We start from the raw sequence: 56687 nt of genomic DNA, 5'->3' as shown, positions 1-56687 counted from the left end.
CTCAACCGGCTGCTGGGGCAGATTGATGAGCTGCTGCGCCGTGAACATCGATTTATCGCCGACGCCGCCCATGAGATGCGTACGCCCCTGGCAATCCTTCGGCTGCATGCGCAGAACGCGCTTGAGGCCAGGAGCGATGTTGAGCGAGATAAAGCCTTGGAGTTTCTGGTTGGTGGTGTGGATCGTCTCAGTCGAGTGGTAAACCAGCTACTGACGATGGCGAGAATCGAGCCGCGACTCGGGCAACGCAACTGGGTGACGGTCGATGTCGCTGTAGTGGCGACGGAGACATTGGCGGAGATGACACCTTGGATTTTGGATCAAGGCCTGGAACCGTCTCTGGAAATCACCGAGGGCGACTGTCAGCTTCAAAGTGATGCAGGCGCTTTGGGCATTGCTCTGCAGAACCTGGTCGCAAACGCAGTAAATCACTCACCAGCTGGTGGTCGAATCAACGTCACGCTACACCGCGAAGGCAACGCCATCGTAGTCAACGTGGAAGATCAGGGGCCAGGCATCGACGAGGAAGACCTTGAGCGTGTCTTCGAACGTTTTTACAGTAAAGGTTCTGAGAACGGCGCCGGACTGGGCCTGTCAATTGTGGCGATGATCATGGAGCGGCTTGGAGGAAGCGTGCAGTTGAGCAATCTCTCTACCGGCGGGCTTCGCGCAACGCTGAGGATCGTGCCTACGTCCTGAACATTTAAGTCCGCGATGGGGCGGTAGCTCCGCCTCGCCAGTGGCAGAAATAGGCCAGAAGCGAGCGTTCGATTTTGGGCGAGGTTAGGTCGAGTGCTACTGCTCTGAATGAGAAGTACACGCTATCGATTACTCTGGATTAGAGGGAGCCGACGTGGGGATTTGCCAGGCTGGTTTCTTGTCATCTTGACGGTCGAAAGCGCGCCGCGCCTTGCGGAACTCCTCGGCGTTTTCTACCACCCACATCCAAACAGGAGACATCCGAACCAACAGTTCCATACCCAGCGGCGTCAGCTCGTATTCGACACGCGGCGGAATTTCCCCGAACTCCCGTCGAAGCAGCAATCCATCCCGCTCCATGGCGCGTAGCGTCTTGGTCAGCATTCGCTGGGTCACCCCAGTCATCTGCCTTTTTATCTCGGCGTGGCGCATCGTGCCGTACACGCCCAAGGCATGCAGGATGCCCAATGACCATCGGCTACCCGCGTGGGCGAGGACTTCCCGTCTGACGCCATCGTCATCTTCTCGGAGCGTTCGGCAGATGGCTTCTGCCTGGCTCAGAGCGTCCTGATTGGTCATTTATCCTCCTAGGTATCACGCGTGTGCCTTCTTACGAGTACTGCCTGATCATGCCAGCATTCGCTCATGTTATAGGCATCACGCCTCAGGAGAAATCATGAGCGAAGCAACCCCGCTTTCCCCTCAATCCATTCTTGTTCTCGGCGCTGGCGAACTGGGCCTTCCGGTTTTGCACAATCTCGCACGAGTGGCCAAACGCGCACCCGGCTCCCAAATCAGCGTTCTTCTCCGGGAGTCAACCATCAACACCCAGATACCGGAGAAAAAGGCCGAAATCGACGAGCTTCGTGGGCTAGGCATTCAGATGGTCGCTGCGGATCTGGTGAACGATTCAATTGATCAGTTAGCTGAAGTGTTTGCCCGGTTCGATACCGTCATAGGCTGCGCCGGCATGGTCGCGGGTCGAGAAACCCCCATGAAGTTAGCGACAGCAGCGCTAAGGTCGGGCGTGAAGCGCTACTTCCCGTGGCAGTTTGGCGTGGATTTCGAAGTGATCGGTCGGGGCAGCCCCCAAGATCTTTTCGATGCTCAACTCGATGTACGCGAGGCGCTCCGCGCGCAAGACAAAACCGAATGGGTAATTATCTCGACGGGCATGTTCACCAGCTTCCTTTTCGAGCCCGTATTTGAGGTAGTCGACTTCGACAACGACACCGTTAACGCGCTCGGAAGTCTCGAGAACAGCGTGACGCTCACCACACCAGACGACATCGGAGCTCTCACGGCGGAGATCGTCTTCTTTGAACCTCACTTCCGCAACGAGATTGTCTATCTCTCGGGCGACACGGTGTCGTATGGGCAAGTCGCGAACATCCTCGAAAATGCGCTGGGTCGTCCGTTCAAGACTAACGTGTGGACTGTTCCGTACCTGATGGATGAGCTGAGAAAAGACCCTACCCATCACATCAAAAAGTACCGTGCTGTATTTGCCCAAGGCAGAGGTGTGGCATGGCCTAAAGTGGGCACCTTCAACGAACAGCAGTCGACTCCAGTAACCACCGCTGAGCAATGGGCTCGGGCGAACCTTGGGGGCAAGTGAGCGACGACAGATAGCTGACTTGCCGAGAAACTCACTGGCCCGACAGTGGACGCTGACAGCCGAAGTTGAACGTTTAGAGGAGGTCACGCTGTCTAGACTTGCAGCGTGGAGCCTCAGTGTCCGCTATGGGTTGGAAGCGGACTCTAAAAAACCAATGACCCGGCCCTGTGGGAATACCGAGCCGGGTCTAAACTTGCGAGTTACTTATTCGAAAAGCGCCACAGCACGCACGAAACCTGCGGAGGCGTGACGGATCTTGTAGGGGAAGCACGAAACCCAAAAGCCGCTCGCCGGCAACTGATCGAGATTGGCGAGCTTTTCCATCTGCCCGTAGCCAATATCCCGCCCAGCCTTATGCCCTTCCCAGATGATGGATGCATCGCCTGACTCGGCAAAGCGCTCACGCGTGTACTTGAAGGGCGCGTCCCAACTCCATGCATCGGTGCCTACTACGCGAACTCCCCGCTCCAGTAGATAGAGCGTAGCTTCGCGACCGATGCCGACCCCTGCATCGAGATAGCCGGGCTGACCAAACAAGCTTCCGGCCCGAGTGTTGATCAGGACGATTTCCAGTGGCTTCAGGTCGTACCCGATACGCTGCAGCTCGGCTTCGATTTCCCCGGCGGTTACAACATGGCCATCAGGAAAATGCCGGAAGTCCAGCTTCACACCAGGCTGCAGGCACCATTCGAGCGGCAACTCATCGATGCCGAACGCAGGCTTACCGCCGTCCGTAGTAGAGGCATAGTGCCAAGGTGCGTCCATATGCGTGCCACTATGCGTGGTTATGGTGAGGCGCTCAGCGGCCCACGACTCATCGCCAGGCAAGTCTTCCTTGCGCAGGCCAGGGAACATCGCTGCCATCTCGGGCCAGCCTTCCTGGTGATCCATGTAGTCGATCTTCGGCAACAGAGGCGGCGGGTCGGTGTATGGATTGTTCTCGAGGCAGACCGACAGATCGAGCATCCGACATTTACTGAGATTCATGAGAAGCAACTCCTACTTTGGCGGTTGTCGGTCGACTACGGCGGGCAGCGTTGGGCAGTGAGTTTCGCAGCAGTGCTGCTGCACTCCCGTCATGACAGAAGCCCAAGGCACGAGCACGAGGCGTGCGCAATTGCGGCTGGCGACCGAAGAGATTTTCCAACTGCGTATCGGGCGAGAATTCGATCTGCTCGCCATTGGACTCTCCGAAGCGTGCTGCCAGTGCATCGAGAATCTGGGCGACTGAAAGCTGCAGAACAGGCAATTGCCAAACCCGCTCTTCCACCAAATTCTTCAGCTCCGCCGCGTGCAAGAGGTTCTCCACACAACAACGGGCAGACATCCACCAGGCGGTCGCCCGCGGCGACACAGGGCAAGAGTAAGAGCCCCCTTCTGCATAGGCGTGCAAGAGGTCACTCATGAATGCGGACTTCAATCCGTTCGGTTCGCGCGGACGTGCAACGATGCCTGGGAGACGCAGCGCTCGCCCATCGACTTCACCACGCCGGGCCAGATCTTCAATGGCGATCTCGATCATGCGCTTGTGCGACGCATACGAGAGCTGCGGGTTAGCAGATTGAGACTCATCCATGCGCCCAGGAAGCTCGCCGCCATATACGGCAACACTGCTTGCATAGACCAACACAGGGGGGCGGTCACTGCTCCGTAGCTGATGGAGCAGCTCCAGGCTCGCTAGAAGGTTGACCTGATATCCCAGTTCGTAATTCGCTTCTGCCGCCCCACCAGGCACGCTGACCAGGTGAAACACAACATCGATGCCGTCAGCCAGCGCCCGACGTAGCAAAGCAGGATCGGTGACACTGCCATAGTGCCGGCGCAGGCGCGTATCGTCCGGCAAGCCATCCAGCTTCTGATCAAGAAGCAACAGAGCATCGATCTTCTTCCCGCGGATCTCGCCCTGGCTTAGTAGGCGAGAGACCAGCTCTCGTCCGACGAATCCGTTGGCGCCGGTGACCATTACGCGCATGGCCAACCTCCCTGCACCACGCGCTGGTCAATCGCTCCGAACAGGATCTCGCCTTGGGGGCCCCTGGCTTCCATACGTACCCTATCGCCGAAGCGCATGAAGCCAGTACTAGGTGAACCGTCTGCAATAGCTTCGATGGCTCGACGCTCAGAAATGCAGGCCGAGCCAACGGATCGATCGGGGTTAGAAACCGTGCCCGAACCAATCACCGTACCTGAGCTCAGCTTCCTACTCAGCGCTGCATGTGCAATCAACTGATGGAAGCCAAAATGCATGGCCCCACCATGGGGATTGCCGAACCACTCACCATTCCACTCGACGCTCAGAGACAGATGCACCCTGCCACCTCGCCAGGCTTCGCCCAACTCATCAGGAGTGACAGCTACGGGAGCAAAACTGGTCGTTGGCTTAGCCTGGAGAAACCCGAAACCGGTCTTCATCTCACGGGGAGCGAGGGCACGAAGGCTGACATCGTTCAGCTGCAACACAAGACGCACATGACCCAGCGCTTCTTCAGGCGGGCACCCCATCGGAACCTCATCCACGAGGACTGCAAATTCCCCTTCGAAGTCGATGCCATGAGCTTCACTCGGCAAAGGAATATCCGCGCGCGGGCCAAGAAAGTCGTCGCCCGCCCCCTGGTAGATGAGTGGAATTCGATCGACGCCCTCAATGGGCTCCAGGTTGAAAGCCTTTTGCATCAACTCCCCGTGGCTCAGGAAGCACGAACCATCCAGCCACTGCCAAGCTCTAGGCAACGGTGCAGCCAATTGCTCGAAATCCAGTTTAAAGAAGCCAGCAACGTCTCCCGCATTCAAGCGTTGATAAAGGTTCTCGAGATCAGCATGAACAAGCTCCCAGCTGTCCAGAGCAGCCTGCATTGTGGCGGCAATTCCAGTTGCATCCACTGCAAACTGAAGGTTGCGGGAAACCACGATCAGGCTCCCGTCGCGAGTACCATCATTCAGTGTGGCCAGCTTCACGGCAGCAGCTCCTGCAGATCCGGCGCATAACGGCCGTCGAGAAGGATGAACACCATCCGCGCCATCTGCTCGGTGCGGTTGCTCCAAGCATGATTGGTTCCGCGCTGAACTACTATGTCTCCGCGTTTCAGATGAACTTCCTCGCCATCGAGAACGAGCCAGATCTCACCCTCCGTGACGATCCCGTAGTCCAGCGTCTCGGTACGGTGCATCAGCTTGTGTTTGGAGTCCGTCTTCCCGGTACCAGCATGGGACTCGCCAATCTCCGCGAATGCTGCCGCAGCGTCCTCTGCACTCACCTGGTTCTGGACGCTATCGGGTGGAATATCGACCACGCGAATGACACTGCCCAGGGGCCCTGGGCTGAGCTGCAACGGCTGCGAAGTGGGATCGTCAGCGTTGTCCAACGGCGCGGGGGTCGTTGCGCTGTTCCAGACTTCGTAGAAGACGGTTCCCGGGATCGCTTTAAGCGGGAAGTTATTCGGGGTAGCACCACTGCTCATGACCACAGCTTGGCCGCGGGTGTCATGCCCAGTTACTACGCGTTTGAAGGTCGGAAGCTGTTGCATATTCTCTCCTATCAATTGCCGTCACCGACGGTGGTACCGCCGTCGACGATGATGTTCTGGCCGCTAATGAAGGCGCCTCCAGGAGCGGCAAGTAGAACTGCCAAAGCGGCCACCTCCTCGGGGCAGCCGAAGCGGCGCAATGGCGTGAAGGCTATTCGGCGCTGTACGACTTCAGGATTATCAGTAAGGGGGCGTGCAAACTCGGTTTGAATCACGCCGGGGCTGATCGCATTCACGCGGATATTGCTCGGCCCCCACTCCACAGCCAGGTTGCGCGCGAGCTGCGCAAGGCCGGCCTTGGACATTCCGTACAGACCCAAGGACTTGTTTCCGCGCACCCCGGCAATGCTCGACATCAGGATCACGCTACCGCCGCCATGCTTCGCCATCGCGGGCAGCAAATCGCTCGTAAGCCACATCGCGCTGCGCAAGTTGACGGTGAAGGTCAAATCCCATTCGGCGTCGCTAGCGGTCGCCAGCGCCCCCATATGGGGGGCAACGCCGGCATTGCAGACCAGAATGTCCACGCGGCCGAACATCTCAAGCACCTGTTTCGCCAGCTCAGCCACGGACGGCTGGTAACGCAGATCTGCAACTAGCGCATAGGCCTCAATGCCAGCATCGACCAGTTCAGCTGCAGCCTGACCACACGCATCGGCATCCTCGCTGTTGATGATGACCTTGGCACCGGCGCGACCTAACTCTCGCGCCACCGCAAGGCCAATACCTCGGGTACCGCCAGTGATCAGCGCGATCTTCCCGGTCAGACTGAAAAGGTCGCTCATACAGCTTCTGCCACGTACGCCTTTCGGCGCTTGCGAAGCAGAACCAGGCAGATCGGAGCCAGTACGAGTTGAGCAATTGCAAACAGGAGAAGGGCAAAGGGCAGCCCTGCATGGTCTCCACCCGTCAGCGAGAGAATGATCAAGGGGCTCAGAAACTCGCCAGCAAAGATCGCCGCTGTGAATCCGCCAGTAGCCCGCCCACGCTGGGTGAAATCAACTTCCTGCATGACCTGAGTAATCAGCGTCGGAAGCAGTAGCCCCACGCCCATGCCATTGATCAGTACGGCGACTACCATCAGCGCCACGTTTTCCGTCTGGCTCATCAGGGCGCCACCAGCACCAGCAATCACAAACCCAATGGCGAGCAGTCGCGGAGCTGAGAACCCCGAAAAGATATGGAAGAGCAACGCCCCAGCAAGAACTCCCAGCTGGTTAGCTCCCATCGTGATGCCGATCTGTTGAGGCGCATCGACGTGAATCAGATTGAGCAGGAATCCGGCCTGGACGGGCACGATGAAAAGGCTGACGCCCGCGAGGAGGCTGACCAGATAGAGCGGCAGCAGTTTTGTCCAAGGAAAACTTGAGCTGCTGGGCGTGGAGTTCTCCAACTGGCTGGCAGCGGGTTCCCAGAGAAGTTTTGCCATGAGAGGTATGCACAGCAGCCCTACGGCATACAGCACGAAAGGTGCTCTCCAGCCTACCTCACCGAGCGAGCCGCCTACGGCCATGAAGAGCGCTGCGGAGAGCGAGCTGGCGACCATCTGCAACGCAAACAATCGCTCCCGCCGCTCGCCCTCGAAGTAGTCACCAATCAAAGTGGTGCAGCAGGTCATGATCCCAGCTTCAGCGAGCCCAAGGCCCGCCCGGCTCGCCACAATGAGCGGCAATGAATCCAGAATAAGGGGGAGTGTCCCGCAGAGTGTGTAAACCAGCATGCACGCCAGGAGTAACGCCCGACGACCGAAGCGGTCGACCAGAGCCCCTGCGATGGGGGCCACAAGAGCGATCATCAACGCTGGAATGGTGAGCGCGACTGGAACCAGCACCGTGGAACCAGGCGAATCAAAGAAATGAGCCTGCAGGCGCGGCAGTACCGGAGCGATTAATACTGCGCCGAGCACCGGCAGGCAGCTGCCAAAAAGCAGCAAAACGGATTGTGCGGCTCCAGCGCTGCGCTCAGTGCTCATGGCGCATATCCTCAAGGGAGCAGATGCAGGCACCAAAACTGGACAGGCCAGAAGCTAGTTCAATCAACAGTGTGGGCAGCAGGCAGGTAATGCGGGCCATTCAGATGTCCTCGTTCTTGTCGTTATGTCGCGGACTGTCCGAACCCCTGGCTCACGCCAGGGGAACAGTTGCGTGGGGCTTGCAGCAGGTGCGGTCGTGGTGAATTGCTTCCAGGTTGTGCGGAACCGCGGCTTTGGCGACCGAAGCTGCAGCCGCACCTCTGGGAAGCAGGAAGTAGGCAAGCGCAGGCAGCAGAACCAGGGCGCCGACCATGTTCCAAACAAACATGAAGGCAAGCAGAACGCCCATATCTGCCTGGAACTTGATCGGAGAGAAGATCCAGGTACCGACACCAATAGCGAGGGTCACGCCAGTGAGCATCACCACCTTCCCGGTGAAGAGCAGTGCCCGGTAGTACGCCTCAGAAAGACTGGCTCCTTGGCGCAGCTGCGCGAGCACAATGCTCATGACATACAACGCATAATCGACGCCGATACCCACACCCAGGGCAATCACTGGAAGAGTCGCAACCTTCACCCCCATCCCCAGGACGACCATCAGTGCCTCACAGAGAATTGAGGTGAGTACCAAGGGAAGAACCGCGCAGAGAACGGCACGCCACGAACGGAAGGTGACAAGGCAGAGCAGGATTACCGCACCGTATACCCACCACAACATGTCGCGGTTTGCCTGCTTCACCACGATATTGGTCGCGGCCTCAATCCCTGCACTACCTGCGGCAAGCAGGAATTGAGCGTGCTCGGTGTCGTTGTTCTTTGCGAATCCCTCGACACTCTCGACGACGCTAGTGAGCGTGTCAGCCTTGTGATCCTTGAGGTAGGCATAAAGGGTCAGCAGGCTGCAGTCATCGTTGTACAGACCTCGTGGTGCACCCGCAGTGACCATGTTCAACGTCGCCTGGTTATTGACCAGTTCGTACCACTTGGGATTACCCTCGGAAAGTCCAACCAGGACTCGGCGATTCAACAACGCCAGAGAGTTGGTGGAGTCCACACCCTCTAGACCACGAAGCTGCCAATCAAGATCGTCCACCCGCTTCAGCGTGTTGTATGCGGAGCACTCACCGGCTGGTGTTTTCACCATCACTGCAAATACATCGCTGCTCGCGCCGTAGTGCTGGGTGATAAAGCCGTTGTCTCGGTTGTAGCGAGAGTCCGGACGAAGCTCAGGCGCACCGGCATCTAGATCGCCCACCTTCAGTTTGAGGCTGACAGCGTATCCACCAGCAGCCATGAGAGCGGCGACCACAACACACAGGGTCGCCCAACGCTTGTGAGTGAACAGATCAAGGAAGCGCCATACCGCATGCTTCTCCTCTCCGCTTGCTTCCGCCTCCTCAGCACGAAGACTGCGGCGTGCAGCTCGCTGGCTCACTCCAACATAGGAAAGCAGCACTGGGAGCAAAATCAGGTTGGTGAAGATCAGTACAGCGACGCCAAGGCTGGCGATCACTGCCAGATCCTGGATGACCTGGATCTTGATGATCATCAGTACTGCGAAGCCAACGGCGTCGCACAGCAGAGCGGTAAGCCCTGCCAGGAAGAGCCGGCGGAAAGTGAAGCGGGCCGCTACCAGGCGATGCATACCGCGCCCAACGTCCTGCATGATGCCGTTCATTTTCTGGGCGCCATGGCTCATGCCAATCGCGAACACCAGGAAGGGAACCAGCACCGAATACGGATCGAGCTCGTACCCTAGTAGAGGCAACAGGCCAAGCTGCCAGATCACCGCTACCAGGGAGCAGGTGACAACCAGAAATGTGCTGCGCACACAACGCGTGTACCAATAGAGCACTGCGGCGGTGATGGCGATCGCGGCAGCAAAGAAAATCAGGATCTGCTTCAACCCATCAATGAGATCGCCAACGACCTTCGCAAAGCCTGTGATGTGGATTTCGACACCTTGGGCCTGATAGGTGGAGCGAATCTTTTCAAGCTCATGGGCGAAAACGGTGTAGTCGAGTGGCTGACCATCGGGCGTACGCTCCAGCAAGGGCACGTAAACGATGCTGGAGCGCTGATCGAACGCTACCAGTTGGCCAATTTCGTTGGAGCGCTCCACGTTGCGCTTCAGGGCATCCAGGCTCGTAGCCCCGCCGTCATAGCCGTCGGGAATCACCGGGCCGCCTTCGAGCCCTTCCTCCGTTACCCCCGTCCAACGAGTGGACGGCGTCCACAGTGATTTCATCGCCGCACGGTCGACACCGGGAAGTAGATACACCTCATCGTTGAGCTGCTGCAGCGTATGCAGGTAGTCCTTGTCGTAAATACTGCCTTTGGGGTTGGCGACGGCAATGCGTACCGCATTCCCCAGACCTGCCAGTTCCTGGCGGTGCTCCAGGTAATTGACGATGAATGGATGCTCGCGGGGAATCATCTTCTCGAAACTGGCATTGAGCGTTAGGCGTGTCGCTTGCCAGCCGAGTATCAAGGTTGCAGCGAGGCACAGCAGAAGAACCAGTGCGCGGTGGTTGAATAGGGCACGCTCGAGCACGGAGCCAGAAGCGCTATCGAAATCGTCGAGGCTGCCGTTGGACGGCGCCGGAGAGGTCTGTACTTGCATGGCTCAGTCCGCGGTCTTGGTATTGGAGGAAGGCGCCAGTCGACGCGCGCCGGCCACACCGACAGCTACCAGCGCGCCATCGGCAGCTTGAGTGGCAGCCGCCAACGGAAGTCCGTCGGATACGGGGATAGGCTGAAGGCGGATAGGCGAAAGCTTGCTTTGGAGGAGCATGCCGGCCTGATTGACCAGCACCAGGTGATCGCCAACAACACGAATGGCGTTAAGAGAAGCCGGAACCGGATTGTCGACAGCCTGGAACGTGCTTCCACCGTCCTCGGACGAGAAGAGCTTGCCCCGCAGCCCACCGACCAATACGCGACGATCGGGAAGAATGGCCGCGGCAAAGTAGCTCCCCTCATACGGCCCCTCTATCGGGACGAACTTCTGACCTCCGTCAGTGGAGCGCAGCAGGAGCCCCTGCTCTCCGACGATGATGAATTCATTGCCGTCGCGTGCCATTGCGTAGAGGTGGAGGCCTCTCGGGTTAGGCAACTCGCCCATCCAAGACCGCCAGGTCTTGCCTCCATCCTCGGTGATCATCGCCAGGCCATATGCCCCAAGAACCACGCCGTGCTGTGCATCAACGAAGTTCACGACCAGAAAAGGCTTGTCGGCGCCATCAGCGGACAGGCGTTGTGCCGCGGCAAGACGGCCAGCATCGCCAGAGGCTTGAGCCGCTTGCAGCTCAAGCGCGGCAGCCTGCTTTCCATCAAGCTGCAAGCTCCAGCTCTCGCCGCCATCGCCGCTATGCAGGACGACACCAGAGTGACCGACGGCCCATCCGTTCTTTTCATCGACGAATTGCACACTGGTCAGCGTGCTACTGACGGGGCTGGCGGTTTGACGCCACTGCTGGCCGCCATCGTCGGACAGCAGAACAACCCCGCGTTCGCCGACAGCCACCAGCCGCGAGCCGGCTTGATTGACGTCCAGTAGCACAGCCTTCAGGGCTTGCGGCCCGACCACAGCAGGCTGGGAAAGGACATCCATCGTGCCTGATGCCCAGGCAGGCAACAGGGTGCAACTTGCTGCCAGCAGCAAGCCGGAGACTATCTTCTTCATCGCACGCAACCTTTCTTTGTTCTTATGTAAAGCAGGCGGGGCTCACACCCCGCCAGGATCAGCGAACGCCTTCGCCCGCCATCGCATCAGCGGTGAACACCGAGTCCTTGTAGGGCGGCACGATTCGGTACTGCTCACTCTTGCCAGCGAAGACATCACCCACGAACCAGGCCCCGGAGAGCAGGTCGTAGAAGCCAGTGGTGAGCGAGGCGGTACCCGGCAGGTCAGGCAGAACAACAGGCGAAGTCCACAGGACTTTCGCGAGCTGGCCGCGGGCGTCGTAACGGTCACCCAGGACTGCAGTCCAGGTGTCCTCGTCGAGGTAGTAGGTGCTCTTCGGCATTACGTGCCGCGCACCACTTTTCAGCGTGGCTTCAACCACCCACACACGGTGCAGTTCCCAGCGCACAGCGTCGGACTTCATGTGGTGCGAATCGAGCAGTGCTTCCGGGCTCGCAGCAGTGAACACGCGGTTGGAGTTGTAGGGGATATACATCTCCTTCTTGCCGACCAGCTTCCAGTCGAAGCGATCGATGCGGCCGTTGAAAACGTAGAGTTCGTCGAAGCTCATTACGCCAGCAGTCGCCGGTGTCGGCGTATCACAACATGCGTTGGGCAGTCGACGCACCCGTCGCTGCCCCGGCAGGTAAGTCCAGGCGGCCGTCTTCTCGGCATTGAGGTTTTCAAGGCCAGTGATGCCTTCCCCGGCGCGCAGAGGCGGGCCATCGTTAGTCATGCGGATCGACCAGAACACGCCCTTGTCGCTATTGAAGTTCGGCAGGTACCAGGGCATTTGCAGATCTGCGCGGGAGTCGTTGGTAAGCACATGCTTGCCATCCGCGGTGGTGAGGTACTGGGTAAAGCTCGCGTGCCAGGACGCGCCGCGCCAACGCAGAAGGTGGTTCCAGATCGCCTCCGCGCCGTTCTGCGGAATCGGGAATGGAATGCCGCCAGCAGCACCTTCCGGCATCGGGCCGCCAGGGCCCTCTACCAGCCTGCCACTGGTGGCGTTGGCGAAGGTCGCGTCGTACACAGCCTGGGGCGCAGCGGCGCTACGATGCGTCGGATACACGACGACCTTGTAGCTGTCCGGGTACCTTTTCAGCATGGCTAGCGTGCCAGCAGACAGCTTGTCAGCGTACTGAGCCATGTTCTGCGCAGTGATGGTCAGAACTGCCTGATCAGCTGCGTACGGATCACTACGCTTCCCACCGTCCTTGTAGGAGGGGTCTGCCTGAGTGAGGCCACCCTTCCATTCGGGAATGCTGCCGTCCGAGTTCCCGGCACGCTCGGCGCCGAACGGGGTAAGCGTCGATTTGAGCTTGGCGGCTTCATCAGCCGAAACGGCTCCCATCGCTCCGTGTGCAAAGAACAGCGAGGCGCTCAAGGCAGTGAGCAGGGAAACGAACTTCTTGTGGTGTTTCATCGAAAAATCCTCGGTCAGAAGGTGCGACTGACGGTGAAGGCGATGAAGTCGCGGTCTTTGAGCGACTGTTCGAAGGTGTAGTGGTTGTCTGCGTCGAGGAAGGTGTGCTCCGGGCCGTAGTAGTGCGTGTAGGTCAGGCCCAGGTTCCAGGTATTCAGGTAGTTGCCTTTCAGGCCGACGTTGATGTCACCGCCGTGATCGGCGCCGAATCCAGTACCGAGCGCCTCGGAGGCACCGTTGGTGTAACTGGCACCGATCGGCACGGACAGATCCAGGCCCGGCAGAAACTGGCGATACATCGGTTCGTAAACCAGGCGCAGGCTGGTGGCGTCACGATCAGCATTCGGGTCGAGAGCATCGTGGTTCTTGCTAACGCTCATGACCCGGTTCCAGGCGATCTCACCCAGGAAGTTGGCTTCCGGTGCGATGAAGTTCGGCTCCAGGCTGGATAGCCAGGACAAGTTCGCGTGCAGGGTGCGGCCAGTCGCGTAGACGGGATCGTCGTCGTTGTTGATCGCTTCGCCGGGCGCCAGAGCGTGTTGGCTGGTGGATGCCAGCGGCTGGTTCCAGCGGGTGGAGAGCTCGCCCGCAACGTTGAAGTTGCCGAGCGTGGTGGAGAAGCTCGCGCCGAGCGACTCGATACCTTCCGGGTAAACCCAGTAGTACTCGCCGGCCTTACCGCTCAGGGGGTTGAGGTTGGCAAAGTCCGGGCGGACGTTGAGCTGCGGGTTCTTGTCGTGGAAACGGATGGCATATACGCCCCAGTCCACAGTATCCGTACGCCAACGAACCTGGAGACCACCCTGGCCGGAGTCCTTCGCTTCCTTGTCATTGCCATGGTAGAACGCCAGCGGCTGGGCTCCGGGGAACAGCGGCGCGCCAATGAACATGCGTTCGTTGCCATCACCGAAGGTGTCGGAGGTCGAGAAGTAGCTACCAGCGGCCGGCAGGCGGTTCGCTTCCCACTCGAATTGGTAGTAGGCGGCGACCGAGACGTCCGGAGTGATCTGCAATTGCCCGGAGATTTGCTGCACCGGACGAATGAGTTCCTTGAACTGGGTGTTCGGTACAGACAGTCCTTTGACCACATCGATCGGAGCCATGCCACCGGCGATGCCGTTCATGCCGTAGAAGAGACTTTCACCCCACTGCATTGCGTACTGCCCTACGCGCCCCGATGCCTGCATGTCACCAATGTCGGTCTTGCCGAAGAGAAAGGCGTCCAGCAGCTCACCTTTTCGACCGTGCAGCGTGCGAGTGTCATCGGTGAACTCGTCGTAATCCACGGAGTAGCTGTTGGCGCGGGAGGGGTCGTTGTTGTCGGTTCCGCGGTTGTAAACGTCGTCGTACCAGGCCGCACCGCTCAGGCGAGCACCGACATCGCCGTACGTGATGTCCAATTCGGAAAGGAGATCCAGGCGGTTGGAGATCAGCCCTTTATCGAAGTTGCGGTCACCATCATCCTGGTTGAGCGCCGTTTGGCCCTCAGTCAGCTTGTCGCTCTGATCCTTGGTGCGCCACGCGGCGCTGTACTTCAGAGTGTTGTCCCAGCGAGCCCGGAGATCAGGGTTGCCGGTATCAAACTCGAATGCGCGCGCATCAGGCATCCCGGCGGTGATGGCCAGGATGGAGATTGCGAATGCCAGTGGCTTGAGTCGCGGCAACGGCCGCGCGGGTGCACGCTTGCTAGACAGCATTTAAGTCACCTCATTATTGTTTTTGTAAGTCAGTGTTGGCTTGTAATCAGGTGCGCCCAGGCGTGGCGCACCTGGCAGGGACTCAGATGGGACGGGCAGTGAGCTCCAGCATCTGCTTGACCAAAGCAATGCGATCGAAATGGCGGTCTTGCTCCATTTCTTTCTCACCTGCGAAGAGGGATTTCTGGCTGATGAATCTGCAGCGCTCGAAGCGGCGATCCATGAATCGCTGCAGTTGCTCGGCCACGGTGCCGCCGGCAGTCAGTTCTTCGCTCAGAACAACTGCGTCCTCAATCGCCATGCCGGCACCCTGTCCCAGATGGGGGGTGGTCGCGTGCGCAGCATCACCGATCAGCAGAACCCGGCCGCGGTACCAAGGCTCGTCGACGAATACCGCTTCCAGCGGCTTGTATACGACCTGCGAGTTGTCGGTAATCTGTTCGCGCAGCTTGCCGATCAGCCCACCGAAACCCGACAGACGCTTGCGCAGCTCCGCTGCCAGAGAGTCCTCGGCCATCCAGGGATTGCCCGGTTCATGGGAGGTGGTGAAGAGATACATCAGATCTTCCGCCAGGGGGACAAGGCCTGCATTGCCTGACGGCCCCTGGTAGTTGGCGAGATGATCAATCTCAGCGGGGCGCGGGAAGTTGTAGCGCCAGACCGACTGGCCAGTGAAGCGCGGCTGGTACTTGTCGCCGAACATCAGGCTGCGAACTTTCGAGAACAGGCCGTCAGCACCTACAACGAGCGAGTAACGAGAGCTGCTGCTATCGCTGAAAACCACGTCGACGCCGTCTGCATCCTGCTCGAAGCTTTCAACCGATGTGCCGAGACGCACCTGTGTGCCGAGCTCGATCGCCGTTTCGGTGAGCACCTTGTGCAGTGCGCGGCGAGAAATGCCGACGTTGGCAGGGTATTCAGGACCAGCTAGGCGCTGCCCAGGGATACGCACGAGGGGAACACCGTCAGTGGTGTAGATACCGACATCCTCAAACGCATACGCAGCATCGAGGTAGGCGTCGAGCAGCCCCAGCTTGGCCATTTCACGGACGACGTTGCTCTGCTGGATGATACCTACGCCGTAGACAGTCCACTCGGTCTTCAGCTCGACCAGGTCGACCTCAATCCCTTTGCGGCGCAACGCGATAGCGGCACACAAGCCACCGATGCCACCACCGACTATCAGCACTTTTGCAGTATTCATGACGTTACTCACACGTGTTGTTCTTGTTCTCCGCATCCTTACTAGGTGCGGCCGTTATTCGTGCTGGGGTCGAGTTTCCCGAGCACAGTGGGATTTGACTAATCGAGTCCTCGGATGCGACCTATCGCGCTGCGAGATACCTCAATTGGCTGGCCTTGAGGATCGAGACGGAGGGCAAGCGATCCGCCCTCAAAAGCGAACTCCAGAGCCGTCAACGACTGCCCGAGGCAGGGGCCATAGACGCACTCGCCGCTGTCAGGCATGAACTGGGCGCCATGCGCATAGCAGATGACCCGCTGACCGTCGGCTGACAGGAATCGATCCTTTCGGTATTCCAGGCGCACATCGAGGTGAGGACAGCTGTTGCGATAAACCCGCACCTCGCCCCGATGAAGCAGCACGAACAACGTGTCGCGGCCCGTGCCGAACGGATCGAAGCCGAGCGCCTCGCCCTCTCTCAATCGATCGAAAGGACAAAGCGCGATGCTGCGATCCACGGATCAGCCCTGTTTGGGCGGCGGGCCGCCTGGGGCCCATTTCTCGCGAGAGGTGAAGAGGAACAACTGAGAGTTGTCAGCGGACATGGGTGCCTGGCGAGCCGCCCAGGCGTCGTCATGCTTGTCCATGTCAGCGTCATATTCGATGTGGCAGCCCAGGGGACTGTTGAAGTACCAGAACCAGTTGGAGCCGAAGAGGTGACGGCCTGGGCCCCAGAAGCTCGTCCAACCCTTCTCCTGGAAGCGAGTGCCGGCCAACAGGACTTCGGTACCGCTGCCCATATGGAAGGTGAAGTGCTCACAGCCCTGCATATGGGGCGGGGTCTGGATCATGAACAGGCAATGGTGGTCATCCATGGCCTTGGTGCGCATGAAGGGCCCCACGCCAACGAAGCTGTCCGTGGTCACGAAGCCCAGGCGATCACGATAGAAGGCTTCACCTTTGGCCATGTCGGGCACGAAGTAGACGACGTGGGAAAGCGTGCGAGGACGAGCCTCCATATCGGGGGTGATGCCCAACTGGTTCGCGGGGCGCTGGGGAGCACTGCCCGGGGCATTGGTGAGGTCAGCCGGAGCATCGAAGTGACGGCGCCAGGAAACCTGGAAGGCGATGGCAAAACCGAGGTCATCTACGGTGTGCAGAGCACCGTTGGAGTCACGGCGCACTTCGCGATCCCGACTCAGCTCGTCTTCGATCGCGGCAAGGTCGGCGGCACTGGCAACGCCATAGACGGTTTCACGAAGCGACGGTGCAGGGCCGATTGCCGGCGGCAGCTCCGCATCGTCGGGACGACGGATGATGATTGCAGATCCGTCCAGAGCTTCGAAATGGCCACCCTCAGTGCTCAGGTGGACTTCAGTCAGTCCGTAATCGCGAAGACAATCAGCGCAGGCTTGCAGGTCATCGACGCCAAAGACCAAGGCGTCAAGGCCAAGAATGTTCATGGCTACCACTCCATTGAAATTATGATCCGGCGGCAAGGCCGGTGGTGGTGTCGCCGCGGTAGGCATGCCGCTCGACTGGAGCGGAGATTGCTGACGTGAGGTAGTGCTGACTAATCGCGAGTCGGGATGCCAGCTATCCACAAACGCGATACATGGCTTGAAACAAGCTGGGCAGGGGGTTTCAGACGATCTGGCAGGTTGTTCTCTTGACGTATCGAGAATGTCGCACGAAGGTATCTCAAAAATAACTACAAGAACCGAGATGCATCGCCATGCGTTTTCAACACTTGGATCTGAACCTTTTGGTCGCACTTGATGTGCTTCTGGAAGAACAGAACATTACCCGTGCCGCCGAACGTCTTCACATGACACAGTCCGCCACCAGCGGTGTGCTGGGCAGGCTCCGCAAGTATTTCGAGGACGACCTTCTAGTACAGGTGGGCCGGACTATGCAGCCGACGCCCTATGCACTTGAACTGGCCAAACCAGTGCGCGAAGTGCTGCTCACGATTCGTTCCTCCATCACAGCAAAACCCGTCTTCGACCCAACTACTAGCAAGCGGCATTTTCGCTTGATCGCCTCTGACTACTTGATCAGTGTGCTGTTTTCGCAGGTGATTCAGCGTATCCATCAGGAAGCTCCGGGCATCACGTTTGAAATGCACCCCCCAGGTGAGCAGGCAGTTGAGATGACCTTGCGGGGTGAGGTCGATCTGATGTTCGTCCCAGAGCGCTATGTGATTGAAGGACACCCTTCTCAGCTGCTCTTCGAGGAGGAGCACGTCTGCGTCGTCTGGAAAGGAAATACTTCTGTCGGAGACACGCTAACCCTGGAGCAGTACATGGAGATGGGCCACATCTCCGTTGCGTTCGGCCGCTCCCGGCAATTGAGCATCGAGGACTGGTTCATGAGCCAGTACGGTTTCAAACGCCGCCTCGAAGTCATCACCAACGACTTCAATACGCTGCCTCAGCTGCTGGTGGGCACCCATCGAGTAGCGACCATGCATCGCCGGTTGGCGGAGCTTTACGCCCGATATCTGCCTCTACGGATTATCCCGCCGCCCGTCAAAATTCCCGTGATGCGGGAGATTATGCAGTGGCATCGCAGCATGGATGGTGACCCCATGCATCGCTGGCTGAGAGAGAAGGTTCACGACTTTATCCAGTCTCTCGACCAAGCCGGCGCACAGGCCGATGTGGCGGTTTCATAGGGGCATGCCCACCCCCTCTCATTTAAAGCGCCATCAATCTACGATGGCGCCTCGCTGCCTCTAGCTTCCCCAGTCTCAGAGCTACCTGCTGACTGCAGCATCTCGTTTCGCGATACCTCGCATCCCTACTCGCGATTGGCCAAAGCTCCCTGCTCTGCATAACGTCCTGATCTGATCGTGCCCGGCGTGCCTGAGATTTCCGGGTTCACTTTCCGCCCCCATAAGGACAACAAGAACATGTTCCGCTACTTCCCTACCAACTACGTTTGGAACCTGTCGGTGGATCTCGCCATCGAGATGGGTGCCCGCATGGGCGAAATCGAAGAAATGTGCGCTCCCCTTCAGGAGGCCGCAAAACAGCCAGATGCAGCTGGAACCGCGGCCTTCCGCGAGACCTGGTCGAAAATGGCCGACAAGCTCTGTCGTCTCGCAGAGGAGGATGAGTTCGCCGGTCGCCTGCTCTCTGCAGGTGAGAAATATAGCCGTGCCGCCACCTACTACCTCACCTGCGAGCGTCTTCAGGCTCACGGCGCCCCTGGACGTGAGGCTCTCTACCAGCGCTTCCTCGAAACATTTGCCCTAGGCATCTCGATGTCGAAGGAGAACTGCGAGCGCGTCGAGATCCCCTACGAGGGGAAAGTCATCTCCGGGCTCCTCGTCCGCGCCGAAGGAGTTGAAGGGCCCGCACCGTTGCTGGTTCAGGTCAACGGCCTCGATTCCACCAAAGAAATGAAATACCGCGTGGGCCTGCCGGCGTGGCTCGCCAAACGCGGGGTGTCTTCCCTCATTATCGATCAGCCTGGCACCGGCGAAGCCCTGCGACTGCATGGGCTCACCGCACGTTACGACAGCGAACACTGGGCCAGTCGCGTAGTTGATTGGCTTGAAACCTGTACCGAAGTGGACTCAAAACGCATCGGTATGGAAGGTGTTTCGCTGGGCGGCTACTACTGCCCTCGCGCAGTCGCTTTCGAGCCTCGCTTTGCCTGCGGCGTGGTGTGGGGTGCTAACCACGATTGGCGCGATGTCCAGAAGCGTCGTCTCGAGAAAGAGGGCAGCTTCCCGGTGCCGCACTACTGGGCCCATGTTTGCTGGGTATGGGGCGCGAAGGACATCGATGACTTCATGCGGATTTCGGAGAACGTGCACCTCGATGGCGTGCTCGACCGCATCAAGGTTCCGTTCTTGGTCACCCATGGCGAGAAGGACTCGCAGATCCCTCTCAAGTGGGCGCACCGCACCTTCGAGCAACTGGTAAATAGCCCGAAGCGCGAACTGAAGATCTTCACCGAACGTGAAGGTGGTGTGCAGCACTCCAGCTTCGACAACAGCATTAACGCGGGTCAGTTCATCGCTGACTGGGTTGCCGAGACTCTCGGAGGCCATACCGCGTGAGGTCAGGCTCTGCCTGCGTCATGCGCAGGCAGAGCCTACCGCTCACCAGACCTTGATCGTGTAGTCGATGTTTATGCGCGTCTCGTTATCGCTCCGGAAGGTCGAGGCCGCTCCTTGCTGGTTTCGATAGAAAGCCTCTCGTACCCGAAATGCCAAGCCTCTAGCGGGGCCGGATTGGATGACATAAGCCAGCTCGAAGTCCTTGGACGACTCAGTGAGATTGCTGCCGCCCAACGCAGGAAGATCGATACTGTCGCCATGCAGGTAACGCATCATCCCGGTAAGACCCGGTATGCCCGACGCGGCAAAGTCATAGTCGTACTTCACGGCCCAGGTTCGCTCCTTGGGGTTAACGAAATCCGCACTCATCGTTCCATCACTCAAAACCACCGGTTCCCCGCCGGCAATGTAGGGGAAAGCCGTGTCCCCGAATTGCCTCATGTAACCAACACCCAGGCTGTGACCACCCCAGAGGTAGCTGAACATTCCTCCCACGTTCAGGTTGTCGACCTTTCCGCCTCTGGCCTGACCATCATCACGGCTGTTGAATACGCGAATATCTGATTTGAGCTTTCCCTCACCGAGCGGCAGTGTGTGAAGTACCCCGAGGAAGTCCTGGGTGTAGATGTCGCGAAGCTCTGCATGGAAAAGCCGCAGGGTCAGGCTGTCCGACCAGCGATAGTCGCCGCCGTAGAAATCAAACCGCTCGGACGAAGCTCCCGGCCGGAATCGACCATTGGGAGACGCTAATCCGATCGGTTGATAGTCGGTGGAGTCACGCAGGTTGACCCTGTCCATGCGCCCCACATGTGCAGTCAGGCCATCGATGTCGTCGGAAATCATGTACGCGCCGCGGAACGACTGCGGAAGTAGGCGCGCCGGGCTCGCGTTGATGATGGGCAAAGCAGGGAATTGAGTTCCGACCGAGAGCTTCGTCTTGGAAATTTTTCCTTTCACTGCCAAGCCTAGTTCGGAGTACTCGTCTTTCGCCTCACGAGTTACCGGGTCGTACGAAAGCAACTGAGTAGCTGTGCGGTCGGGAGAAGAATCCAGCTTGAGCCCCAGCATGCCAATGGCGTCGATGCCCAGGCCAACCGTTCCTTCCGTGAATCCCGAATTCGCTTTCACGATGAAACCCTGTGCCCACTCCCTGGCTGCGGAGTATGGGGTTTCGCCCTTGTAGTCTCGATCCAGATAAAAATTTCGTGCAGTGAGGGTGAGGTTGCTGTCCTCAACAAAGTCCGCCGCCGCCCCTTGCGAAAGCAAAGCGGCAAGCATCCCCAGGCCGGCAAGCCTAAAGCCCGAAAACTGATTGCTCATTGGGTTTCACCTTATTGTTCTTATGGGTGATCGGATCAGGAGGCTGGTTTGAGCGCGACGTGCGGCGCAGCCTTACTCTTCATCAGCCAGACGATTACCGCCGCTGCGACGAAGGCTGACGCGAACAGCAGATAGAGATCCGCAGGCTTCCAATTGGCATCGATGAGACGGCCCGCCACCAGGGGAGAGAGAATTGCCCCCGCTCGTCCCATACCGATCCCCCAGCCCAATGCGGTGACACGCAGCTCTGGGCCATAGATGCTCGGCGTAAGCGCATAGAGTCCTGCCACACATCCGTTCACCAGGACGCCAATCACCAGCACAAGGCCAAATGCCAGGTTCAGGTTGGAGGTGAAATTAACGAAGATGGCGAGGAAGAGAGCATTGAGAATCAGGTAGCTCATCAGGACTCGCGACAGGCGATAGCGAGCAGCAAGCAGACCTATCAGTGAAGTCCCGACGATACCGCCGACGTTTAACAGGACACCGCCGGTAATCCCTTGCTGGTTCGACAATCCGGCTGTGACCAGAAGCTTCGGCGTCCAGCTCATGACGAAGTAAAACCCGAACATCACCAGGAAGAACCCTGCCCAAACCAACAGCGTTGGGCGCAAAAGGTCTTTGGAGAACAGGCCGGCGAATGTCTGGCCCAGCGAGGCCTGAGCGCCCTGTTCCGATTTCGGCATGTCTGCGATCTGCTCTATCCCCACACGGCTCAGGAGCCGGTTGATTCGAAGCAGAGCATTACGAGGCTGACGGACAACGAGATAGGCGATGGACTCGGGGAGCAGGAAGTACAACACGGGCAAGGTAAGCAGCGTGGCTATACCGCCGTAAAGGAAAACAGAACGCCATCCCATGTGCGGGATTATCTGGGCGGCGATCAATCCGCCTAGGGTCGCGCCCAAGGCGTACGCTGTCGACTGAAGGCTTATTGCAAGGCTTCGCCATTTTTTGTTGGCGTACTCACCTGCAATGACATAGCTGCTCGCAAGAACACCGCCGATTCCCAATCCCGTCAGTAGCCTGAGAACCCCCAGCATCGTCACCGACGGCGCCTGCGATGACACCAGCATGCCAACGCCTGCAATCGAGATGCAGAGCAGAATCAGAGGTCTGCGGCCAAATCGATCGGCCCAGGGAGCGATGAAAAGTGAACCGAGCGCCATGCCGACCAAGCCCGCGCTCAACAGATAGCCAAGCTCGATACCACTGAGTCCCCATTCACTCGATACGGACGCTGCGGTGAAGGCCATAACCAGGACGTCAAATCCGTCGAGCATATTGATCAGGAAACAGAGGGAGATAACTACCCACTGGAACTTCCCCATATCCTTCTGATCGAGCTGAATACTGATCGACTGGCTCATTGAGCGGCCCTCCAAGTAATTTCCGGAGGGTTTTCGGGGACGGCCGTAGCCGCCCTGCGGAGAGGGGAGCGTGAGAATTTCATCAGAGACCTTCTTGTTTTTGTTATGCGTGCAACGCAAGGGCTCGGCGTGATTGGCCAAGCGATGTCGAGCTGCCGCCCCGAGGCAAAGGGGCGGCAGCCGGTGTGCTAGGTCAGGCGGCGCGGAATAGGTTATGCGGGTCGATGACGAACTTCTTCGGTACGCCGGCATCGAATTCGCCGTAGCCTTTCGGCGCATCATCCAAGGTGATTACTTCCACCCCGACGATGTCGGCAATCTTGATGCGATCCCACATGATCGCCTGCATCAGTTGGCGGTTGTATTTCATCACTGGGGTCTGGCCAGTGTGGAAGCTGTGCGACTTGGCCCAGCCCAGTCCGAAGCGGATGCTCAGCGAGCCCTGCTTGGCGGCCGCGTCCACCGCGCCCGGATCCTCGGTAACGTACAGGCCCGGAATGCCGATCTTGCCAGCCACCCGTACCACGCCCATCAGCGAGTTAAGCACGGTGGCCGGAGCCTCGTGCTGAGAGCCCGAATGGCCATGACCACGGGCCTCAAAGCCCACCGCGTCAACCGCGCAGTCCACTTCCGGCTCGCCCAGCATATCGGCGATCTGCTCGTGCAGCGGGGTGTCCTTGGACAGGTCAGCGATCTCGAAGCCCTGGGCCTTGGCGTGGGCCAGGCGAGTCGGGTTGACGTCACCAACGATCACCACGGCGGCGCCCAGAAGGCGAGCTGAAGCAGCAGCGGCGAGACCGACTGGGCCAGCGCCGGCGATGTATACGGTGCTGCCCGGCCCCACGCCGGCAGTCACCGCGCCATGGTAGCCGGTGGGCAGGATGTCGGAGAGGCAGGTCAGGTCGCGGATCTTCTCCATCGCCGCGTCGCGGTTGGGCAGGCGCAGCAGGTTGAAGTCGGCATAGGGCACCATCACGTACTCGGCCTGACCACCGACCCAGCCGCCCATGTCGACGTAGCCATAGGCGCCGCCGGCACGAGCCGGGTTGACCGTCAGGCAGACGCCGGTGTGCTGCTCCTTGCAGGTGCGGCAGTGACCACAGGCGACGTTAAACGGCACCGAGACCAGGTCGCCGATCTTCATGGTTTCAACGCTGCGGCCGATCTCCACTACCTCGCCGGTGATCTCGTGCCCCAGCACCAGACCTTCGGGCGCAGTGGTGCGACCACGCACCATGTGTTGATCAGAACCGCAGATGTTGGTGGAAACGACGCGCAGGATTACCCCGTGGTCGATCTGCTTGCCCTGCGGATCCTGCATCTTCGGATAGGGAATGTTCTGAACTTCGACCTTGCCCGGGCCGAGATAAACCACACCACGATTTACAGACATATGTCCTCCATCTATGCGCCATTGGCGCCCTGTGAGATGTGTTGCGAGGAGGCAGTTATGGTCGCCTCCCGGTAGACCATCAGGATTCCTGGCGAAGCTTCTCAATGATCTTGCGTGCGCGGTTGGCCCCTACATCCACATGGATGTCCACCATCGACCGAGGGCCGAATTCGAGCATGTTCTTGTACTGAGCCTCGATAACGACCTTGTCTTCATCGAAGGTCATCGCGGTCTGCTCGACGACCTTCGCTTTGGTTTCTTCGTGATTGCTCTTCGGGTTGGTGGCAATCGTCCAGAAGTAGTGGCTGGTGTTTTCAGTCTCGGGAGTCACCCCATGGAACCCCCGCATGTGGAATCCACCGCGCCCAGGATCTTCAAGCGAGTCAGTCCCGGCATCGACTGCACCAGTCCAGATTCGGAGGTGAGTGACGCGGAACTCGATTTCCTGCCAACGATCAACCTTGCCCTTGAAGGGATAAGCAGCGGTGTAGGTCGGTGGCGGAACCGAGTCCGGCATATGGCGAATGACCCGCACAGTGGCGTCATCACTTTCAACACGCATCTGAGCGTTCATATGGATGCTGGCGTTTCCACCGATGGTGCGCAGGTGCACGTAACCCAGATGGCTCAGGTCGAGCAGGTTGTCATGGATGAGCTGGTAAGGAGCGTCGTAGTGATAGACGTCCCCTTCGTAGACGTACTCGCCGCTGCTGTGGACATCGTATGCCGGAGGTTCGCAGGTCGGTTCCGTTTGATCTGCGCTGCCAAACCAGATCCAGAGGATCTGATCACGCTCTCGAACGTGGTAAGCAGGGACTTTCGCCTTCGTTGGAATTTTGGACTGACCGGGCACCTCAAGACACTGTCCCGCGCCGTTGAACAGCAGACCGTGGTAACCACAGCGGACACCTTTCTCCTCGAGCGTGCCATGCGACAGAGGCAGAGCCCGATGGCAGCAGCGGTCTTCCAGCGCCGCTGGCTGGCCGTCTGCTGTACGGAACAGAACAACGGGCTTGCCCAGCAGGGTTCTGCCTACAGGTTTATCTTTCAGCTCCCAGACAAAGCCCGCGACGTACCACTGGTTCAGCGGGAATTTAGGTAGCTCTGCAGGAGCTCCCACCTCGTATGCGAGCGACTGAGCTTGCGATGTACTCATAGCGATCTCCAGCTATCAGGTAGTTCTTGTTAGGGGGTCACAGATCCAGCACTAAGCGCGGACTGCGGGAGCGGGAACAGCAAGGTGTAAAACTGTCGTTTCGCGCATGTTCTGCATCGCTCATGTACTGATCGCGATGCTCTGGTTCGCCCGCAAGAACTCGAGTAATGCAAGCGCCGCAAATGCCTTGTTCGCAGGAGCTTTCGACCTCAACGTCGTGCTCCAGCAACACTTCCAAAACGGTCTTTTGCGCAGGAACTTCAATCACACGACCAGAGCGTGAGAGCTCGACTTCGAAGGGTTGATCGCCTTCAAGAACTTGCGGGGGCGCCGCGAAATCCTCGCGATGGATTTGCTGATCCGCCCAGCCAGACTCCTTCGCAGTGGATTGAATGTGCGACATGAAGCCTGATGGGCCGCAAACGTAGAGCTGATCCCCCTGCCCGGGCGCCGCCAGGATCTTCGCGGCATCCAGGCGCTGTTCGATTGGCCCATTGTCTACGTGAAGACGAAGGTGCTGCGCGAAGGGCGCGTCGCTCAGAAGATCGAGGAACGCCAGCCGCTCAACAGAGCGACCGCAGTAATGGAGCTCGAAGCGCTTGCGCGCTACCAAAAGGGTATGAGCCATAGCCAGGATGGGCGTGATGCCGATACCGCCGGCAAACAGCACATATCGATCGCCGCTGAGATCCAAATCGAACAGATTACGAGGCGCACTGATGGTCAGGCTGGAGCCTTCCATAACGTCGGCGTGCATGCCTTTTGAACCACCTCTGGAAGCCGGCTCATTCAGCACCGCGATGACGTACCTGCCACGCTCTTGCGGCGAATTGCACAGCGAGTACTGTCGGACAACACCTGGCGCCACATGCACGTCGACGTGGGAACCCGCTGTAAAGGTCGGCAATTCCAGTCCGTTGGCGGCAGTTAATTCGAAGCTGCATACACCGTCAGCTTCAGCGGTTTTTCGAGAAACACAAACTTCGAGCATGAGCGTGACCCCACCGCAGATCTGCAGTGTTTGATAGCGAATAGATGTGAGCCGGCCTTACTGGCTGGGAGCGTTAGCTGGAGAAGAAATTACGAAGGGGATGTCAGGGGTAGGCAAGACATGGCACGGCACCTCTGGATTTTTATTGTCGTGTCGCGTGCGCTTATGATGCGGACGCGGAATCTTTGTGTGATTCTCATCCTAAGCATTTTAGTTGCGATGTCAACCAATTCGACCTACGTGCAGGAACCGCTCGTCATGCCTCGTTCGCCCCTCAACCTGGATCGCTACGTTCCTGCGCTACTCACATCGTTGACCAACAAAATGTCTAGCGGGGCCTCTGCCTGCTACCGCAAGCACTTCGGGATAGGGATTGTGGAATGGCGGGTGCTGGCCATGCTCGCAGTCGAGGATCACATCAGTGCTAATCGCGTGGTTCAGGTGATCGGCCTCGACAAGAGCGCTGTCAGCCGAGCACTACAGGTGCTGGAACGTGACGGACACGTGGCAACAGAGGTCGATGCAAAAGATGCCCGTCGCTACACCGTCTCGCTCACACCTTCAGGCCGCAAGATGCACGACCGTGTATTGGTGACTGCGCTTGAGAGAGAGAGACTACTTTTGGCAGCTTTGAGCGAGGACGAGATTGAGGTGCTCATTGGCTTCCTACATCGCATGAGCGGGCAATTGGACTCAGTGAATGCGGTAGAACCAAAAAGTTAATCATCGAGATTTGAGTTGCATCCGACTGCCGCGCGGGGCGCTCTAGGGCCGTTATTCCTTCGAGCCGGCCCCAATAGCGGGTGCGGCTGCTATCGGCCATTAGCAGACCTCCGCTTGAGCGCCCCGATTCTGATCGCGGGAATGAAAAAGCCGCCCATTGGGCGGCTCTGTCGTGTCGAAACCTCCGCGGGGACCGGCCAACTTAGCACATCCTACGTGTGGTCGTGGGCTCCACCTTCAAGGCATTAGAGCTGGATCTCCGAAAGCCAAAAGCGTTGTCCCTGAGCATCTGTAAATATGTTCGCCTCCAGCTCTCCGATCTGCTCTAGTTCCAACATCACTCGTAGGCGACGGCAGCACGAGATTTCGATGCGTCCCACAGGACTTCCTTCGAAGCGCACTGCAGGATCATGCAAGCGTAACTGCTCAGAGAGGTAGAGCGCGGTGCCGTGCAGATAGTAGGTCGCCACTGATGCGAGCAAACCATCGTGGCCGATGCATCGCAGCACGTAGTTACCAGTTGGTTGGTACAGGGCTCTGCGTTCTATGGCCGCTTCTCCAGATTTGCGCCGGATCCAAATTCGCAGGCAGTAGGTATCCGCAAGTCAGCGGAAAAATTCAGCCCAAATACAAAAATCTTAAATGGCTTTTAGGAGAGCCCCGCCAAATGACGGGGCTTGATGCTGAGGACTAAATAAGCACGAGCCAATCCGTTGACTTCAGTTCAACTCTAGCTCCTCCCTCCGGGAGTTCCAGCGGCACGGTGGTCGCAGCCTTGGCGGGCGGCATGGGGTTGGGGAGATGGTACTCGGGACGACACTGGTCGGCCTCATGAGTCTGCGCTCGCGCTGCCCATTCCCTTGCTTCTGCCTCCGAGAAGCAAAGCTGGAAAAACGTCCCCAGGAATACCTTCCATGTGGGTGGATTCCCAGCCATGTATTCAATTCGAATGTCCATGGCTACTTATTTCCTTGGGCAAAAAAAATGCCGCGCGGGATGGGGGCTCCCTAACGGCACAGTCAATAGAAAGTCAGCAGTGCTGAGAGTAGCGGGACCTCATCAGAAGGCGAGAGGTCTCTCTGATATCTCGGATGGACGGCAAGGCCTGCACAACGGTAGCAACGCATCGTCCTCTGAATCTTAGCTTTCGGGCTTCGGCGGTGTTAACGCAGTGGCGAGCTACTCAGCAGCCCGCTCTGCAATCATGATGGTTATACCTCTAGAGTCGCTGTCCGCTCAGAGCTGGGAGTCAGACCAAAGTCCTCTTGGGCTTTGAATCAATGCCGGCGCTCACACCAGGCAGTCGCCATTTCAATCCCCTGCCTTCTTGCATCGGCAAAGCACTTCCATGGCCCCGTGGCAGAGCAGACGATTTGATTAGCAGCTCTCACCAATACTTCGCGTGGCACCAGGTCACCTGGAGTGCCCCACTCGAACTCTATGAGCGCTGTCGCCCCGTTTGGATGGATATAGCTGATTGGGCCGGGCCTATCTGTAATCAGGTGCATTGCAACACCCTCCGCTGACGATCGATACCAGCATTAGCCCAGGCAGATGCAGCTTTCCGTGGAGTTTCATTTAGTTAACCGCTTAGAGGGACTGCTCTCTTGGTATCAGGCTTTATGAAGGGGCTCCCCCGCCATCAGGTGGATGCCACTCTTATTGGCTGGCTATGCAAGTGATGGAGGTAGTTGCCGGCCTCGTTCCTTGCCTGCCCCCATGGCGGTCTATCTCGCCCACTTAAATACTCGCCAACGCAGGTACGCACCAATTGGCGCGTATGAGACGCCTCCCGCCTCCACTCACTAGGTGCTTCCGAGTGCCAGTGCAGTGCGTGTACATGTTGCTTCACAAGCAACAGGTCATTTAGTCGTGCCATCCCTTCCCAGGCCCTCGGGTAGTGGGCCAAGGAACATTTTCTTCAGGCGCTCACGGCCGATGACTCGCGCCAGTTCCGCGATAACGCAATACATGAAAATCAAGGTGACGAGGAGAATCTGTACCGCCCAAAAGCGGGGCCAGTTCATGGACGTCCACAGCATGGAATTTGCGTCCATCAGGCTGGGAGCCTCTTTCCAGTACTCGTAGAGTCGCTCCAGGTAGTGCACGCACAGTGCGACCAAGGCATACATCAAGGTCTTCCAGGAAACGTTCCAGATCAGCGGCTTTTCCGGGAAGCGGTTGATGAAGGGCAGCATGTCGGCCACCAGTACTGACTTGCCGAGCACCAGCGAAGCGATCAGTACTGAAGCCGTCACAGGAAGCGGCACGCCAGTGCCCTTAATCATGAGCGCGCGAATGGCGGCAACGATGTGCAGGATGACGAAGAAGAAGATGGTCGGCGGAAGTGCCTTCATGAACTCATGTTTAATCTTGAGCAAGACCGTTTTCATGTGCTTTCCCTTTACTGGTAATGCGCTGAGATGGGGTTCGTTCGTTGAGTCCGTCAGGACAAGCATCCGAGGTAGCCGGGACATGTCGTCGACATCATTGGCAGCAGCGATTCAGGGCCTCACACCGGACGGATAGGACTTACTGCCGAGCACCGTGCCGTCCAGCGATTGGCCGTAATAGCCCTGGTCGGAGGCGTGGAAGTCTTTCGCCGTCCTGGCGACATCCCCCGTGAAACGCGGGTCCTGCGGCCGTTCCCGGCTGTTCATGTAGGCCGCCACATCCCAGGCCTGCTGGACGTTGAGTTGCACACTCTTGCCCAGCGGCATGTTCTCGTAGATGAAGGTGGCCGCGGTATTGACGCGGTGCATGCCAGCGCCCCAGTTGTAGGATTCGCTGCCCCACAGCGCCGGAATCACGGGCACAGCCGCCATCTTGCGGCCTTCACCCTGCTGGCCGTGGCAGATCGCGCAATGCTCGGTATAGACCTGCTGGCCCCGTTGCGGTGAGTAGGCCTGCGGCGGTGCCGGCAGCGCGGCGAAGGCGCGGCCGGGCATGAGTTCGCGCCCTTCCATCTTCACTCTGTCAGCCAGCGGACCCGGCAGAACGAAGGACTCCTCTCGACCGCCGCGCTGCAGTTCAGCGTCGCTGAGTTCCGGCACCGGCTTGTCCTGCATGCCGTACATATCCAGCAGGCCACCCATGAGCAGCCAATAGGAATAGGCCGACATCGCCACCAGCTCGGGTGAACCCAGTTCGGGGGCCTTGCCGTTCATGGAGTAGTTGAAACAGCCCTGAATGCGCTCGGCGAAGTTGTTCACGCGGTTGTCTTTCTTGCGGAAGGCCGGGTAAGCCAGGTAGGCCGCCCACATCGGTGCGGCGTAGGCCTTCGTGCCGGCGTCCAGGTGGCAGTTGGTACAATTCAGCTGGTTACCGACATAGCGGCCCTTGAGCTGCTGGGTATTGACGAACAGCTGGTAGCCACGGCGAATCTTGTCGCCAAAGGCGCCGTCGGGGATCTTCGAGAGGTCACGTGGCGTGAAGTAATGGGCATCCTTGGCCTTGGGTTGCGCGCTGATTTCCTCCATCGCCGTAGTCACCGCATCAGCTGCTTGTACTGGCAGCACAACGCTTCCCGCCAAGGTCATGCAGATCAGGGTTCTGTTCATGAGCTTTCCTCAGCGAATCGCCGCCAGATAGCTGGCCAGCGCAGTGATGTCCTTGTCGTTCAGGCGCTTGGCGATGGCGCCCATCATGCCCTCGGGGTCACCGCCACGCTCGCCCTTGCGCCAGGCCTGCAACTGCGCCTGCAGGTAGGCCGCCTGTTGCCCGGCGAGCCGCGGGAATGGCCCCGAGCCGACGGCCGACGGGCCGTGGCAGCTGAAGCAGGCTGGAATGTCGCGGGACAGGTCGCCCTGGTAATAGAGCTTCTCGGCCGGCGAGGCGGCGGGCTGTTGCCCGCGAACCTGCAGCGCCGGCAGCTTGCCCTGGGCGGCGTAGTAAGCGGCAGCCGGCTGCAGCAGATCGGCCGAGGCGTAGGCTTCGGCCATCGGCCCCATCAGCGCATTGCTGCGCTGTCGTGAGTTGAAATGCGCCACTTGCGCCGAAATATATTCGGCCGAAAGCCCCGCCAGCACGGGCCCTTGCGCCGTACCCTCGCCATGCATTCCATGGCACACGGCACAGGTTTGGACCGCATCCGGTACTTCATCGGCGATGGCCGCTCCGGCAATACAGGAAATCAGTAGGACAGCAGGCCATCTGCGCATCGAGTATCCCGCCTCTATGTGCTGCGACAGCCCTGAGTGTAGGTAAGGTAGACATACCTAACCTTCCCCTGACAAACAGGCGATCGCTTTCGCTGAATGCCACCGAGTACATCTAAACCGAGGTGGAAGTGTTCGTCTTGATGAGGTTGAACACGTTTCCTAAAACCCAGCGAGAATGCTGAGTAAGCGCATCAATCACTATTTCCTTTACCTACCTTGAGCTGCCGTCGTCGCTCTATTGGGGGAACACCGAACCATCGGTGGTGTGCACGACAGAACGAGGTAGTGCGCCGATAACCCAGTTCCGAGGCGATTTGTCCGATGCTCAAGTCTGACTCGCTGAGCAATTCTTCGGCTCGCCGACGGCGTATGTCATCGACGTGCTCCTCGAAATCGATTCCGTCATTGGCTAGGCGTCGCTGAAGAGTCCGCGGGTGTAGATCAAGTAGCTTGGCAATCTGCTCCAGGCTACACGTCTGCTTAGGCAACAAAGCTTGGATGTGCCTCTCAACTTCGAAGCCCAACTTCTCGTCGGCACTCGTATGGGCCTCCAAGTAGAACCGAACGATGGAATGCAGCATTGCGTCATGCCGAGAGCACGGCTGTTGCATGTCACGTTGGCTGATCGCAATTGCGTTGTGATCCTGGCCGAATAGCACCTGGCAACCAAAGTAACGCTGGTAAACATCGAGGCTAGCTTGGGGTTGGTGGCGCAGCAGTACCATCGCCGGTCTCAGGGGGCTGCCCAATAGTTCCGACATCAGCAGACGTCCGTGCAGCAGCGATTTTTCGACGATTTGCGGTATGTCCTGAATGCACGGCAGGGCGTTGTCGAAGCAAAGCAAGGTGCAGCCAGGCCGGCGCTCCAGGTGGAACAGAATTGAGGGGCTATAAACACGCATGTAGCGTACAACGGCAATCAGCCCTTCCCCAGCCGTGGGGGCAGTCTGAGCCAGATGCTGCAGAGGTCCCAGCAATGTCGATTTCTGCCGGGTTGCCAGTTCGAGTCCGAGCTCGGGCATCCCGAGCGCATGGGCGCTGCCCTCAAAAATCTGCGCAAGGCTCTTGTACGAAAATTTCTTCTCGTAATTGCCGACCACATCCATGCCAATCCGATGCGGTGAAAGGTGCTCGCGAAGTGAGCCCCCTCGCTCGGCAAGTAACTCACCGAATTGCAGAAATGCAGTCCCGCGAATGGTATCCATGCTGCGGCGCTCCCTGTGAAAAAAGCGGCAAGCCATCCGCCGTCGCTGATGGCTTGCCGTAGATACCTTCAGGTATCAGAAGGAGCGTTAGGGGGTGACGATGTTGAACCAGAAGTCGAAGTTGTCCATGTAGCTCATCAACTCGTCCAGCTTGCCCTGATCTCCCTGCACTTTGATCTCGCCCGAGCCCTCTGCGTCCTTCAGCGTGGTCTCCTTGAGCATGATTTTGTTTAGGGTGTCGCGGGTCAATGTGATGGTGGCGTCGGCATCGTTCGCCTGCATGCCCTCGGTGTGGTTGAGCACGCCGTTGACCATCTCCAGGGTGTACTTCTGCTTCAGGTCGGTGAAGTCGAAGTTGAGGGTGATGTGCTTGTCGGCGACCTCAGGCCCTTTCAGGCGCATGGCCAGGTAGTCGAAGAACAGGTCCAGGTCCATCGCCTTGACGGTATCGGGACTGGCGGTGTCCGGGGTCGGCAGCTTCTGTACGCCGTTGCGCAGCTCCTGCGCGCCGGTGAGGTAGAAGTTGCGCCACGGGCCGCTCTCGGCCTGGTAGCCGAGCTGCTCGAGGGCATCGGCCTGCAGGTTCTTCGCCGCCTGGTTGCTCGGGTCGGCGAAGACCACATGGTTGACCACCTCGGCCACCCATCGGAAGTCACCCTTGTCGTAGTACTCCTTGGCCTTCTTCAGCACGGCGTCGGCGCCGCCCATCATGTCGACGTAGCGCTTGGCTTCTTCCTCGGGCGGCAGTTCCCACAGGGTTGCGGGGTTGCCGATGAACCAGCCCAGGTAGAGCACGTAGGTGGCCTTGACGTTGTGGTTCAGCGAGCCGTAGTAGCCACGGTTGGAGAAGCGATCGGCGATGCCCTTGGGCAGTTTCACCTGCTCGGCGATCTCGGTCATGGTCAGGCCCTTGTTGGCCAGGCGCAGGGTCTCGTCGTTGATGTAGCGGTACATGTCGCGCTGCGAGGACAGCTGGTCGCGGACTTCTTTGTTGCCCCAGATCGGCCAGTGGTGCTGGGCGTACATGACCTGCACGTCTTTACCCCACAGCTTCAACGACTCATTGAGGTACTTCGACCAGGGCAGCGGCTCGCGGATCTTCGCGCCGCGCAGCGAGTAGGTGTTGTGCAGGGTATGGGTGGAGTCCTCTGCCGCGTTGAGGGCCTTCTTCTCCTTGATGTAGATAAGCATCTCGGCGGGCGCCTCACTGCCTGGGGCATAGAGGAACTCGTAGGTCAGACCGTCAATGACGCGCGTCTCACCCGTCTTCCCGATGATATCGGTCGGCGGGATCAGTGTCACAGTACCGGTGGAGGTGGTAGTACCCAGACCTGCACCCAACTGACCATTCGCGTTTGGCGGCAGCAGGTTGCCATACATGTAACTGGCACGCCGGCTCATCGCAGTGCCGGCCATGACGTTCTCTGCCACGGCGTGTTCGAGGAAGCCCAGCGGTGCGTAAATTTTCACCTTGCCGGACTTCACATCCTTCTCATCGACCACGCCGCGCACACCGCCGTAGTGGTCGATGTGGCTATGGGTGTAGATCACCGCTTCCACCGGTTTCTTCGGTCGGTGCGCGTAGTAGAGATCCAGCGCTGCCTTGGCGGTTTCTGTGGAAATCAGCGGATCGATAATCGTGATGCCTTTCTTGCCTTCGATGAAGGTTATGTTCGATAGGTCGTAGTTGCGCACCTGATAGATGCCATCGGTGACTTCGAACAGGCCGGAGATATTGATCAGCTGCGATTGCCGCCACAGGCTGGGGTTGGTAGTGGCCGGCGCCGCCTCACCTTCCTTGATGAAGTTGTATTTGGCCGGGTCCCAGATCAAGTTGCCCTTTTCACCTTTGACCGGCTCGGTGGGTAACGGCGCAATGAATCCCTTGTGGGCCAGTTCGAACGAGGTCTTGTCGTTGAACGGCAGCTCCTGCAGCAGGGCATCGTTAGCGGCCTTGGTGGCGTCGGTGGCCGGCTTGGGCGCTTCAGCGGCCCAGGCCTGGGTGGTCATAGAAATGGCGGCAGACAGGAGGAAGGAGGCGCTCAGCTTCCACAGGCCATTGGTAGCTCGTTCCTTGCTGGTCGATTGCATGATCGTTTTCATCTCAAGCTCCTTGCGGGGGTGCGCTGTACCCTCCGGGGCAACTGCCAGCGGTGATCGATGAGCCATTTGGCTCTGGGTCTTTCTATTTGAAGGCTGCAAAGCACCCGGCACCAACAACGTCGGCGCCGGTGCCGGTGCCGGTGCCGGGGTTACTTGTTCTTGAGGCTCTCGTAGGACTTGACCATGTCGCGCGCCCAGCCATCGAGCACGGCCTTGGCGTCGTTGGCGGTCATGACCTGGGAGGAGTTATCCAGTTCAGCGCCCGCGCCCTTACGCACAACCTGGGCAACCACTTCGCCATTGCCGCCGTCGAGGAAAGCGGCCTCGGTAGCGATGCTGGTGTCCTGGTCACGGATGCCAGTAGCTGCGCTGACGCCAGCGGCGACTAGGGCAATTGGGATCACTTCATAGGGTTGCAGACCCTTGGTCGAAGCGCTGACGGCGGTAATCGCCGGGCGCACTATCAGCACGCCCGGGCCTGGGCCATTGGCGAGCGGCAGGGCCTTGGAGAATTGAGTCTGGAGGACCTGGTCGTAATAGGTAGTGATGCCTTGCAGGGTCTTCTCGGGAATCTTCTCGGTCGGTTGCGGTTGCGGATACAGCTGGCTGCGCTCGACATACACACTGGTAAAGCTGCTCACGTCCACACCGGGTTTGATCCAGCGCATCACCGGTGCACCCGAGGGCGACTTCTCTTCCTTCAGCGCCTTGTAGTCCTTGAGGAAGCCGGAGTACTCCTCCGGAGCCACGTATTTGCTCGCGCACCCCGCGAGCGTCAATGTGGCCAGACACAGCGGTAACGCCAACAGTTTCCAATTCATCGAGTTGCTCCTTGTGGACGGATTTTCATTCAGTGTCAGGGCCACGGTCTTCTTGCCGCGTGCTGTCAGAAGCGCCACGTCGCGCCCCCGCCGATGATGTGCAGAGCGGCGTTGTTGTATGTGCCAGAAAGGGTTTCGCCAGAGCGCGACTTGGTCTGCTCGTCGTCCATATCGCCCAGCCATACGAGGGTGTAAGCCAGGTGAACGTCCAGCCCGTCATCGAGCTGGTAATTGACTCCAGTGGCGAGGCGCCAAGTCTCGGCCATGGGGTTGTCGACGGTGCGGTCTTTGTCATCGACAGCCGAGCTGTCGTAGCCCAGACCAAAGCTCCAACGCAGGCGAGGGTTGGCCTGATATTGAGTGCCGATGGAGGCGTGCCAGGTGTCCTTGTATTGGCGGTCTACAGTGCGATCCACCCCACCTGCGTTCGCATCCACCTCCACGCCGATCTGGCCGAAGTCGCTCCAGTCCTGCCAGCCCAGGCTGCCCAATAGTTTCCACTGCGGGTCGAGTTGGTGGGCGATGCTCAGAGTTGCGGTCTGCGGGATGTTCATATCCAGTTCCAGCGAATCCACATCCAGCCGATTGAGCGCCGCATTGATGATCGGATTGCTGACCTTGCGAAGATTCGGGCTGTCTTCGAACTCCAGCTTCACTTTGCTGGTGTAAGTGAGGCCGATCTTGGTGCGCTCACTGAGGTCGTAGAGCAATCCGATATTCACGCCGGTGCCGACGTCAGTGTCCTTGTATTCCAACTGGCCGTCGGGGGTGTCGCGCAATCCCAATAAGTTGTTGTTGATGGCCATCTCAGTGCGGTAGTAACCGTAGACGATGCGGGGGCCAATGCCGACAGAGAGCTGGTCGGTGAACTTGTGCGCCAGGGTGGGCTGGAAGGACACACCGATAACCGCCGACTCCTGGCTGAAGTAACGGCCGGCCCAGTCATCGTCGTAGTTCACCGCCAGGCCGAAGTTGCCATACATACCGAAGCCGATAGCTGAGCGGTCATCAATCTGATGACTGATGAACAGGCTTGCACCCGGCAGCCATTCCAAGGCGTTGCCGCCTTCGTTGCCATCGAACTGATTGTTGCTGTCGCGTGAGAAGCGCAGATCGCCAAGGATGACCTGGGCGTTCACGCTGAGCTGGGTACCGGCCAACTGTGCAATGCCGGCGGGGTTGCTCATTAGGATGCTGGGATCGCTTGCCAATGCTGCCGAGCCAGCGTTGGCGAGGCCGTTTCCTTCCTGGCCAGCCTCGTAGATCAGAATGCCGCCAGCGAACGTGGGACTGCAGAAGCCAACAAGGAGCAGGCCAGGAACCAAGGGTAGCGACGCCCACTTGGCTCGTCTTTGATCAGAGTTCATTTAGCGCTCCTTGCTCATTCTGATACCTCCTAACACACACGCAATGCGCGGTAGGCCATAGCTCCGAATGCACTCTGGAGACGACTACTGGTTAGACCCAAAGGAATCTTTGACTGTCAAAGTAGCCTAGATAGCCAATCGCGATGTGCAAGCTGGCTTTTGATTCAAGACGCGATTAAGACGTAATGCACGACACGGGAAGGTGCATAAAGGCAGCTCAACTCCGATGATTGCTGTCGTGGAAAGAGCGCTGTCTGCGGGGCTCATGGGAGTGATAAAACGCAGCGCCACTCATCGACTGACGCGAAATGAGTGATAGGGATCCATGTCAGCAAAGAGGCAGGAGGTGTTACGGGAGATCTACGTTACAAGGCCCGTGCTGCCGACCGGTCAGGGCACATTTATCCCGGATGCTCATTAACCATTGAGCTACGCTGCAAATGTCTTCTGACCAAGACACTTTAGCCGCCCGGTTACTCCATGGCCGGGCGGCTTTCTTTTCTGAAAGAGTGCTCGTGGCAACGGACGCTGCCAAGCGAATCATGGGCGGCGACAATAGGGAAACTAGCTCGGCAGATCCCGCTGATCCGCGCCCCCCAAGAGCGCCCCGAAACTGTCAGTGGTGCTTATGCTTATGTTTGTGGCTGTCATGATGGTCGTGATCGTCCGCTAGGCTATTGCCGACTGCGCTGCCTGCCGCCCCACCTAGACCGGCTCCGATTAGACCTCCGGTAGAACCACCCACATTGCTTCCAATCACTTGGCCACCCGCCGCCCCCAGGCCACCACCGATTGCAGCTTCAGTCTTCTTTCCATCTTTCGCAGACATAGCCCCACCAGCCGCACCGCCAACACCTGCGCCGATTGCTGCTCCGGTGCTGCCGCCTACCGCATTACCAACAACGCTGCCCAATGCACCACCCAATCCGCCACCAACTGCCGTGTTAGCGGTTTCACCAGCCATGACGCCTTGCGAGGCCAAAATAGTGATTGCAAGGGCAGAGAGAGACTTTCGCATCATTTCACCCTCAGAACTGTACACAAGACAACCAGTCTGTAGGACGCAAAAAATACGGACAAATCAACCTGCAGGCTTCATCGACCTGGATCAATGAATGTGTCCACAACTCGCCCGCCTATCGCTTCAGCGAGGTTCGATCCTTCTAGGCATGGCTAGTTGCAAATGGGCTTTCGCGATGTCCGATATGGGTAGGTAGCTGCTCACCGTTCCGATCAAGGCCGACCAGTTCAAGGCGTTAATGGAGTTGACTGATAGCGCCGCCAGCTCGTCAGGCGAGCACTGAGCTTCTTATGCTTAACGTCCGCTATGCGTCGATAAAAAACTACCCGACTCGGGGGTTCGAGCCGGGTAGCACGGGACGCGAATGACGAATGTAGTCCAGATTAGCCAGCTTTCTACGACCGGCTTGGCCTGAAAAACTATGCAAGGACAAAGGCCACATTTGCGGATGTCGCCTTACGCCTTCAGCTTCCTTTCTGCCAGGCGCATAAAGAATTTACCGATAATTGCACTATGCCAGTATGACTGCTCGCGCCATTCTGAGTAACTTTGCAGGCCTCGCAGGCACTGCTAATTTTCCTCAGTAATGAGCTCAGCCAGTGCGTCGACAATTACGTCGGAGTTCCGCACCAACACCTGAAGATGGCTTTTGACTAGCGCGGCGGTTTCGCTATCCCCATGCTGCAGTTCGACCCAAATTGCCAACTCCTCGACAGCTGCGCCGATGGCATTGATGTTCTCGTTGAGGCGATAAAGCACAACGGGCAGGCGTGGCTCTGGCATGGCATCTGTCTTGAGAAAGGTTCATGGCATCGGTCTTGCCTGACGTTAGGGATAACCGCAACTCCCAGGGACGGAGTTGCATCGATCAAGGGAGGATAGCTCCGTCATGAGAGGTTTTGAGAGAAGCCTATACCTGTATGGTTTCCCTGTATTTCTCGTACTGGTCGGGCTGATCGGCACGACGCTGATTGGCTCAACAACGATCTCCACGAACGGTCTGGATCAGATTCTGGCCCCCTTCAACCAAATTGCCCTCTTCGCCTCCTATGCGGCGGTTGCAGTGGGACTGATCTGGAGTGGCTGGAATGCATTTCGCCAGCGTCGATTGTCTGATGGCGAAGACCAAGCTGTAGGCACGACTCACGAAGAACGGTCTGTGAAGCGCTGAGCTTCCCAGGCTGAACGTCCGCCATGGGTCGATAACAGATGCTGTAAAGCAGCAGCGCGAAGCTGTCGCTCATGGCTGCCCCCTCGTCTGCCCTACAGTCCGACTGTTCGTTCCACTTCTCTTCATGCTCTAAGCTGGCATCAGCACTATCTGGCTTCCCTCAATCAAGAAGGATTTTTCTTATGGGATTTCTGGGCCTAAATCGCCGCGATGGCGAGCAAATCCGATTGATCATTGAGCCAGGCAGCAATGCCGAGATCCTGTTCCAAGAACTTCTGCGCAACGGCATCACTATCCAAATCAATACAACCTCGAACCCAAACCAAATTCGAGTAAGCATTGATGCACCTAAGCAGATCACGATTCTTCGAGGGGAGTTGCTTCAGCCCTAGGTTACGTCTCGATTAAGGGCGAGCTGCTACTGCACAGGCCAAGAGGCTAGCCTGCAGGATGCGTGTGAAAGAAAGTCCGCTTTGGGTCGGTAGCGGCCCTGAGGGCGCGAGCGATGCACCATAGTCCTTCACTCATGTGGAGGACGAATCATGGCAACAACCACAACGAAAGCTCGCAAACCTTGGAACAAGGGCAAACTGGTTGGCCAAAAAGCACCGCTCCGACTTAGAGACATTTGGGCTATCAGAGTGCGGCTTGAGATCGCAAACAAGGATCGCGATCTGGCGCTGTTCAACCTAGCCATCGACAGCAAGCTGCGAGCCTGCGATTTAACGAAGCTGCGCGTCAGAGACATAGCTCACGGTGAACATGTGTCGACACGCGCGATCGTGATGCAGCAGAAGACCCAGCGACCGGTGCAGTTCGAAATTACCGCTCAGACAAGAGCATCAGTAGAAGCTTGGATCCGCGCAGCTCGCCGTCGTTATGACGATTTCCTTTTCCCCAGTCGTGCTCGACGTTCAGCTCACCTATCCACCAGGCAGTACGCCCGCATCGTGAAAGCCTGGGTAACCACAATTGGTCTCGACCCCACGCTATATGGAACCCATACACTTCGTAGAACCAAAGCATCGCTGATCTATCGCAGAACAAAAAACCTGAGAGCAGTGCAGCTGCTGCTCGGCCATACGAAACTGGAGAGCACTGTTAGGTATTTGGGTATCGAGGTCGACGACGCTCTGGAAATGGCGGAGCAGACAGAGGTCTGACCATGCTCCCCGTTGGTACCGGGCTTCTGGCTGGCGCCTCGTCATGGCATCAAGCAACCCTCAGTCCAGGAACCAGCGGTAATAGGGATTATCCCCATCATCGATCGCCACCTGGCGCGCATCCCGCGCCCAGGCCTGGCGGTCACCACGGTAGGCATGCAGGCTCAGGTCATAGAAGCGTCGCAGCCGCGCCCACTGATCGTCGACCGCAGCCCGGACTGACGGCACGGCGTTTTCCAGCGGCGGTGGCGAGCGCAGGGCCAGCAGCGTTGGCAGCACACGGGCGATCTCCCTGGGTCGAACCCAGGGGGCGTACTCGATGCGCGGCTGGTCGTCGGTCACTGGAGGTGCATCGCCGGCGTACCGCACCAGGCCGTCACGATCCGTCACCCAGGTGGCCAGCAGGGCCTCGACGGAGTCGATCCCCACTTCACCCAATGCGGACGCCACCTCGGGTTGCTCGAAGCGCTTGCGGATTGTCGTCACGTCCAGGTGCAAAGGTTGCAACGAACCCACCAGCAGCATCTCGTGGAACTCGGTCGTCCAGAGCGCGGCATTGGGGAAGACATCGATGAAGCTGCGCACCAGCGAACGGGTTTCCTCGTCGTTCTGGGTAGGCAACGGCAACCACTGCGCGACTATTCCGCCCTCTTCCAGACGCGCCGCCGCCAGTTGGTAGAAGTCCCGCGAGTACAGGTTGACCACACCGGCAGCCGAAGGCGGCGGCGGCTCGAGCGTGATCATGTCGTAGGCTTCGGCGCTGCGCAGGAGCTCACGGCGTCCATCGCGCAGGCGGATGTCCAGGCGCGGATCATGGATCGCGTCGAAGTTGCCCTTGAAGCGGGGCGCAGCGGCCAGCACCTCGGGCAACAGTTCGGCCACCACCGGGTGCTGCAGGTCGCGATAACGCAGCATCGCGCCGGCGGTAATGCCAGTGCCGAAACCGATCACCAACGCCGAACGCGGCTCGCCATTGTGGATCAGCAGCGGCAGCAGTGCCTGCAGGCGCATGTAGCGTAGCGATGGCATGGCATCGCCGGTGTTCGAGACGCCCTGGATGTAGAGCCTGCTGAAACGGTTGTCGCCCCTGCCCTGTTCGATCACGGCCACGGTGCCGCCACGACCTTCGGCGTAGAAGCTGATCTGCCCGTTGCGCGCGCCGGGCATCAGCTCCGCCAGGTGCCGTGGTGGAGTCAGCGCACCGATGGCCACCGTCAGCACGGCCACAGCCGCCACCGCGATGCGCAGGACCTTGCCCACGCCCTCGCCTCGCCAGGCCGCCAGCAGGCCGATGACCGCGGCCAGCGCCCCCAGCACGGCCAGTGTGCGAACCAGGCCCAGCTCCGGCACCAGCACGAAGCCGGTCAGCATTACACCCACGATGCCGCCCAGGGTATTGAGCGCCACCACCACGCCGACATCGCGGCCCACGTGGTTGCGATCCACCGACAGCCGCAAGGCAATGGGGAAGGCCGCGCCCAGCAAGGTCGTCGGCAGGAAAACCACGCACAGCGCCGCCACGGCAAAACGCGCGCACATGCCGGACAGCTCGCTGCCGCCGGCCTGCAGCACCAGCCATTCGGCGCGGGTCTGCAGGCCGATCAGCCAGGTGCCGAGTCCTGCGATCTGCAGGATGGCCAGCAGCCCGGCGGCGGCGATCAGCAGAGCGAACAGGCCCCAGGGATCGCGCAGCCGGTCGGCACGCCGGGCATACAGGGCGCTGCCCAGCACCAGGCCGCCGAGGTAGGTAGCCAGCACGACGGCAAAGGCAAAGGTGCGGGTGCTCATGAACTGGACGATGGATTGCGTCCAGACCACCTCGTAACCCAGCGCGACACCACCGGCCACGCAGTAAAGGGCGATGGCCAGGCGCGCCGTCCTGCTGCGCGGGCCAGCCACCGGCGCCGTCGCGGCCGGCTTCCGGGTCGTCTCACGGCGCAGCAGCAAGGCTCCCGCCGCAGCGAACAGGTTGAAGACAGCCGCCGCGCAAGCGCTGCCCAGTACACCGAACAGCGGCAGAAAGACGAAAGCCGCCACCAGCGTGCCGGCGATGGCGCCGGCGGTGTTGGCGGCATACAGGCTGCCCCCCGCGCGGCCCATCTGGCCGTCTGCGGGCTCCAGGGCGCGCACCAGCACCGGCAGCGTTCCCCCCATGAAGAATGCCGGCACGCCCACCAGCACGAAGGGCAGGCTCCAGGCCAGGATGCCGAACCTTTCCTCCAGAAAGGCGAAGATGCCGGCGGCATTGGCCAGGGCGACGGTGGCAGCGACCGCCAGCAACGCCACCAGCAGCTCCAGCCCGGCATACAGCCGCAGCGGCCGCTCCAGGCGGTCCGCCAGGCGACCGAAGGCCAGCCCGCCCAGGGCCAGGCCGGCGAAGAAGGCGCTGATCGCCGTGGTGACGGCATAGACCTCTACACCCACCACCAGCGACAGCTGTTTGACCCACAACACCTGGAACACCAGCGCCGCGCCACCGGAGACGAACAACAGCAGCACTGGCACCCACAGGGCTAGCCGACGTTGCGCGTCGGTGACGATCCGTCGGCTGGGGCGAGCGCTCATGGTCGAGGAACTGGCAGTCGAGGGCATCGCAGCAACCTTGTCGAACAGAAGAATCCCCGCGACGGCTCGGCCGTCGCGGGGATCGAGGTGGGCATTGCCAGGGCAACACCCGGTGCGTGGATCACTGCTTGGCGCCCTGCTTCATCTTCGCTTCGATCTTCGCGTCGACTTCCTTGCGCACCGACTCGATGCTGAAGCTGGCCGGACGCTGGCTCGGCGGGTACTCGACGAAGGTCTGCAGGAAGGCTGCCGCCTTGCGCTCGCCCTGGAACAGCAGATAGTCGTTCTTCGCCAGCCAGTCGTAGTACTGGTCGGAGACGACATCCGCGCGCTCGTAGGGGTCCATGCGCAGGTTGAACAGCTTGGGCACCCGCAGGCAGGTGAACGGCTCGCTCCAGACCTTGAAGCCGCCCGGCGCACGCTGCTCGCAGAACACCAGTTTCCAGTCGCCGAAGCGCATCCCCACCAGATCGCCGTCGTCACTGAAGTAGTAGAACTCGTTGCGCGCGCTCTTGTCGGACTTGCCGGTGATGTAGTCGAGCTGGTTGAAGCCGTCGAGGTGAACCTTGAAGTTCTTGCCTCCCACGTCCGCGCCCTTGAGCAGGCGTTCCTTGATGTCCGTATCGCCGATGGCCGCCAGCAGGGTCGGGAACCAGTCCAGCCCGGAGAACATCTGGGTGGAGACGCTGCCCGGCTTGATGTGGTTCGGCCAGCGGATCATGGCCGGCACACGATAGGCACCCTCCCAGTTGGAGTTCTTCTCGTTGCGGAACGGAGTGGTCGCCGCGTCCGGCCAGGACCATTGGTTCGGCCCGTTGTCGGTGGTGTAGACGACGATGGTGTTGTCGGCGATCTTCAGGTCGTCCACCGCCTTGAGCAGCTTGCCGACGTCGCCGTCGTGCTCGAGCATGCCGTCGGCGTACTCGTTGCCCGGCATCCCGCTCTGGCCCTGCATGGCCTCGCGAACGTGGGTGAAGGCGTGCATGCGGGTGGTGTTCATCCAGACGAAGAAGGGTTTGTCGGCCTTGACCTGCTTGTCCATGAAATTGATCGCGGCCTGGGTGGTGTCGTCGTCGATCGTTTCCATGCGTTTCTTGGTCAGCGCGCCGGTGTCCTCGATCTTGCCGTCGGCAGTGGCCTTGAGCACGCCACGGGGCGAAGCGGCCTTGACGAAGGCTTCGTCATCCTTGGGCCAGTAGGGGCGCTCGGGCTCTTCCTCGGCATTGAGGTGGTACAGGTTGCCGAAGAACTCGTCGAAGCCGTGTTTGGTCGGCAAGTACTCGTCCTTGTCGCCCAGGTGGTTCTTGCCGAACTGGCCGGTGGCATAGCCGTGGGCCTTGAGCGCCTGGGCGATGGTCACGTCGCGGTCCTGCAGGCCGACCGGAACCCCCGGCATGCCTACCTTGGACAGCCCGGTACGCAGCGCCGCCTGGCCGGTGATGAAGGTGGAACGACCCGCGGTGCAGCTGTTCTCCGCGTAGTAGTCGGTGAACATCATGCCTTCCTTGGCGATGCGATCGATGTTCGGCGTCTGGTAGCCGACCACGCCGAACGAGTAGGCGCTGATATTGGTCTGGCCGATATCGTCGCCGAAGATCACCAGGATGTTCGGCTTGTCAGCGGCGCTGGCTACCGTACACCCCACTATCGCGGTCGCCGCCAGGGCGAACTGCGACAACCACCTTCCCGTGCGCTTCATTAGGTATTTCTCCGTTCCAGTTACTGGTCGTAGTGCCACGACTGCGTTCACTGGAGATGCCGACTACCTGGCTGGAAATCCCCGTGCCCCTGCGGTTTCGCTTGTTGGTGTATTACTGATCGAACGGGTAGACCCGCTTCCACTCCTTTGCCATGTCCACAACTACCCATTCCTTGCTCCTGGCGACATCGAGCGCCTTGTCCAGGCGCCCGACCTTGCTCTGCCGGTCATAGGCCCATTCGCGTTTGCCATCAGTGTGGTGCACCAGGCCGGCAAAGTGCGGGCCTTTTCCCGCGGCGGTCCACTGCAGCATCTGCAGGTCACCGTCAGAGTTGCCGAAAGCCAGGATCGGCCGGCGGCCGATGATGCTGTCGATGCTCTCCGGCTTGCCGGGCCCATCGTCGTTATGCACCAGCTTGGGCAGGCGCAGGATCGACAACTGGCCGTTGCGGTCCTCGAAGCGGCTGCCCAGGGTCGTGCCGATAACCTGCTCTGGCGGAATACCGTAGACCTCCTCGGCGAACGCCCGCATGAAGGCCACTTCACCGCCGGAAACGATGTAGGTCTTGAAGCCATTGGCGCGCAGATAGGCCAGCAGTTCCAGCATCGGCTGGAACACCATTTCGGTGTAGGGCCTGTGGCTGCGCGGATGCCGGGCGCTGGCCAGCCAGCGACGCGCATTGGCGATGAAATCGTCGGTGCTCACACCAGAATGGGTGGCGGCGACGATTGCCAGGATGCCTTGCATGCCACTGTCGGCCAGGGCTTTCTGGTCACCTTCGAGCACCGCCTTGAAAGGTTGCTTCTCTTTCCATGCCGGATGCTGGGGTGCCTGCCGCTTCACTTCGTCCAGGGCGAAGAGCACCTGGAAATACATCGGCTGTTCGCTCCACAGGGTGCCATCGTTGTCGAACACGGCGATCCGCTCGGCCGGCGGCACGAAGTCCTTGCCGCCCTCCTGAGTCACTGCCTCCACGAAGGCGACAATGGCCTGCCGCGAGGGTCCATCGTTCCAGGACGGCAGTTCGTCTGCTGCGCGGGCCACGAACGACACCCCCAGCAGCAGCAGGAGCATCCAGCGGGCTATCGGTTGAGCGGGTTTCGATGGCATGTCACATCCCTGGATCACGGATTCAAAGGTTTTAGGGCATGGGCCGGCAAGCTCGTCGGCTTGCCCTGCCCCAGCGCCCGCCGGATAGCCGGCAAGGCCTGGATCAGCACCTCCGGCCCTGCGCTGGGCTGCGCGCCAGCACACCCGTAACGGGCTTTGAGAAAAGCTAGCAAAGGATTGACGACGTGGTCAGGCGTTGCCGCACTTAATTCACGACAACCGTTCGTCCGACGAAGCCACAGATAAAGCGCCCCCACCTGCGGCGGTTCGCCTTCGAGCTGCGCTCGGACCTGTCGCCAGGCGTATGCAGGCGACTCGCGCCAGGCCTGGCGACGACGCTCGAAAGCCACCCTGGCTGCAGCGCGCATCGGGGCGCCCCAGGCATAGACGGCGTAGGCAAGGGCAGCCAGCAGCACCTGCGTGGCGGCCAGCGCCAGCCAGTGACCGGCGATGCGAACCTGTGTCCGGCGGCCCAGCTCGCGCAGGTCGTCACTGATGGAAAACGGTGCCTGGTAGCTGGCACTGCCGCTGGCACCGACCTTCAGCAATGGCACAGCGGCCTTCTGCGGAGCGCCACTGCCGGCCTGCCACCATTGCAGCTCGATGGCGGGCAGCACGAACTCGCCCTCGCGCGTGACCACATAAGTCACTGCGTCCTCGCGCATTCCCCCGGTTACGCCGCCACGCCCGTCACTCAGCGGCTTCACCACGGGCGACTGCACGTAGCGTTTGAGCCCCGGCACCTCGGCGAACAGCGGCGGCGGGATGAGCATGGCCTGAGCGCCCTCGGCCTCGACGTGCAGGCGCCGGGTGACGCTGTCACCGACCCGCAGCGGATCGTGGGAGGCCTGCAAGGCCTGGGTGAAGGTCACCGCCGTGGCCACCAGGCGCTGGTCATCTGCCGCACTGCCACCGGCCGGTGGTCGAGCGGAAAAATGCTGGGTGGGTGTCTGCACCGTTACCGGCGCGCTGGCCTGGCCCGGCTGCACGCCGATGCTCAGCGCCGGCACCACGAACTCCTGTGCCTTCTGCGGGGTGATCTGGTAGTTGAAGCGCAGGCCGAAGAATGCCTTGCCGTCGATCTGCTCGTTGAGATGGGTCGCCTCGCCGTTGGCCTCGGAGACCACGGCACCGTCCAGGGTCAGCTTCGGCAGCTCCGGCGGCTGGCTGAACCAGGTATCCACCAGCAGATCGACCTGCAAGGTCAGGGTGCCGCCCACCAGCACCGAGTCAGCCGGGAGCAGGCGGGCACGCACCTTCACCTCGGGCTCGGCAGCCCGTACCGACAATGGCAGAAACAGTGTCAGAAGCAGCAGATGGAGGATCACGCGTTTCATGGTGCCTTCTCCACAGCGGCATCCTGCAGCAGGAACTTGCGCTTGAGGAACTGCGCCGGCGAGGTACTCAGGTTCTCCAGCCATTGCTCGTCCGAGCTGGCCTTGCCGGCGGCCAGCTTGACCGCCTTGCCCTTGTCGGCGGTGTTGTCGAACACCTCCTGGTCCGGCTTTTCGCCTGGCGGCCCCGCTTCCTGCTGGGCCTCGCGGTCTTTCTGCAGCGCCTGGGCCAAGGCCAGGTTGGCCTGCGCCTCGGGAAATGCCGGCTGGCGTTTCAGGGCCTGCTGGTAAGCACCAATGGCCTGGTCGAACTTGCTCAGCTTCACGTAGGTATTGCCCAGGTAGAAGTAGGCCGGGGCGCTGTCCAGGCGCGCGAAGCTGGCCAGCGCGAGGTCGTACTGCGCGGCCTGGTAGGCGGCCAGGCCCTTCCAGAACGGGTCGTGGAAGTGTTCGGCGGCCTGGGGAAAGTGCCCGTGCTCGAAAGCCCAGCGGCCCTGCTGGTCGGGGGTGAGGAATGCATCGGCCAGCGGGCCGGCGCGGGCCGGCTCACCCGGCCAGGCAAGCCCGGCTGCCAGCACCCAGGCGCTGAGCCAATGCACCTTCCAGCCCTTGCGGATGCTCAGCACCACCAGGACCAGCAGCGGCCAGCACAGCCAGTAGCCGGCGTCCTTCCAGTTCAGTTGCTGGTCATCGCCGCGCGCCGCCTGGAAGTGCTGCTGCGAGTGCAGTTCGATCCAGTCGAGGTCGTCGTCGTTCAGGGTCAGGCTGCCCAACGGCGCATCTGCGGCGTCGGCCAGACCCTTGAGGCCGGCGGCGTCGAAGGTTGCCAGCAACGGACGACCTTCACTGTCCTGCTGCCCGCCCTTGAGCAGGCCACCATCCTGGCTGCCCACGGCCAGCACCAGCACTTGCAGGTCACTGCCGGACAGGGCCTTGCCGATGGCATCGAACTGTGTGGCGTCAGCGCCATCGCTCAGCAGCACCAGGGTGCCGGGGGATTGCTCGGCGGCGAGCAGGCGCTTGGCGATGTCGATGGCGCCCAGCGCGTCCTTGCCTTCGCGCTGGATAAGCCCCGGCGTCAGTGCCTGCAGGAAACTGTCCAGCAGGCCCGGATCTTCGGTGGCCGGCAACACCAGGTGCGCGCTGCCCGCATAGGCGACCAGCGCCACCGGGCTGCCGGCACGACGCTGGATCAGGTCATGCAGCTTGTGCTTGGCCGCCTCCAGGCGCGTGGGCGGCACGTCGTCGGCGGCCATCGAGGGCGACAGGTCGAGGGCGAGGATCAATGGCGCACGGTTCTCCAGGAAATCCGGACGGTCCTGCTGCCAGGTCGGCCCGGCCGCCGCGACGCCGCCCAGCACCAGCAACCCGCCGAGCAGATGGACGGGGCGCAGGCGCTGGCCGTCGCGTGGAGTGATCACCAGGTGCTCCAGCAGGTGCGGGGCGATGATTCCGTCGAGCCGCCGCGCCAGGTCGTGGCGCCGAGCCCAGAGCCAGGGCAGCAGCGCGCCGGGCAACACCAGCAACAGCCAGAGCGGGCGCAGGAAGTGGAAGGCCGCCAGGTCGATTTCCATCACGGCTGCGTCTCCCTGCCCTCGTCGCGTGTGGCCGGCACAGCGAAGCGCCCGGCAAGGGCCGCCACGCCATGGGCCAGCAGCAGCGCTAGCAGCGCAGCGCCCAGCGGTAGCCAGAACAGGTCCTTCTTGGGTTGATGGCTGAGGGTCTTCACCTTGTGCGGGGTGATCCGGTCCAGGGTCGCGTAGACCTGCTGCAAGGCGTTGCTGTCGCCAGCCGTGAAGAAGCGCCCGCCGGTAGTCCGGGCGATGTTGCGCAAGGTTTCCAGGTCAACCTTGGCCTCGCCGCTGGCCTGCGGGTCGCCGATGCCGATGGTGTGCACCACGATGCCGCGGTCATGGGCCATGGCGGCGGCATGATCCGGGGTGATGGCGCTGCCGGTGTCGTTGCCATCGGTGAGCAGGATCAGCACCTTCTCCTGCTCGGGGGTGTCCTTGAGCAGCTTGATGGTCAGGCCGATGGCATCGCCCAGGGCGGTGTTCGGCCCGGCCATGCCGATGCCGACCTCGTCGAGCAGGGTCAGCAGGCTGGCGTGATCGCGGGTCGGCGGCGACTGGGCGAAAGCCCCGGTGCCGAAGACGATAAGGCCGATGCGGTCGTCCTTGCGCTGGGCGATGAAGTCACGCACCACGTTCTTCACCACGCTCAGGCGGTCCACCCGGCTGCCATCCGGCGCTTTGTAGTCGTTGGTTTCCATGGACTGGGAAATGTCGATGGCGAGCATCAGGTCGCGGATCGGCTGTTCGCGCTCGATGGGTTTTTCCACCAGCACCGGCCGCGCACAGGCCAGCAGCACCAGCAGCCAGACCACCAGGTTCAGCGGCAACTGCCAGCGTCCGCCTGCCGCCCCGCCCTTCCCTGGCACCTGGCCGGCAGCACGGCTCATGGCGGCAAAGAACGGCACGCGCAAAGCGCTGCGCGACTCGCGGTAGGTCGGCAGATAGCGCCAGGCGAGCCAGGGCAAGGGCAGCAGAAGCAGCACCCAGGGGTAGTCAAGCTGCCACATGGTGCACCTCTATCCACTGCCGGCAGGCGACCAGCAAAGCTCGCGCCTCGCCCTCCTCCAGCGCCGTCACGCGCGCGTCCGGCGCGTAGGCCAGCAAGGCCAACTGCCGGTCGAGATTCGCCGGCAAGGGGACGTTGCTGCGCCGCTGCAGATAAGCCAGCCAGGCCTCGCCGCTCAGGGGGGCGGCACCCTTCGCCTGCGGCATCGACAGCGCCACGCGCTTGACCAATTGCGGCAGCTGGCGCAAAGCATGTAGACGCTGCTGAGGATCGGCCAGAGAATGGTTCAGCTCATCCAGCAAGGCCAGGGCTTCGCGCCGGTAGGCGTCGCGACGCCAGCGCCGATGGCGCCAGCAGGCCCAGGCAACGGCGGCAGCCAGCAACACCAGGGCCAGCACCAGCCAGCCCCAGGTCTGCGGCCAGTAGCTCACCAGCGGCGGCGGAGGCGGCAGCTCCTTGAGCTGGTCGATGCTTGGCACACTCATCGCGGCGCCACCGCCAGCCGGCCCAGTTCAGCGCGCAGCTGCTCCAGGCTGTCGCGGCCGCTGCTGAACATCATCAGCGGCACCTGGCTGCGACGCAGCAGCGTTGCAACTTCCTTGAGCCGCCCGGAAAGGAACTCCCCCAAAGGCCGGTGGACCTGGCGCCGGCCCACCTCCAGCTCCACCTGCAGCTCGCCCTGGGTGACCGTCACCCGGCCCTTGTCGGGCAGTTTCAGGGCGATGGGATCGAAGACCAGCAAGGCCAGCACATCGTTGTGCGCGCCCAGTTGGCGGAGCAGTTGCAGCGTCTGCGGGGTGACGCCGGCGAAGTCGCTGATGATCACGATAAGGCTGTCGTGCCCGGCCACCGCCAGGCATTCGCGCAATGCGCGGTCCAGCTGTCCCGGCGAATCCTCGTCGGTAGCAGTCGCCTGCAACGCGTGGTTGTGCCGAACGATGGCCGCGCACAGCGCCTCTACCCGTGCCCGGCTGCGCAGCGGGCGGATGTACTCGATATCCCGGTCGCCGAACACCAGGCCGCCGACCCGGTCGCCCGCCTGCAGGGCCATCCAGGCGCCCAGCGCGGCGAGTTCGGCAGCGAGCACCGACTTGAAGCTGCGCTGGGAGCCGAAGTACATGCTCATGCGCTGGTCCACCAGCAGCAGGGTCGGCCGGTCACGCTCCTCGGTGTAGCTGCGCACGAAGGGCTTGCCGTAGCGCAGCGAGGCACGCCAGTCCAGGTGGCGCAAGTCATCGCCGGGGTTGTACTGGCGCAGTTCGTCGAAGCTCAGCCCACGCCCGCGCAGACGCGCCGCATGGCTGCCGGACAGTATGCTGGAGAGCGGTTGCCGCGAGAGAAAGCTCAGGCCGCGCACACGGTGCTCCAGCAGCATCAATTGCTGCAGCGCCGCGTAGACATGACCATCGGCCACCGGCTGCGATTCGGCCATGGATGACCTCCTCAGGCCGGGATCGCCACTTTGTCGAGCAGCCGGTCGATCACCTGATCGGTTCCCACGCCATCGGCAACAGCGTCATAGGACAGCAGCAGTCGATGACGCAGCACCGGGTGCACGACGGCCCGCACATCGTCAGGAGTCACGTAGTCGTTACCGGCCATCCAGGCGTGGGCGCGCGATACCCGGTCCAGGCTGATGCCACCACGTGGGCTGGCGCCAACCTTCAGCCAGCGGGCCAGGTCCGCGTCGTAGTCGGCGGGACGGCGCGTAGCGTTGATCAGGTCGATCAGGTAGCGGTCGATAGCCTCGGAGACATGCACGTCACCGACTTCCTTGCGCGCAGCGAACACGGCGTCCTGCGCCAGCGGCTTGATATCCTCAGGCACCGCGCCGGACTGCTGGCTGCGCTCTTCGGCACGCACCAACTGCAGCACGCGGGACTCGTCCTCGACCCGTGGGTAGTCGATCAGCAGCTTCATCAGGAAGCGGTCCATCTGCGCTTCGGGCAGCGGATAGGTGCCTTCCTGCTCGATGGGGTTCTGCGTCGCCAGCACCATGAACAGCCCCGGCATTCGGTGCGTCTGCCCGGCCACGGTGATCTGCCGCTCCTCCATGGCTTCGAGCAGCGCCGCCTGGACCTTGGCCGGTGCCCGGTTGATTTCGTCGGCGAGAATGACGTTGCCGAACAACGGCCCGGGCTGGAATTTCAGCTGGTTGCCCTGCTCGGTCTGCTGGAGGATTTCCGCGCCGGTGATGTCCGAGGGCAGCAGGTCGGGGGTGAACTGCACACGGCTCATCCGCGCATCGAGGTGCTTGGACAGGGTCTTGACGGTGCGGGTCTTGGCCAGGCCCGGCAGGCTTTCCAGCAGCACATGGCCGTTGGCCAGAAGCCCCAGCAGGATGTGCCTGACCGTCTCTTCCTGACCCAGCACCTGCGCCGAAACGGCAGCTTCAAGACCAGCAATCTGTTCACGCATGGACACGGGCATGTTCCTTGTTCCGTCGATTCGAAGTCCTTGCCGATGGCGTGCCAGGGCTGTTCTCCCGACACACTGCCGTGCCACGGCCTGTTGCGTAACTGTAGCCTGCTTGAAAGGCTGCGCTATGAAAGCGGCTGGCCATGATGCAGATGAAGCCGGAGCACGCTGCCGGATCTACGCTGTACTGCTGCGTCAATTCGTGCCCCACTGGCGATTGATCGGTTCCAGGCGCGGGTCGTCTGGCGCCACCCGTTGCAAGTGCCGCACATACCCTTCCGCCTGCGGCAGATGGCCGGCGGAGGTCTGCAGGTATATCAGCGCGTACAGCAGGTCAGGGTCATCGGGAGAGTTCTCGAGCCCTTTCTCCAAGGCTGTCACCGCCTCGTCCCGCCGTTTCATCTGCGCCAGCAGCAGGCCTTGGTTGTAGCGCACGCGGGCATTGCCCGGCAGTTCGTCCGCCGCCGTGGCCATCCATTTCAACCCTTCCTCGGGGTTGCCGTGCTCCACCAGCAACAGTGCCAGCATGTACGCCAGGTTGCCGTGGTCGGTGACCGGCAGACCTGACAGAGCGAGCCCTTCACGCAGAACCTGCTCGGCTTCTTTGATCTGGTTGGAGCCGCTATAGAGCGTGACCAGATTGACCCGCGCCGGGATGAAATGAGGGTCCAGATGCAGGGCCTGTCGGTATTGCTCGATCGCGTCCGCTACTTGCCCTCTGCGCTGAAGGAAGACCGCAAGATTCAGGCGCCCACCGGGTAGATCGGCGTTGCTTCGCAATCGTTTCTCGTAGTCCGCCAACTGCCCGGCAAAGGCCACGCGACGTTCGCCGGGAATGGTCTCGAGCGGCACATCGGCCAGTGCCTTCACCGCTTCGTCCCGGACGGCTAGCGTCGAGTCATCCAATTGCGCGGCCAACAGCCTCATTCGAGCCTCGGGCGGCAGCCGCGCGAAGCCAGGGATTGCATAGGCACGCACCAAAGCGCTGTCATCATTGAGCGCCCAGCGCAAGGTCGTCAGTCCCGGCTGCCCCAGCTCGACCAATTGTTGCGCCGCAGTGGCGCGAACGATGGGCGGGCTACCGATGTTGGCAATCACCGCACCCAGCAGGCTGACCGAGTTGCCGTCGCCCACTCGTACGGAGTGGAAGGCTTCGCCGTAATGAGCAGGCCGCTTCGACGCGCCGAACCAGCCTTCGATGGCCTTGGCAGCCCAGGCCGGCTGCTGGTCCTGGTGACAGGCCGTACAGGCATCCGGCGATCCGGTCTTATTGGCCAGGTCGGGCCGCGGCAACCGGAAGTCGTGATCGCGGCGCGGGTCCACCACCATGTAGGTCTTGCTGGCCATGTGGCAATTCACACACTGCGCGCCTGGCGAACCTGCCGCGTGGTGATGGTGATCCGGGTTGTCGTAGTTCTTTGCCTGCAACCCGGGGAAGCGCGACTTCGGGGGGGCTGCGTTGTGGCACTGCTGGCACAGGCCGTTGCCCTCGATTCGCACCTTGCCGGTGTGCGGGTTGTGGCAGTCGGTACAGGCCACGCCCGCCGCGTACATCTTGCTCTGGCTGAATGAGCCGAATTCGTAGACTTCCCCGTCGATCTGCCCATCAGCGTGGTACAACCCTGCGCGCAGGGTCGCAGGTAGCGACGTACTCAGCTGCGAGGCTCCCGGCTGCTGGCCAACACCCAATGACTGCCGGCGGCTATGGCAGAAGGCGCACTGTCCCACCAGTTCCTTGCTATCCAGCGATTTGAGGTCGAACGACAACCCTATCGCCTGCGCCGAGGCGTACTGCGGCGACGAGCTTTTGTTCTGCCTGGCCCAGTCGACGTGAGCCTGGGCCGGTCCGTGGCAGCTCTGGCAACCAACGGTCTTCTCCTGCCAGGTACTGGCGAAAGTATCCGTCTTATCGTCGTAGCCCTTCATTAGCCGTGTCGAATGGCAATCGGCGCACATGGCGTTCCAGTTCTGCGAGCGCCCCGTCCAGTGCAGCGCATCACCTGGGGCGAAGCGTTGACCGGGATAGAGCGAGAACCAGCGTTGCCCACCCATCTCTTTCGGTCGGCTGTCCCAGGCGATCGTCAGCGCCTGCAGCTGGCCATTGGGGAACGCCACCAGATACTGCTGCAGTGGGTAGTGGCCGAAGGTGTACTGCACCCGGAAATCCGCTTCCTTGCCGTCGTGCCCTTCGGTGTGGACGAAATAGCGCTCACCCTTCCGGAAGAAACTCGCCGTGACACCGGCCTCATCGAAGCGCTGGTTCGCGAAATTCCCAAGAATGTTGCCCTTCGATGCATCTCGCATAGCCCAGGAGTGATCGGACTGCTGCCACTGCTCGGCCTGCTGCTGGTGGCAACCCAGGCAACTGGCAGTATCGGCATAACCTTCGCGATCCTTCGCCAGCCCGGGCTTCGAACCGGTGGTCGCCGCCGTCGACACCTCCCAGACCAGCAACAGCAAAATCATCAGTACGTGGCGAAGCTGCACGCGGTGTCCTTACTCATCGGCCATGAGAGCTATGCGGTTGAAGGGTATCGATGAACGCGCTGTTTGGCAGAGCTGCCCAGCAACTCGGATTTACCGCCAAGCGTAGTTTCCAGGTGGACGGTCTGCATGGGACTTCAAGGAGCGAATGAGTTTTCGGCAGGTAAAGCCCGACATGCTCCCTTAAACACTGCGGAGAGGCTTGCTCGAAACGTTTGGCCTGAGCACAGTTAGCCCGGAAACGGGCTGCTTACTTCATGGCCTAAGCTGCCATCAGCACTATGTGCTTTCCTTAAATCAAAAAGAGATTTCTGCATGGGGTACCTGAGCCTAAACCGCCGCGACGGCGAGCAGATCCGATTAGTCATTGAGCCTGGCATCAATACCGAAATCCTGTTGCAAGAGCTCTTACGCAACGGCATCACCATCCTGATCAATACAACCTCTAATCCCAATCAAATTCGGGTGAGCATTGATGCTCCCAGGCAAATCTCGATTCTCCGTGCAGAGCTGGAGCAGGGCTAGACTAAGCCGGATACGGCCAGGTAGATGCGTGCACAGACCAAGATGTCAGCCAGCAAGCAACTGGCAGATGAGAGTCCGCTTTGGGTCGGTAGTTGCCTCTCGCTAGAGGCAGCAATCGGCCAGAGGCGGACGGCTGCCACCGACCAGCTGAAAGCTGAGCTTTACTCCATTCATCCACTTGGAAATCGCGAACCCGGATATCAGATGGACTTCCTTGAAGACTTCATACTCAACCATCTGGCACACCGCATTGGTGTCCGCGTATTGCGCTTACTGAGCGGTGGCCGGTTCAGGGGAGAAAGAGGCTTTGCCTGGGGCTGGGCAGTCGTTGTCGGTGGCTTGATTCTGTTCGCCCCGTTCGTAGCATTCATTACCTGGCTGATCCATCGCAGCGCCCATTAAGCGAGCGTCCGCTATGGGTTGTGGATTCAACCGATCGACGCAACAGCCTGATTAAAACACTCGGCGGGAGTCGAGTACCCCAGGGTCTTTCTGGGGCGTTCGTTCAACCGCCGAGCGACCTTATCCAGCGCGTCCTGCGAGTACAGCGAGAGATCAGTTCCCTTCGGAAAGTACTGCCGTAGCAGGCCGTTGGTGTTCTCATTCGTCCCGCGTTGCCAAGGATTCTGTGGATCACAAAAATAAACTTGGATATCCGTCGCCAGAGTGAAGCGCTTGTGAGCAGCCATCTCCTTGCCTCGATCCCAGGTCAGGGATTGGTAGAGTTCCTGAGGCAATCGCCGGGCATTCTCGATCAGTGCATTCACCACTGTCTCGGTGTCCTTTCCATCTACTTTCACCAGCATCACATAGCGGCTGCGGCGCTCAACCAGCGTGGCAATCTGACTGTTCTTACTGCCGCACAACAGATCGCCTTCCCAGTGCCCTGGCACCGCACGATCCTCAACGCAGGCCGGCCGTTCGCTGATGGAAAGCGTATCGCTGATGCGGCCATGGTTGTCGGTTTTCTGGGTGTGGTGACGCGACCGGCGCATCGCACGGCTACGGCGCAGATACTCCAGTAACTCTTTCTTCAATGCGCCGCGGGCCTGGATGAAGAGGCTACGGTAGATGGTCTCGTGTGACACTTGGTCGGCCACGTCCGGATATGTACGCTTCAACCATCCAGCGATCTGCTCGGGCGACCACTGGATCTGAAGCTTCTCCGCAACAAGCTGCGCCAACTTTGGGGACTGGGCAAGCTTGCAAAGCTTGGGGCGACGGGCCCTATCCCATGCCGCCTGATCAGCCTGGTTGGCACGGTAGCTTCGACAACCACCGTTACGGCTGATCTCGCGGCTGATGGTGGATGGGGCTCGTTCCAGGCGCATCGCGATATGCCGAATCGACTGGCCAACAGCAAGTGCTCTCGAAATCTCCTCGCGCTCAGCTAGTGTGAGCGCCAACCTGGAACGTCGTTGAGTAGCTGGGCGAATACCGCCTGTCTCCGCAAGAATCCGCTGGATCGAGGAATGATTCCGGTCGAACAGTTGGGCAATCTGTTGGAGGGAATCACCTGCCTTCCAGCGATCCCACATCAGTGCTTTCTGGCTTTCGGTGTAGTAGATCCGAGGCCTCTGCTTCATCTGCAACACTCCTCCTGATTACACAGGGCTCAGTGTGTTGCGTTCACCGGTTGAATCCACAGTCGGTAGCGGTCCTAGCAACAGCGTTAGTCTGCCAGTTGCCGCCGATGACCTTGGGCCGTCCTAAATGAATGAACCGTCATTCTGTGAGGTGGGCCATACGCAGCGCAGCCAGCAGTCGCGCAATGACTGAACAGTCTCAGTTCAATCAAAAACAGAGAGCCCCTGATGGCTGCTGATGGTTCCCACAAGTCGCCTTGAAAGCCAGCACGGCGGGCCATTCCAGCCCCTTGACGACCAAGAAGTTACTGGATATTTATCTAGGGGTTCGCCACGCCCGTAGTGAGGGCGCGGAGGTGACGATTCGCTTACAGCTGGACGCCATGGCGAATCTGGATGCTTGCTCAGTGAGCAAACCCTGCTGGAGATCCAATGCAGTTCATACAAGGGCCAATTGGCGAAGACACTCAAATCCGAAATATCCGTGGGTACTGGATAGGACCCGACCGCGATGCCGGATACGGGCTGCGCCTCCCTACCGACCT

At 60.3% G+C, this 56687-nt stretch carries 50 protein-coding genes and 1 pseudogene (2 of these 51 running past the window's edge); 11 read left to right on the top strand and 40 right to left on the bottom strand.

Annotated elements, in window-relative coordinates:
• Window positions 1–699, top strand: partial view of an ATP-binding protein gene (locus ACNFH5_RS27855; protein ID WP_416751701.1) — the 3' portion only. The gene continues 606 nt to the left of window position 1, outside the view; 699 of the gene's 1305 nt are visible here — the last part of the coding sequence; its start codon lies beyond the left edge, outside the window; its stop codon occupies window positions 697–699.
• A 129-nt stretch (window positions 700–828) separates the two neighbouring features.
• On the opposite strand, the gene ACNFH5_RS27850 is transcribed toward ACNFH5_RS27855, so the two are convergent.
• Window positions 829–1278 carry a winged helix-turn-helix transcriptional regulator gene (locus ACNFH5_RS27850; protein WP_416751699.1) on the bottom strand — a complete coding sequence of 150 codons (450 nt, stop codon included), beginning with the start codon at window positions 1276–1278 and terminating at the stop codon, window positions 829–831.
• A 97-nt stretch (window positions 1279–1375) separates the two neighbouring features.
• On the opposite strand from ACNFH5_RS27850, the gene ACNFH5_RS27845 reads away from it, so the two are divergent.
• On the top strand, window positions 1376–2317 hold the full coding sequence (locus ACNFH5_RS27845; RefSeq protein ID WP_416751697.1) for an aromatic alcohol reductase: 942 nt from the start codon (window positions 1376–1378) through the stop codon (window positions 2315–2317).
• A 204-nt stretch (window positions 2318–2521) separates the two neighbouring features.
• On the opposite strand, the gene ACNFH5_RS27840 is transcribed toward ACNFH5_RS27845, so the two are convergent.
• From ACNFH5_RS27840 to ACNFH5_RS27780, 13 genes are all read right to left on the bottom strand, one after another.
• Window positions 2522–3304: a cyclase family protein gene (locus ACNFH5_RS27840; RefSeq protein WP_416751695.1), complete on the bottom strand. Its 783-nt coding sequence runs from the start codon at window positions 3302–3304 to the stop codon at window positions 2522–2524.
• Window positions 3291–4289 (bottom strand): NAD-dependent epimerase/dehydratase family protein, encoded by a 999-nt coding sequence (locus ACNFH5_RS27835; protein WP_416751693.1) that lies wholly within the window; start codon window positions 4287–4289, stop codon window positions 3291–3293. Before ACNFH5_RS27835 ends, ACNFH5_RS27840 begins: the two co-directional genes overlap by 14 nt.
• Window positions 4280–5272: a fumarylacetoacetate hydrolase family protein gene (locus ACNFH5_RS27830; protein ID WP_416751691.1), complete on the bottom strand. Its 993-nt coding sequence runs from the start codon at window positions 5270–5272 to the stop codon at window positions 4280–4282. The genes ACNFH5_RS27835 and ACNFH5_RS27830 overlap by 10 nt, the downstream gene beginning before the upstream one ends.
• Complete coding sequence (locus ACNFH5_RS27825) at window positions 5269–5841, bottom strand: cupin domain-containing protein (protein ID WP_416751689.1); 573 nt, start codon at window positions 5839–5841, stop codon at window positions 5269–5271. The genes ACNFH5_RS27830 and ACNFH5_RS27825 overlap by 4 nt, the downstream gene beginning before the upstream one ends.
• Window positions 5842–5852: 11 nt before the next feature.
• Window positions 5853–6626, bottom strand: a complete 774-nt coding sequence (locus tag ACNFH5_RS27820; RefSeq protein WP_416751687.1) for an SDR family NAD(P)-dependent oxidoreductase — start codon at window positions 6624–6626, stop codon at window positions 5853–5855.
• Window positions 6623–7813, bottom strand: coding sequence for an MFS transporter (locus ACNFH5_RS27815; protein ID WP_416751685.1), 1191 nt, complete (start codon window positions 7811–7813; stop codon window positions 6623–6625). The genes ACNFH5_RS27820 and ACNFH5_RS27815 overlap by 4 nt, the downstream gene beginning before the upstream one ends.
• A gap of 151 nt (window positions 7814–7964) precedes the next feature.
• Window positions 7965–10436 (bottom strand): efflux RND transporter permease subunit, encoded by a 2472-nt coding sequence (locus tag ACNFH5_RS27810; RefSeq protein ID WP_416751683.1) that lies wholly within the window; start codon window positions 10434–10436, stop codon window positions 7965–7967.
• Window positions 10437–10439: 3 nt separating this feature from the next.
• Entirely contained in the window at window positions 10440–11498 is a 1059-nt protein-coding gene (locus ACNFH5_RS27805; protein ID WP_416751682.1) for a WD40/YVTN/BNR-like repeat-containing protein, read from the bottom strand.
• A gap of 58 nt (window positions 11499–11556) precedes the next feature.
• Entirely contained in the window at window positions 11557–12924 is a 1368-nt protein-coding gene (locus ACNFH5_RS27800; protein WP_416751680.1) for a DUF1329 domain-containing protein, read from the bottom strand.
• Between the two features lie 14 nt (window positions 12925–12938).
• Entirely contained in the window at window positions 12939–14621 is a 1683-nt protein-coding gene (locus tag ACNFH5_RS27795) for a DUF1302 domain-containing protein (protein ID WP_416751678.1), read from the bottom strand.
• An 82-nt stretch (window positions 14622–14703) separates the two neighbouring features.
• The gene (locus tag ACNFH5_RS27790) at window positions 14704–15825 is read right to left on the bottom strand and encodes an FAD-dependent oxidoreductase (RefSeq protein ID WP_416751676.1); all 1122 of its coding nucleotides are present in this window, start codon (window positions 15823–15825) and stop codon (window positions 14704–14706) included.
• Window positions 15826–15923: 98 nt separating this feature from the next.
• Window positions 15924–16322, bottom strand: a complete 399-nt coding sequence (locus ACNFH5_RS27785) for a Rieske (2Fe-2S) protein (protein WP_416751674.1) — start codon at window positions 16320–16322, stop codon at window positions 15924–15926.
• Window positions 16323–16325: 3 nt separating this feature from the next.
• Window positions 16326–17267: a VOC family protein gene (locus tag ACNFH5_RS27780; protein WP_416751672.1), complete on the bottom strand. Its 942-nt coding sequence runs from the start codon at window positions 17265–17267 to the stop codon at window positions 16326–16328.
• Between the two features lie 272 nt (window positions 17268–17539).
• On the opposite strand from ACNFH5_RS27780, the gene ACNFH5_RS27775 reads away from it, so the two are divergent.
• Window positions 17540–18481 carry a LysR family transcriptional regulator gene (locus tag ACNFH5_RS27775; RefSeq protein WP_416751670.1) on the top strand — a complete coding sequence of 314 codons (942 nt, stop codon included), beginning with the start codon at window positions 17540–17542 and terminating at the stop codon, window positions 18479–18481.
• Between the two features lie 237 nt (window positions 18482–18718).
• Complete coding sequence (locus ACNFH5_RS27770; RefSeq protein ID WP_416751668.1) at window positions 18719–19876, top strand: alpha/beta hydrolase family protein; 1158 nt, start codon at window positions 18719–18721, stop codon at window positions 19874–19876.
• Window positions 19877–19918: 42 nt separating this feature from the next.
• Here ACNFH5_RS27770 and ACNFH5_RS27765 read toward each other — a convergent pair whose 3' ends face one another.
• The 5 genes from ACNFH5_RS27765 to ACNFH5_RS27745 form a co-directional block, all read right to left on the bottom strand.
• Window positions 19919–21196, bottom strand: coding sequence for an OprD family porin (locus ACNFH5_RS27765; RefSeq protein ID WP_416751666.1), 1278 nt, complete (start codon window positions 21194–21196; stop codon window positions 19919–19921).
• Between the two features lie 35 nt (window positions 21197–21231).
• Entirely contained in the window at window positions 21232–22566 is a 1335-nt protein-coding gene (locus tag ACNFH5_RS27760) for an MFS transporter (protein WP_416751664.1), read from the bottom strand.
• A 193-nt stretch (window positions 22567–22759) separates the two neighbouring features.
• Window positions 22760–23959 carry a formaldehyde dehydrogenase, glutathione-independent gene (gene fdhA, locus ACNFH5_RS27755; protein ID WP_416751662.1) on the bottom strand — a complete coding sequence of 400 codons (1200 nt, stop codon included), beginning with the start codon at window positions 23957–23959 and terminating at the stop codon, window positions 22760–22762.
• Window positions 23960–24038: 79 nt separating this feature from the next.
• Entirely contained in the window at window positions 24039–25115 is a 1077-nt protein-coding gene (locus ACNFH5_RS27750) for a Rieske 2Fe-2S domain-containing protein (protein ID WP_416751660.1), read from the bottom strand.
• Window positions 25116–25152: 37 nt separating this feature from the next.
• Window positions 25153–26106: a PDR/VanB family oxidoreductase gene (locus ACNFH5_RS27745; protein ID WP_416751658.1), complete on the bottom strand. Its 954-nt coding sequence runs from the start codon at window positions 26104–26106 to the stop codon at window positions 25153–25155.
• 120 nt (window positions 26107–26226) lie between these two features.
• Between ACNFH5_RS27745 and ACNFH5_RS27740 the strand changes: the two genes are divergently transcribed.
• Window positions 26227–26829, top strand: coding sequence for a MarR family winged helix-turn-helix transcriptional regulator (locus ACNFH5_RS27740; protein ID WP_416751656.1), 603 nt, complete (start codon window positions 26227–26229; stop codon window positions 26827–26829).
• Window positions 26830–28691: 1862 nt separating this feature from the next.
• On the opposite strand, the gene ACNFH5_RS27735 is transcribed toward ACNFH5_RS27740, so the two are convergent.
• The 10 genes and pseudogenes from ACNFH5_RS27735 to ACNFH5_RS27690 all read right to left on the bottom strand — a co-directional run bounded on the left by ACNFH5_RS27735 (window position 28692) and on the right by ACNFH5_RS27690 (window position 38289).
• Window positions 28692–29222, bottom strand: a complete 531-nt coding sequence (locus ACNFH5_RS27735; RefSeq protein WP_416751654.1) for a hypothetical protein — start codon at window positions 29220–29222, stop codon at window positions 28692–28694.
• 111 nt (window positions 29223–29333) lie between these two features.
• On the bottom strand, window positions 29334–30389 hold the full coding sequence (locus ACNFH5_RS27730) for a c-type cytochrome (protein ID WP_416751652.1): 1056 nt from the start codon (window positions 30387–30389) through the stop codon (window positions 29334–29336).
• A gap of 9 nt (window positions 30390–30398) precedes the next feature.
• Window positions 30399–30770 carry a c-type cytochrome gene (locus tag ACNFH5_RS27725; protein WP_416751713.1) on the bottom strand — a complete coding sequence of 124 codons (372 nt, stop codon included), beginning with the start codon at window positions 30768–30770 and terminating at the stop codon, window positions 30399–30401.
• A gap of 9 nt (window positions 30771–30779) precedes the next feature.
• A pseudogene (locus ACNFH5_RS27720) lies at window positions 30780–30989 on the bottom strand (c-type cytochrome); the annotation flags it as partial.
• Window positions 30990–31180: 191 nt separating this feature from the next.
• Window positions 31181–32194, bottom strand: coding sequence for an AraC family transcriptional regulator ligand-binding domain-containing protein (locus ACNFH5_RS27715; RefSeq protein WP_416751651.1), 1014 nt, complete (start codon window positions 32192–32194; stop codon window positions 31181–31183).
• Window positions 32195–32281: 87 nt separating this feature from the next.
• Entirely contained in the window at window positions 32282–34297 is a 2016-nt protein-coding gene (locus ACNFH5_RS27710; protein WP_416751649.1) for an alkyl/aryl-sulfatase, read from the bottom strand.
• A 149-nt stretch (window positions 34298–34446) separates the two neighbouring features.
• Window positions 34447–35118, bottom strand: coding sequence for a DUF3313 domain-containing protein (locus ACNFH5_RS27705; RefSeq protein WP_416751648.1), 672 nt, complete (start codon window positions 35116–35118; stop codon window positions 34447–34449).
• Between the two features lie 65 nt (window positions 35119–35183).
• Window positions 35184–36485, bottom strand: a complete 1302-nt coding sequence (locus ACNFH5_RS27700) for an OmpP1/FadL family transporter (protein WP_416751646.1) — start codon at window positions 36483–36485, stop codon at window positions 35184–35186.
• A 616-nt stretch (window positions 36486–37101) separates the two neighbouring features.
• The gene (locus ACNFH5_RS27695; protein WP_416751711.1) at window positions 37102–37503 is read right to left on the bottom strand and encodes a glycine zipper domain-containing protein; all 402 of its coding nucleotides are present in this window, start codon (window positions 37501–37503) and stop codon (window positions 37102–37104) included.
• 573 nt (window positions 37504–38076) lie between these two features.
• Window positions 38077–38289: a hypothetical protein gene (locus ACNFH5_RS27690; RefSeq protein ID WP_416751644.1), complete on the bottom strand. Its 213-nt coding sequence runs from the start codon at window positions 38287–38289 to the stop codon at window positions 38077–38079.
• A gap of 106 nt (window positions 38290–38395) precedes the next feature.
• Between ACNFH5_RS27690 and ACNFH5_RS27685 the strand changes: the two genes are divergently transcribed.
• The 3 genes from ACNFH5_RS27685 (at window position 38396) to ACNFH5_RS27675 (ending at window position 39840) form a co-directional block, all read left to right on the top strand.
• Complete coding sequence (locus tag ACNFH5_RS27685) at window positions 38396–38677, top strand: hypothetical protein (RefSeq protein WP_416751642.1); 282 nt, start codon at window positions 38396–38398, stop codon at window positions 38675–38677.
• Between the two features lie 182 nt (window positions 38678–38859).
• Window positions 38860–39069 carry a carbon storage regulator gene (locus tag ACNFH5_RS27680; RefSeq protein ID WP_416751640.1) on the top strand — a complete coding sequence of 70 codons (210 nt, stop codon included), beginning with the start codon at window positions 38860–38862 and terminating at the stop codon, window positions 39067–39069.
• A 150-nt stretch (window positions 39070–39219) separates the two neighbouring features.
• Window positions 39220–39840: a tyrosine-type recombinase/integrase gene (locus ACNFH5_RS27675; RefSeq protein WP_416751638.1), complete on the top strand. Its 621-nt coding sequence runs from the start codon at window positions 39220–39222 to the stop codon at window positions 39838–39840.
• 60 nt (window positions 39841–39900) lie between these two features.
• On the opposite strand, the gene ACNFH5_RS27670 is transcribed toward ACNFH5_RS27675, so the two are convergent.
• The 10 genes from ACNFH5_RS27670 to ACNFH5_RS27625 all read right to left on the bottom strand — a co-directional run bounded on the left by ACNFH5_RS27670 (window position 39901) and on the right by ACNFH5_RS27625 (window position 54034).
• Window positions 39901–42405, bottom strand: a complete 2505-nt coding sequence (locus tag ACNFH5_RS27670; RefSeq protein ID WP_416751709.1) for a fused MFS/spermidine synthase — start codon at window positions 42403–42405, stop codon at window positions 39901–39903.
• Between the two features lie 121 nt (window positions 42406–42526).
• A complete protein-coding gene (locus tag ACNFH5_RS27665; RefSeq protein WP_416751637.1) occupies window positions 42527–44104 on the bottom strand; it encodes an arylsulfatase in 1578 nt (525 codons plus the stop codon).
• A gap of 112 nt (window positions 44105–44216) precedes the next feature.
• On the bottom strand, window positions 44217–45215 hold the full coding sequence (locus tag ACNFH5_RS27660) for an HAD family hydrolase (protein WP_416751635.1): 999 nt from the start codon (window positions 45213–45215) through the stop codon (window positions 44217–44219).
• Between the two features lie 14 nt (window positions 45216–45229).
• Complete coding sequence (locus tag ACNFH5_RS27655) at window positions 45230–46552, bottom strand: hypothetical protein (protein ID WP_416751633.1); 1323 nt, start codon at window positions 46550–46552, stop codon at window positions 45230–45232.
• On the bottom strand, window positions 46549–48123 hold the full coding sequence (locus ACNFH5_RS27650) for a VWA domain-containing protein (protein ID WP_416751707.1): 1575 nt from the start codon (window positions 48121–48123) through the stop codon (window positions 46549–46551). The genes ACNFH5_RS27655 and ACNFH5_RS27650 overlap by 4 nt, the downstream gene beginning before the upstream one ends.
• Window positions 48123–49130, bottom strand: a complete 1008-nt coding sequence (locus tag ACNFH5_RS27645) for a VWA domain-containing protein (protein ID WP_416751631.1) — start codon at window positions 49128–49130, stop codon at window positions 48123–48125. Before ACNFH5_RS27645 ends, ACNFH5_RS27650 begins: the two co-directional genes overlap by 1 nt.
• Window positions 49117–49614 (bottom strand): DUF4381 domain-containing protein, encoded by a 498-nt coding sequence (locus tag ACNFH5_RS27640; RefSeq protein WP_416751629.1) that lies wholly within the window; start codon window positions 49612–49614, stop codon window positions 49117–49119. The genes ACNFH5_RS27645 and ACNFH5_RS27640 overlap by 14 nt, the downstream gene beginning before the upstream one ends.
• Window positions 49611–50561, bottom strand: coding sequence for a DUF58 domain-containing protein (locus ACNFH5_RS27635; RefSeq protein ID WP_416751627.1), 951 nt, complete (start codon window positions 50559–50561; stop codon window positions 49611–49613). The genes ACNFH5_RS27640 and ACNFH5_RS27635 overlap by 4 nt, the downstream gene beginning before the upstream one ends.
• Window positions 50562–50572: 11 nt before the next feature.
• A complete protein-coding gene (locus ACNFH5_RS27630; protein ID WP_416751705.1) occupies window positions 50573–51547 on the bottom strand; it encodes an AAA family ATPase in 975 nt (324 codons plus the stop codon).
• 195 nt (window positions 51548–51742) lie between these two features.
• Window positions 51743–54034: a tetratricopeptide repeat protein gene (locus ACNFH5_RS27625; protein WP_416751625.1), complete on the bottom strand. Its 2292-nt coding sequence runs from the start codon at window positions 54032–54034 to the stop codon at window positions 51743–51745.
• 312 nt (window positions 54035–54346) lie between these two features.
• On the opposite strand from ACNFH5_RS27625, the gene ACNFH5_RS27620 reads away from it, so the two are divergent.
• Both ACNFH5_RS27620 and ACNFH5_RS27615 read left to right on the top strand, forming a co-directional pair.
• Window positions 54347–54556 (top strand): hypothetical protein, encoded by a 210-nt coding sequence (locus ACNFH5_RS27620; protein WP_416751623.1) that lies wholly within the window; start codon window positions 54347–54349, stop codon window positions 54554–54556.
• 24 nt (window positions 54557–54580) lie between these two features.
• Entirely contained in the window at window positions 54581–54958 is a 378-nt protein-coding gene (locus ACNFH5_RS27615; protein ID WP_416751621.1) for a hypothetical protein, read from the top strand.
• Window positions 54959–54984: 26 nt separating this feature from the next.
• Here the strand turns inward: ACNFH5_RS27615 and ACNFH5_RS27610 are convergent, their stop codons facing one another.
• Window positions 54985–56142: an IS30 family transposase gene (locus ACNFH5_RS27610; protein WP_416751619.1), complete on the bottom strand. Its 1158-nt coding sequence runs from the start codon at window positions 56140–56142 to the stop codon at window positions 54985–54987.
• 432 nt (window positions 56143–56574) lie between these two features.
• Between ACNFH5_RS27610 and ACNFH5_RS27605 the strand changes: the two genes are divergently transcribed.
• A protein-coding gene (locus tag ACNFH5_RS27605; protein ID WP_416751617.1) for a hypothetical protein crosses the window boundary here: on the top strand, window positions 56575–56687 show its start. 226 nt of this gene lie beyond the right edge of the window; only the first 113 of its 339 coding nucleotides appear in the window; the start codon lies at window positions 56575–56577; its stop codon lies off the right edge, out of view.

The sequence above is a fragment of the Pseudomonas sp. NY15435 genome, from assembly GCF_048068295.1.
Taxonomy (GTDB): domain Bacteria; phylum Pseudomonadota; class Gammaproteobacteria; order Pseudomonadales; family Pseudomonadaceae; genus Pseudomonas.
The sequence above is the reverse complement of the archived record's forward strand: the minus strand, read 5'-3'. Positions and strand labels throughout refer to the sequence as shown.

What these genes read in the sequence shown, in the direction of transcription:
- ACNFH5_RS27620 (WP_416751623.1), top strand. Translation starts at nt 54,347, where the DNA reads ATGGGGTACCTGAGCCTAAACCGCCGCGACGGCGAGCAGATCCGATTA.
- ACNFH5_RS27795 (WP_416751678.1), bottom strand. Translation starts at nt 14,621, where the DNA reads ATGCTGTCTAGCAAGCGTGCACCCGCGCGGCCGTTGCCGCGACTCAAG.
- ACNFH5_RS27675 (WP_416751638.1), top strand. Translation starts at nt 39,220, where the DNA reads ATGGCAACAACCACAACGAAAGCTCGCAAACCTTGGAACAAGGGCAAA.
- ACNFH5_RS27835 (WP_416751693.1), bottom strand. Translation starts at nt 4,289, where the DNA reads ATGCGCGTAATGGTCACCGGCGCCAACGGATTCGTCGGACGAGAGCTG.
- ACNFH5_RS27645 (WP_416751631.1), bottom strand. Translation starts at nt 49,130, where the DNA reads ATGTGGCAGCTTGACTACCCCTGGGTGCTGCTTCTGCTGCCCTTGCCC.
- ACNFH5_RS27775 (WP_416751670.1), top strand. Translation starts at nt 17,540, where the DNA reads ATGCGTTTTCAACACTTGGATCTGAACCTTTTGGTCGCACTTGATGTG.
- ACNFH5_RS27705 (WP_416751648.1), bottom strand. Translation starts at nt 35,118, where the DNA reads ATGAATTGGAAACTGTTGGCGTTACCGCTGTGTCTGGCCACATTGACG.
- ACNFH5_RS27640 (WP_416751629.1), bottom strand. Translation starts at nt 49,614, where the DNA reads ATGAGTGTGCCAAGCATCGACCAGCTCAAGGAGCTGCCGCCTCCGCCG.
- ACNFH5_RS27825 (WP_416751689.1), bottom strand. Translation starts at nt 5,841, where the DNA reads ATGCAACAGCTTCCGACCTTCAAACGCGTAGTAACTGGGCATGACACC.
- ACNFH5_RS27690 (WP_416751644.1), bottom strand. Translation starts at nt 38,289, where the DNA reads ATGCCAGAGCCACGCCTGCCCGTTGTGCTTTATCGCCTCAACGAGAAC.
- ACNFH5_RS27670 (WP_416751709.1), bottom strand. Translation starts at nt 42,405, where the DNA reads ATGAGCGCTCGCCCCAGCCGACGGATCGTCACCGACGCGCAACGTCGG.
- ACNFH5_RS27730 (WP_416751652.1), bottom strand. Translation starts at nt 30,389, where the DNA reads ATGAACAGAACCCTGATCTGCATGACCTTGGCGGGAAGCGTTGTGCTG.
- ACNFH5_RS27845 (WP_416751697.1), top strand. Translation starts at nt 1,376, where the DNA reads ATGAGCGAAGCAACCCCGCTTTCCCCTCAATCCATTCTTGTTCTCGGC.
- ACNFH5_RS27800 (WP_416751680.1), bottom strand. Translation starts at nt 12,924, where the DNA reads ATGAAACACCACAAGAAGTTCGTTTCCCTGCTCACTGCCTTGAGCGCC.
- ACNFH5_RS27810 (WP_416751683.1), bottom strand. Translation starts at nt 10,436, where the DNA reads ATGCAAGTACAGACCTCTCCGGCGCCGTCCAACGGCAGCCTCGACGAT.
- ACNFH5_RS27745 (WP_416751658.1), bottom strand. Translation starts at nt 26,106, where the DNA reads ATGCTCGAAGTTTGTGTTTCTCGAAAAACCGCTGAAGCTGACGGTGTA.
- ACNFH5_RS27655 (WP_416751633.1), bottom strand. Translation starts at nt 46,552, where the DNA reads ATGAAACGCGTGATCCTCCATCTGCTGCTTCTGACACTGTTTCTGCCA.
- ACNFH5_RS27635 (WP_416751627.1), bottom strand. Translation starts at nt 50,561, where the DNA reads ATGGCCGAATCGCAGCCGGTGGCCGATGGTCATGTCTACGCGGCGCTG.
- ACNFH5_RS27740 (WP_416751656.1), top strand. Translation starts at nt 26,227, where the DNA reads ATGGCACGGCACCTCTGGATTTTTATTGTCGTGTCGCGTGCGCTTATG.
- ACNFH5_RS27680 (WP_416751640.1), top strand. Translation starts at nt 38,860, where the DNA reads ATGGGATTTCTGGGCCTAAATCGCCGCGATGGCGAGCAAATCCGATTG.
- ACNFH5_RS27715 (WP_416751651.1), bottom strand. Translation starts at nt 32,194, where the DNA reads ATGGATACCATTCGCGGGACTGCATTTCTGCAATTCGGTGAGTTACTT.
- ACNFH5_RS27770 (WP_416751668.1), top strand. Translation starts at nt 18,719, where the DNA reads ATGTTCCGCTACTTCCCTACCAACTACGTTTGGAACCTGTCGGTGGAT.
- ACNFH5_RS27710 (WP_416751649.1), bottom strand. Translation starts at nt 34,297, where the DNA reads ATGAAAACGATCATGCAATCGACCAGCAAGGAACGAGCTACCAATGGC.
- ACNFH5_RS27790 (WP_416751676.1), bottom strand. Translation starts at nt 15,825, where the DNA reads ATGAATACTGCAAAAGTGCTGATAGTCGGTGGTGGCATCGGTGGCTTG.
- ACNFH5_RS27660 (WP_416751635.1), bottom strand. Translation starts at nt 45,215, where the DNA reads ATGCCATCGAAACCCGCTCAACCGATAGCCCGCTGGATGCTCCTGCTG.
- ACNFH5_RS27750 (WP_416751660.1), bottom strand. Translation starts at nt 25,115, where the DNA reads ATGAGTACATCGCAAGCTCAGTCGCTCGCATACGAGGTGGGAGCTCCT.
- ACNFH5_RS27610 (WP_416751619.1), bottom strand. Translation starts at nt 56,142, where the DNA reads ATGAAGCAGAGGCCTCGGATCTACTACACCGAAAGCCAGAAAGCACTG.
- ACNFH5_RS27760 (WP_416751664.1), bottom strand. Translation starts at nt 22,566, where the DNA reads ATGAGCCAGTCGATCAGTATTCAGCTCGATCAGAAGGATATGGGGAAG.
- ACNFH5_RS27630 (WP_416751705.1), bottom strand. Translation starts at nt 51,547, where the DNA reads ATGCGTGAACAGATTGCTGGTCTTGAAGCTGCCGTTTCGGCGCAGGTG.
- ACNFH5_RS27850 (WP_416751699.1), bottom strand. Translation starts at nt 1,278, where the DNA reads ATGACCAATCAGGACGCTCTGAGCCAGGCAGAAGCCATCTGCCGAACG.
- ACNFH5_RS27700 (WP_416751646.1), bottom strand. Translation starts at nt 36,485, where the DNA reads ATGAACTCTGATCAAAGACGAGCCAAGTGGGCGTCGCTACCCTTGGTT.
- ACNFH5_RS27805 (WP_416751682.1), bottom strand. Translation starts at nt 11,498, where the DNA reads ATGAAGAAGATAGTCTCCGGCTTGCTGCTGGCAGCAAGTTGCACCCTG.
- ACNFH5_RS27685 (WP_416751642.1), top strand. Translation starts at nt 38,396, where the DNA reads ATGAGAGGTTTTGAGAGAAGCCTATACCTGTATGGTTTCCCTGTATTT.
- ACNFH5_RS27735 (WP_416751654.1), bottom strand. Translation starts at nt 29,222, where the DNA reads ATGAAAACGGTCTTGCTCAAGATTAAACATGAGTTCATGAAGGCACTT.
- ACNFH5_RS27615 (WP_416751621.1), top strand. Translation starts at nt 54,581, where the DNA reads ATGCGTGCACAGACCAAGATGTCAGCCAGCAAGCAACTGGCAGATGAG.
- ACNFH5_RS27695 (WP_416751711.1), bottom strand. Translation starts at nt 37,503, where the DNA reads ATGCGAAAGTCTCTCTCTGCCCTTGCAATCACTATTTTGGCCTCGCAA.
- ACNFH5_RS27650 (WP_416751707.1), bottom strand. Translation starts at nt 48,123, where the DNA reads ATGGAAATCGACCTGGCGGCCTTCCACTTCCTGCGCCCGCTCTGGCTG.
- ACNFH5_RS27815 (WP_416751685.1), bottom strand. Translation starts at nt 7,813, where the DNA reads ATGAGCACTGAGCGCAGCGCTGGAGCCGCACAATCCGTTTTGCTGCTT.
- ACNFH5_RS27820 (WP_416751687.1), bottom strand. Translation starts at nt 6,626, where the DNA reads ATGAGCGACCTTTTCAGTCTGACCGGGAAGATCGCGCTGATCACTGGC.
- ACNFH5_RS27780 (WP_416751672.1), bottom strand. Translation starts at nt 17,267, where the DNA reads ATGAACATTCTTGGCCTTGACGCCTTGGTCTTTGGCGTCGATGACCTG.
- ACNFH5_RS27725 (WP_416751713.1), bottom strand. Translation starts at nt 30,770, where the DNA reads ATGGCCGAAGCCTACGCCTCGGCCGATCTGCTGCAGCCGGCTGCCGCT.
- ACNFH5_RS27665 (WP_416751637.1), bottom strand. Translation starts at nt 44,104, where the DNA reads ATGAAGCGCACGGGAAGGTGGTTGTCGCAGTTCGCCCTGGCGGCGACC.
- ACNFH5_RS27765 (WP_416751666.1), bottom strand. Translation starts at nt 21,196, where the DNA reads ATGAGCAATCAGTTTTCGGGCTTTAGGCTTGCCGGCCTGGGGATGCTT.
- fdhA (WP_416751662.1), bottom strand. Translation starts at nt 23,959, where the DNA reads ATGTCTGTAAATCGTGGTGTGGTTTATCTCGGCCCGGGCAAGGTCGAA.
- ACNFH5_RS27840 (WP_416751695.1), bottom strand. Translation starts at nt 3,304, where the DNA reads ATGAATCTCAGTAAATGTCGGATGCTCGATCTGTCGGTCTGCCTCGAG.